Consider the following 57,402-nt stretch of genomic DNA (forward strand, 5'->3'; position numbering starts at 1 on the left):
GGAATCCGGGCCTTTGCTGTCGCCGACTTCGCGACTTCAGTAGCGGGGACAGGATTTGAACCTGCGACCTCTGGGTTATGAGCCCAGCGAGCTACCGAGCTGCTCCACCCCGCGCCGTTGTGTGTAGAACCGTACCACGGCGCGAGGTGGGCCTTTGACCAGCCGACTTGCTAACTGCTCGGGCTCGGGCTCGGGTCGGGGCGGGGACTGCTGCCCGACGTGCCCGAGCCGCCTCCGCCGTCCCCGGACTGGGCCTTCTCGGCCCTGCGCAAGGCATCCTCGAGGTCCTTCTGCGCCTGGCCGTAGGCTTCCCAGTCGTTCTTCTGCAGGGCCTTCTGGCCGGCCTCGAAGGCGTCCTGGGCGTCGTTCAGGGCCTCTTGGACCGTCGGGTTGTCGGACTTCGGCGGCGGCTGCGTGCCCTCGTCCGCGCCCGGTGGCGGCTCGGTGGCCGGGGCCTCCGCTCCGAAGACCTTGTCGAGAGCCTGCTCCAGGGTGTCCTCGAAGGCGGTCTGTCCTCCGTAGGTCACCAGCACCTTCCGCAGCAGCGGGTACTTCAGTCCGCCACCGCGCACGTAGACCGGCTCCACGTACAGCAGTCCGCCGTCGAGCGGGACGGCCAGCAGGTTGCCGTACTCCACTTCGGAGTCGCCACCTCTCAACAGCCTGATCGACTCCGCGATGTCCTGTTCGGAGTTGAACTGGCTCTGGACCTGTTTGGGTCCGGCGGCCGTGGTGCTCGTCGGCAGCTTCAGGACTCTGATCTTGCCGTACCCCTCGCTGCCCGCCTCGGCGTCGACCGCCATGAACGCGCTGAGGTTGTCACGGCCGTTCGGAGTGAACGTCGTGGTGAGCGAGAAGGCCTGTTCCTTCTGGTCGGGCATCTTCATGCTCTGGTAGTACGGCGGCACCGCGTCGCCCGTCTTGTTCGTCGGGTCGTCCGGCACCTGCCACACCTCGCTGCCGCTGAGGAACGTGGTGGCGTCCTTCACGTGGTAGCGGGTCAGCAGTTCGCGCTGCACCTTGAACAGGTCCTGCGGATACCGCAGATGGTCCATCAGGCCGCTGGAAATCTCGCTCCTCGGCTCCACCGTGTCCGGGAACGCCTTCATCCACGTCTTCAGGACGGGATCCTGGGTGTCCCACTGGTAGAGCTTGACCTCGCCGCTGTACGCGTCGACGGTCGCCTTCACCGAGTTGCGGATGTAGTTGACCCGGTTCTCCTGGGCCACCACCGCACGGTTGTCGTTGGTGGCGGTCAGCGAGTCGGCCGTGGTGTCACCGAGGGTCGTCCGCGACGCGTACGGATAGCCGTTGGTGGTCGTGTAGGCGTCGACGATCCACTGGATCTGGCCGTCCACCACCGCGGGGTAGGCGTCGCCGTCGATGGTCAGCCACGGGGCGACCGCCTCGACGCGCTCCTTGGGTGTGCGGTTGTACAGAATCCGCGAGCCCTCGCCGATGGCACCGGAGTACAGGATCTGCGGCTCGCTGAACGCCGCGGCGTAGGCGGCCCGGTTGATCGGGTTGGCGAGGTTGACCCCGCTGTCGCCCTTGTAGCTGGTCGTCTTCTCGCCGCTGTCGTCGGAGTAGTCGATCTCCTTCTGGGGACCGCCGACGATCGAGTACGTCGTCGTCCGCTCACCGTAGTAGACGCGCTGCTCGTACGTGCCGAGGTCGCCCTTGGACGGCAGGTCGGACTCGGTGAACACCGGACGGCCGTCGTCGGCACTGGTGCCCTTGGCGGCGACGGCACCGTATCCGTGGGTGTAGCGGAAGTGGTCGTTGATCCAGTTCCGCTTCGGGATGCCGTTCAGGTTCAGCTCGCGCAGGCCGATGACGGTGTCCTGCTCCTTGCCGCTCTTGGGATCGGGATAGCGATCGACATCCAGATTGGTCGGGAACGCGTAGTAGTTCCTGATCTGCTGGAGCTGCTGGAACGTCGGCGAGACGACGTTCGGGTCCATGATCCGGATGCTCGCCGTCTCGGAGACCTGGTCCCGGAGCTTGGTCTTGTCCTTGGTCTGACTGGTCCCCGGGTACTCGTCGACCTGGGCGTTGGCGATGCCGTAGGCCTCACGCGTCGCCTTGAGGTTCTTCTCGACGTACGGCGCTTCCTTGGCCTGCTCGTTCGGCTGGACCTGGAACTTCTGCACGATCGCCGGGTACAGGCCGCCGATGAGGATCGCCGACAGCACCATCAGGCCGAAGCCGATCACGGGCAGCTGCCAGGTGCGCCGCCACAGGGTGGCGAAGAACAGCAGCGCGCAGATGACGGCGATGCAGAACAGGATCGTCTTCGCCGGCAGATAGGCGTTGGCGTCGACGTACCGCAGACCGGTCCAGTTGTCGGTCGCCTTGAAGTCGCTGGACTTGACCGCCAGGCCGTACCGGTCGAGCCAGTACGCGACCGCCTTCAGGGCGACGAAGACGCCGAGGAGCACCGACAGATGCCCGGTGGCCGCGGCCGTGGCGCGCGCGCCGGGGCTGGTGATCCGCAGACCGCCGTACAGGTAGTGGGTGAGCGCGGCGGCGATCAGCGACAGGATGGTGGCCGCGAAGCCGAACCCGAGCAGGAACCGGTACCAGGGCAGGTCGAAGGCGTAGAACGCGACGTCGAGCTTGAACTGCGGGTCCTTCTGGCCGAACGGCACACCGTTGACCCACATCAGCCAGGTGCGCCACTGACCCGAGGCCGAGGCGCCGGCGATCAGCCCCAGCAGCGCGGTGATACCGAGAAGCAGCCACTTCTTGTACGGGGCAATGCCCATCCGGTACCGGTCGAGGTTCTGCTGCTCCATCGACATCGCGCTCAGCGGCGGCCTCATCCGATGCGCCAGCCAGATGTTGAAGCCGACCGCGAGGGCCATCAGCAGGCCGAAGACGAAGAAGAGCCCGATCTTGGTCCACAGGGTCGTCGTGAACACCGACGAGTAGTCGACCGAGCGATACCACAGCCAGTCGGTCCAGAACCCCGCGAACATGGTGAACACCATGCCGAGGACGGTCAGGACGCCCAGTGTCATGAGCAGGGTCCGGACCCCCCGGGACGGACGGCCCACTCTGATCCGTGGTCCTGTCGGGCCTCCGCCACGGTCCGGCATCTGGAAAGCCAAGGTAGGCACCTCGAAGTTCGCTGTCGATTCGTCAGGTCCGCGAGTTCGTGGACCGTGTGTGGGCCCCTTTGCTCAGGGGCCCACACCTATGCAACTTACTCACCCTTTACTCGGTTCCCGATTCCGGGTCTGAACAAGAGAGGATTGTGACCATGTCCAACACACCCATGGCGGCGAGCCCGCTCACCCGGGCCGTGCTCGAGATCGACGAGTACGTCTCCGGCCTCGGCTGGGACCAGCCCGCCCGTCTCTTCGCCCTCGTAGACACCGCACGGCTGCGTGCCGAGCAGCCCTCTCTCGCAAACCGGCTCGGTTCGGGCGACGAGCAGGCGACGTCCGCCCTCACCCCGATCGAGCAGGACGCCATTCCAACGGGCAAGCCGCTCGACGAGTTCCTGGGCACCATCGCCTGGCCCGACTCGGTGGCCGGCTGCGCCCTGACCGTGGAGCGTCTGATGCTGCCGCCGTCCGCGGAGGCTCAGGTTCCGCAGGATCTGGACGAGGCCGCGCTGGCGGCATGGGTGGCGAAGCACCCGGAGCGCCAGGAGGTCCGCATGACGGTCGCGGTGCTGCGCGACGGTGCCCGCGATTCCGCCCTGCGGCTGCGGGCGAAGGACTCGCCGACGGAGGTCCTCACCGGTTCCGCCCTGGTGCCGGGCCTGGCGGAGGCCCTGACGGCGACGTTCGAGGCGTAGTTCGAGGCGTAGCCGTCAGGAGCTACGGCGAGCGGTCCGCCCGGTCAGGAGGCCGTGCACGTCGGCAGGTCGGCGGTGTCGCCGGAGCCGAGGTCCTTCAGGGCGCCGAGGGCGTCGTCGATGGTGTCCACCTTGATGAGCGTGAGGCCCTCGGGGGTGTCCTCGGCGGCGGCCGCGCAGTTGTCGGCGGGCGTGAGGAAGTACTCGGCGCCCTTGGCACGCGCGCCGACCGTCTTCATCTCGATCCCGCCGATCGGCCCGACCTTGCCGGCGTCGTCGATGGTGCCGGTGCCGGCGACGAACTTGCCGCCGGTCAGGCTGCCCGGGGTGAGCTTGTCGTAGATGCCGAGCGCGAACATCAGACCGGCGCTCGGCCCGCCGACGTCGGCGAGCTCGATGTCGATGGTGAACGGGAAGGTATGGTCGGTTCCGGCGGCGATCCCGACGATGGCGCGCTCGCCCCCGGCGTCGTCGGAGGCCGTGGTGGTGATCGTGATCTCCTCCGTCCGCGTCGGTGTCCGGTTCTCCTTCTCGGCGGCGGCCTGCTCCTTGGCGGGCACGATCGTGAAGTCGACGCCCTCGCCGGGCTTGTGCTTGGTCACCAGCTCGGCGACGTCGGCCGGCTCGCGCACCACGCTGCCGTCGACGCTCTTGATCACGTCACCGGCGTGCAGCTTGCCCTCGGCGGGCGAGCCCTTGACGACCGTGGAGACGATCACCCAGGACTTCACCGGGACGTCGAGCTCCTTCAGGGCCGCGACCTTGGCGCTCTCCTGGGACTGGCTGAACTCCTCGGCGTTCTCCTGGGTGGACTGCTCCTCCGTCTTGCCGTCGGGGTAGAGCGTGTCGTGCGGCACGACTTTGTTGTCGTGCGCGAGCCATCCGTAGACGGCCTCAACCAGGTTCATCCGGTAGTCGGCACTCGTGACCCGTACCGTGGTCATGTTGAGGTGACCGTCGGTCGGATAGGTCTTGCGCCCGTCGATCCGCAGCACCGGCTCGCCATCGTGATCGCCCAGAGTGTTCACCGTCGGCCCCGGCGACATCTCCGCGTACGGCACAGGGATGAACACACCCGCGCACAGAAGCACGATCAACATGAGGGTGGAGGCGAGCATCGTCGCGGTGCGGCGTGGCATGCACCGACAGTACGGGACGGGCCTGTCAGCGCACTGTCAGGGCTGCCCGGCCGGGCAGCCCTGACCTTGTCCTACGCCGGTGACCTGCCGTTTTCGACCCTAGGGCCGGACCTCTTCCTCCGGCGGCCAAGGCCTCTCCATGGCCTCGCGGAACCGGGCGTAACCGATGAGCTCGGGGCCGTCGTTCCGCACCCGGCGGGTCCGATTGGCCCAACTGCCCCACAGTCCCGCGCCGACCGCGGCCATAAACGGAATCAGCAACCAGGCAAGTACCGCCATGCCGACCTCCCATCCCCATGAGCGTCCGCGACTGACTGATCAGCAGATTAACCATCCGCAGTGACAACGCTCATACCCGGGATGCGGTTACGCAAGCGGAATGGAGCGGGGAACAGAGGTCCGAGAATGGAAACGGGAACGGTATGACGGATTCCGAGGGCACCCGGTCAGCGGGCGCCCGCCCTCCCGTCGCCCGACCACCACCCCCCCCCCAACGACGCCGCTACGCGCCGACCCATCCTTCTGTACCGTCGGAGAACTTCTGGTGCTTCCAGATGGGCACCTCGTGCTTGAGGTCGTCGATCAGCTTCCGGCAGGCCTCGAAGGCCTCGCCCCGGTGCGCACACGACACGCCGACGACGACGGCGAGATCCCCGACCTCGAGGTCCCCCACCCGGTGCACGGCCGCCAGCGCCCGCACGGGGTACTCGGCGACGACCTTCTCGGCGATCCGCCGCATCTCGTCCTCGGCACTCGGGTGGCACGAATACCCCAGCTCGTCGACGTCGGTCCCGCCGTCGTGATTGCGTACGGTCCCCACGAACAGTGCCGTCCCGCCGGCCGCGTCGTCGCCGACTGCCCGGAAGACCTCGTCCACGGACAGCGGCGCGTCCCGGATCGCGATCAGCTTGATCGGGTCCTGCGCGGCCTGCTCACCGGGGTGACCGTTCGTGGATGCCATGCCCTCCATCGTGCCCCACGGCCACGACAACGCGGAAGCGGTCCCGAGGACTCCACAGCGGCCCCGTCGCCGACGGGTCCGCCCCGTACTCAGATCCGCCGCCGGGCCTTCCGCGCCCGCCGCACCACCGCGGCCGCGCCCAGCAGGGCCACTGTCGCTCCCGCGGCGCCCGCCGCCGTCGCGTCCTTGCGTCCGAGCCGCCGCCCGACGACCGTGTGCCTGCCGGAGACCTCCTCCAGGAGCTCGGCCAGCACCTGCTCGTTGGTGTAGGCGGGCCGCCACCCGGCGTCGTGCAGCCGGCTCCCGCTGACCACCCAGGGATGCATCGTGTACGCCAGGTCCCCGGCCGGGGACGGGGTGAGCCCGATCCGGTGCAGCCGGGCCGCCGCGCCCAGCGCGACCGCCGACGGCAACTCCATCCGCCGGATCCCGCTGAGCTCCTCGACCTCCTCCTGCTCCAGCCATCCGTCGCACCCGACGGCCAGCTCTCCGTCGACTTCTTCCCGGACGGCGTACTCCAGGGCGCTGCACAGATCATCGACGTGGCAGAACTGCCACGCGGGCCGCGATCCGGCCACCACTAGCAGCCGTGGTGACTCGAAATACCTGGTCAGCGCGGTGTCGGTGCCGCCGACGAGCACAGCGGGCCGTACGACCGTGACATTGAGTCCGGGGTGCGCGCGGGGTGCCCTGCGCGCGAGTCGCTCGATCTCCAGGAGGTCGCCCACGCCCGTGGCCTCGGCGGTGGCCCGCAGCTCCGCGTCCTCGGACAGCGGCAGCTCGTTGTCCGGGAGCGCCCCGTAGACCATCGTCGAGGTGCACAGCACGACCCGGGGCACTCCGGCCGCCGCCGCAGCGGTCAGCACGGTCTGCGTCCCGCGGACGTTGTAGGCCGTCCGGGCGGCGGCGTCGCTCTCCAGGTCGAGGTCGAGCGCCAGGTGCACCACGACGTCGGCCCCGCGCAGTCGTTCCGCGATGACTGGATCCCGCACGTCCAGGATGTGCCACTGCGCCTCGGCGCAGTCGCCGCGGCGCTCGTCGATGGCGATGACCTGCTTGATCTCCTCCGAGGCGGCGAGCCGCTCGGTGAGCAGCGCGCCGACGCCGGAGGCGGCGCCGGTGACCGCGACGACGGGCCCTCGCGCGGGCGACGAGCGGATTGGCCGGTTTCGCGCTGCGCGAACCTGTGGATCTGGGGAACTCACCGGGCGTCTCCAGCGGTTGTCTTCAGTACGAGCGCATGCGAAGCATGTGTACCAGGTGGCATCCATCCTGCCGCAGGCCTTCTGTCGGCGAAGCATCGAGGCTCCAACCGCCTCAGGTGTCTACGCTGGGTGGTGTTGTCGGGCAGCCGTGCCGCCGGAAAGAACCGGTGGCCCTATCAGCCGAGGAATCCCGTGAGTGACACCCCATTCGGATTCGGCCTTCCGCCGGAGGAGCCGGACGACGGCGACGAGGGCAAGAAGAAGGACCAGCAGAGCGGTGGTGGTCAGGACCCGGCCAACCCGTTCGGTTTCGGCATGCCCGGAGCCGGCGGCTTCGGCGCTCCCGGCGCGGACAATCCGTTCGCCGCGATGTTCGGTTCCCTGAACCCCAACGACCTGGGCGCCGCGTTCCAGCAGCTCGGCCAGATGCTCTCCTACGAGGGCGGCCCGGTGAACTGGGACATGGCCAAGCAGATCGCCCGCCAGACGGTGTCCCAGGGCACCGCCGACGGCACGAAGGACGCGAGCGTCGGCCCCGCCGAGCGCAGGGCCGTCGACGAGGCCGTCCGGCTGGCCGACCTGTGGCTGGACGACGCCACCTCACTGCCGTCCGGTGCCGCCTCCTCGGTGGCCTGGAGCCGCGCGGAGTGGGTCGAGGCGACGCTGCCGGCGTGGAAGGAGCTCGTGGACCCGGTCGCCGAGCGCGTCGGCGCCGCGATGGGCGACGTGCTGCCGGAGGAGATGCAGGCCATGGCGGGCCCGCTGATCGGCATGATGCGCTCGATGGGCGGCGCCATGTTCGGTACGCAGATCGGCCAGGCGGTCGGCGTGCTGGCCGGTGAGGTCGTCGGCTCCACCGACATCGGCCTGCCGCTCGGCCCGGTGGGCAAGGCCGCGCTGCTGCCGGTGAACATCGCGGCGTTCGGCAAGGACCTGGGCGTCCCGCAGGAGGAGGTGCGGCTGTATCTCGCCCTGCGTGAGGCCGCCCATCAGCGCCTGTTCGCGCATGTGCCGTGGCTGCGCTCGCACCTCTTCGGTGCCGTCGACGGCTATGCGCACGGGATCAAGGTCGACACCGCCAAGCTGGAGGACGTGGTCGGCCAGTTCGACCCGCAGAACCCGGAGCAGCTCCAGGAAGCTCTTCAGCAGGGCATGTTCCAGCCGGAGGACACCCCGCAGCAGAAGACGGCGCTGGCCCGTCTCGAGACGGCGCTGGCCCTCGTCGAAGGCTGGGTGGACGCCGTGGTGCACGCGGCGGCGAAGCCCCGCCTGTCGTCTGCGGACGCGCTGCGCGAGACGCTGCGCCGCCGCCGCGCCTCGGGCGGCCCCGCGGAGCAGACGTTCGCCACGCTGATCGGCCTGGAGCTGCGCCCGCGCCGGCTGCGCGACGCCTCGCGGCTGTGGGCCTCGCTCACGGACGCGCGCGGTGTCGACGGGCGGGACGCCCTGTGGGCCCACCCGGACATGCTGCCGACGGCCACCGACCTGGACGACCCGGACGGCTTCGTGCACGGCGAGCAGATCGACTTCTCCGAGCTGGACAAGATGCTCGGCGAGGCGGCCGGCAAGCCCGACCTCGGCAAGCGGAGCAAGGACGAGGACACCACCGGGGACGGCGGCGGGGGAAAGAACGACGACGGCAAGGACGACGACCGCAAGGGGGACGGCGCCGAGTGAGTCTGTACGACGACGCGGTTCTCGTGCTCAAGGGGTACGGAAGCCAGCCGGAGCTGCGCCAGGCCTACCTGGACCACCTCGCCGCGCATCCGGACGGCATGTGGAAGGCCTGTCACGCGGGCCATCTCACCGCCAGCGCCCTGGTGGTCGACCCCGGGCGCGGCCGGGTGCTGCTGACCCTGCACCGGAAGCTGCGGATGTGGCTGCAGATGGGCGGTCACTGCGAGCCGGGCGACCCGTCGCTGACGGCGGCGGCTCTGCGGGAAGCCACCGAGGAGTCGGGCATCGCGGGGCTGACCCTCCTGGCGGGCGGGCCGGTGCGCCTGGACCGGCATGCGATCCCCTCACCCTGTCACTGGCACTTCGACGTCCAGTACGCGGCCGTGGCCGCTCCCGATGCCGCGCACACCATCAGCGACGAGTCGCTCGACCTGCGCTGGTTCCCGTACGACGAGGTGGCAAAGGTGGCGGATGCCTCGGTCGTCCGTCTGCTGGAGGCGACCCTGACGCGGCTGGACGCCTGATCTGCGGGGGCGGCCGACCCGCACCCGACTGTTCTACGGATACGGGTGAGGGGCGACCGCTCGGCGGCCGCCCCTCACCCGTTGTGTCTCCGGACGCCGCTCAGCTCCAGACGTTGCCCTGGTTCTGTCCGCGGGCGCCCTGCTGTCCCATGCCGTACTGCGCGGCGATGCCGGAACCGATCTGGGCGTTCTGCGGCGGCAGCAGCTCGCTGGGCTGAACGAGCGCGAAGCCGCTCCCCATGAAGCTGAGCTCCCAGCCCTCGCCGGTGCTGCCGCGGCGCCGCCACACCCCGGAGGAGTGCGTCTGGGCCTGCAGCTGCACGCGCAGCGCCGTGGACCAGGCGACGATCGCGTCGGCGTCGCAGTTGACGTACCTGTCCGGCGTCACCTGCATCAGCAACGGCATGCCGGAGGTCATCAGGGCGACCTTGCCCTGACCGGTGATGTTGAGCTGGTACTTTCCGGAGCCGGAGATGCCGTACAGGCTGTCGACGGCGATGACCTCATGATGCAGCGAGGAATCCATGGCGAGCACATAGCTGCTGTCGACGGTCAGCCCCTCATGGTCCACGTCCATGACATGGATGTGCTGGGCGAGGTTGGCGAGGTAGACCGTGCCCTGCCCGTGGCAGCGCATCAGGTCCAGTCCCTCGCCGGTACGTGAACGGCCGAGTGCCTGGCCGCGGCTCTGGTACTCGGCGTCGAACTCGACGAGTCCCTGGTAGGCGATCATGCTGCCCTTGCGGGCGAGGATGTCGTCGTGCCCTCCCAGAGCGACCCGGAGCATCTGCTTGTTCTGCAGGCTCCAGCGTTCCTGGGTCTGCTGGTCGTTGAAGGCGAAAAGCGGGCTCTGCATGGTGTGGTTGCTCCCCCTCAGCCCCGGACCCGGAGACGGTCGGTGCTGTCCTCACTGGGCTGGACGACGACGATGCCCTGACCGGAGAACGCCATCTGGTAGGCCTCGCCGCTGCCGCGGCCGATCAGCGACTGCGCCCGGAAGCTGCGCTTGCCCTTCACCTTGAGGTTCGGGGACCAGGCGACCAGGGCGTCCGGGTCGACGTACGTCTCGTCGTCACCGCCGCCGCAGTCGACGACGATCGGCTTGCCCCGGGAGGTCAGCGCGACCCAGCCCTGCCCGGAGATCTTGGTGTTCCACAGGCCCTGACCGGCGAACTTCGCCAGGCCCTTCACCCGCTCCACGCCCCATGTCAGGCCGGCGTCGAAGGCGAGCAGGTTGGTGGCGTTGACGGAGATGCCTTCGCCGTTGAGATTGAGCACGACGACGTTCGCACCATAGTCGGCGAGGTAGAGCAAGCCGTCGCCGGAGCACTTCATCAGCGGGGCGCCCTCCCCGGTGGCCCAGTCCCGGGCCATCTGGCGCACGGCCGGCGGGTCGGGCTCGTACTGGATGAACCCTTCGTAGGCGATCATCGACCCGACGCGCGCGAGGAGGTCGTTCCCGGTCTGCATGGCGACCTTGAGCATGTGATCACCATGGTTCTCCATGCGCGCGGTGACCGGTGCGGGGGCGTAGCCCGCGAGTGGCTGGTTCATGACGGGCTCCCTCAGATCTCGTACGGCTGAACGACGATGAAATTGCCGGGCGCGCCCCGGAACTGGAGGTTGACGCTCTCCCCGGTGTCGCCGGGGTAGGAGTTACGGCGCATCCGCACCTGGCTGGAGACGATCACCTGGGAGGCGGCCGACCAGGCGACCACGGCGTTGGCGTCGGCGAACGTGGTGGGTGTCACCGGCAGAACCACGGGCACACCGTGCGTCTTGACGACGATGGTGCCGGTCCCCTGGAACTGCATCGTGAACAGCGCGCCGCCTGGAATGCCGTGTCCCTCGATGCGGCGGACCTCGTACTGGAGGCTCTCGTCGAAGGCGAGGACGCTCTCGGCGGAGACACACACGGCGTCGCCCTGGAGCTCGATCGGGTGCAGCATCGTGGCGTCCTCGGCGAAGAACACCTGGCCCTGACCCGTGCAGCGCATCAGCTGCATCTCCTGGCCGGTCGCGTTGCCGACGATCCGGCCGCTGAACCCGGCACCCTTGTAACTGAAGTCGACCTTGCCCTGGTAGAGCACCATGCTGCCCTGACGGGCCAGCACGGGCTGTCCGCCCATGCCGAGGTCGGCGCGGACCAGCTTCGAGTTCTGCTGGGTCCAGCGCTGCCCGGTGGGCGTCTCCTTGAACATCTGGAGCGCGCCGAGCACACCCGGGCTCTGCGGCGCTCCCTGGGGCGCGCCCTGCGGTGCCCCGTAGAGGGCCTGCTGACCCGGCATCTGACCCGGCGGCATCTGTCCGGGCAGCGGCTGCTGGCCGTAGCCCGGTGGGGGTGTCGGCTGACCGTAACCGGGCGGAGGTGTCGGCTGACCGTAACCCGGCGGCGGGGCGGGAGCCTGCGGTACGTGCGATACGTGCGGTGCGTGCGGCTGCGCGCCGTAGCCCGGGGGCGGCGGGGTGCTCGGGGCAGGTGGCTGCTGACCGGGCCGGCCGAAGGCGGGTGCCGGGGACGGCGGCGGCACCGGGGCACCGCCGGGCGGAGGGTTCAAGGGCGCGACGATCGTCGGCGCGGCGTGCACCGACGGCGCGGGGGCCGGCGGGGTGACGCCGGGAGGAGGGACGAACCCCTGCGCGGCGGGCTGAGGCGCCGGGGCGGGAGCAGGGACCGGGGCGGGAGCCGGCTCGGGGGTGCCGGGAACACCGAACGCGGGCGGGGCGAAGCCCGGGGCAGCGCCTCCCGCCTGTGGCTGCGGCTGCTGCGGGGCGGCGGGCTCCTCCTCGGCCACCTCGCCGCCGAAGTTCTTCAGCAGCGCTTCGAGCCCGCCGTCGAAGCCCTGTCCGACAGCGGCGAACCGCCACACGTCCTTGAAGTAGAAGTCACCCAGCATCACCGCCCGCTCGGTGGAGAACTCCGAGCCGTTGAAGGGATAGCGGGCCACTTCCTCACCGCCCGCGACGATGCGGATGTATCCGGGACCGATCTGGGACATCTGCCCGGCGCCGTCGAGCGTCGCCGTGAAGGACAGCTTCTTGATCTGCTGCGGAATCCTGTCCAGCGTCACGCGGAAGGACTCCGTGTCGCCCGCCTGGGGGCCCAGCAGATGAAGGGACTCCTCGGGGGACTTCGGCTGGTTGAAGAAGATGAAGTACCGGTCGTCCGAGAGCCGTTCATCGGCATCGAGACCGAAGCAGCTGATGTCGAAGGTGAGCCCGGGGCCGGAGATCTGCACGCCTACGTACAGATCCGTGCCCGCGGTGAGGTCACTGATCCTGGCCTTGTGGCCGCGTTGGAATTCCCTGGCCATGCGTACGACCGTCCCCCATCCCGAATGTGAGTGCGTCGCGCCAGGCTAACCGCAAACTCGGACATCCGATGAAGTCGGTACAGACCCGGTACACAACACGTAAGTGCCCGTACGGGGCAATCACGTCGGGCGGCATTCACTCGTTACGGACCCCCGACAGATGGGGCAGCCGCTCGGCCGCGACCACTCCTTCGAGGTAACCCCGGGCCCGTTCCGTCTTCGGATATGCCTCCAGCAGACGCCAGAAGCCGGGCCCGTGTCCGGGCACGAGCAGGTGAGCCAGTTCGTGGCAGAGGACATAGTCGACGACGTACTCGGGCATGCCCTGCAGCCGGTGCGACAGGCGGATGCTGCCCTCGGACGGCGTACACGAACCCCAGCGCGTGTTCTGGTTGGTCACCCAGCGTACGGAGCGGGGCTGGGCCCGCCCGTTGAAGTACTGGGCCGACAGCCGCTCGGCGCGCTCTGCCAGCTCGGTGTCCCCGAGTGCCCGCCTGCTCTCCTGGGCCGCCAGCTTGTCGAGCATGACGCTCACCCAGCGCTGCTCCTCCGCCTCGGACATCCGGGCGGGGATGAGCACCACGGTGCGATCGCCCTCGCGGTACGCGGAGACCGTTCTGCGCCGGCGGGCGCTCCTGCGGACCTCGATCGCGCTCGCCCGTGAGCCACTCGTCGGCTGACTCGTCGTGCTGCGCTGGGGATGCGTGGCGCTGTGCAGTGGGTCGGCGGGCACGCCCCGACGTTACCCGCTGCACACGGGGAAGTCCCGGCTCCGGGACGCTTCGATACCGATCCCCCCACCATGCGCCGGATTTACCGGATTTATACGACCAATTGCCTTGCCTGTGGACAACTTCCGGCAAGCCACTTCGAATCCGGGCATGCTGGCACTCGTCGACCGGCCCATGAGTGGGCGGCGGTACTACGGCAGCCATTCAAGCGGCAGCCGTTCAAGGAGACACGGGGACCTGACATGCATCCGATGGTGAAGCCGGCGCTCCGGCGCGGCTGGCGCGACCTCAACACCGTGCAGTTCGGGATGACGCCCGCGCACGCGTTGACCCTGGGGCCGATGGACACGGCGACGGGCAGCTTCCTCGATCTGCTCAACGGCACCCGTGGGCTCGATCATCTGCGTAAGGAGGGCCGTCGGATGGATCTGCCCGACGGCCATGTCGACCGGCTCGTGGCCCGGCTGTCCCGGGCCGGGCTCCTCGACGACTCCCGGGGCGGCGGCCCGGCCGCCGACACCCTGCGCGAGAAACGAGAGGTCCTCGACCGGCTGCGCCCCGATCTGGCCTCGCTGACCCTGACCACCTCCGCGCCGGGCGACGCACTCGGACGGCTCGCGGCGCGCCGCGAAGCCCGGGTGCAGGTGAGGGGCGCAGGCCGGGTGGGCTCGATGCTGGCGGCACTGCTGTCCGGGGCCGGCGTGGGTGAGGTCGACGTGCGCGACATCGGTCGGGTCGAGCCCTGGGACGTCGCGCCGGGCGGACTGCCCCCGGAAGCCGTGGGCGACCGCAGGCACGAGGCGGCCCGCCGCGCCGTGCGCCGGGCCGCGCCGGACCGGCCGCCGCGCCGGACCGCCCAGTCCTCGCCGGAGGAGGGCACCCCCGGGTTCTCCCTGGTGATCGTCGCCCCGCGGGACGACGTAGCCGTACATACCCCGGACCCGGCGGGGGCCGAGCCCTTGATGGCCTCGGGAACACCCCACCTCTACGCCGGCGTGGTGGAGGGGACCGGCGTCGTCGGTCCGCTCGTCCTGCCTGGTGAGACAGGCTGCGCGGGCTGTCTCCAGGAAGGCAGGACCGACCGGGATCCGACCTGGCCGCGTATGGTCGCCCAGTGGCGTTCCGGGCGGCAGCGCCGGGTGGGAGCCTGCGATCTGCCACTGGCCGCGACCGTGGCCGGACTGGCCGGTGCCCACGCGCTCGCCTTCCTGGACGGCTACGTTCCGTCCAGTGCCGGTGCCCGCTGGGAGGCTTCCCTCCCGAGTCTGCACTGGTATGCGCGGCCGGTCGGGGCGCATCCCGGGTGTCCGTGCGGAGCGGCGGATCAGAGCACGGCGAAAACGGAGTCGGAGCACACCTCCGAACACGGCCGGACGCACGAGACAATGGCCTCGCACGGGCCGTCGAGGAAGTTGTGCCGTCAGGCGGACGCGGAGCGGCCGGCAGGGACTTGGAGGGCTCATGTCTGATCTTCCCCGGAAGGCGGTCACCAGAACCGCCAAGCTGGCCGCGCTCCCGCTCGGCTTCGCCGGGCGGGCTACCTGGGGGCTCGGCAAGCGGATCGTGGGCGAGTCCGCGGAGATCGTCGGCCGCGAGTTGCAGCAGCGCACCGCGGAGCAGCTGTTCAAGGTGCTCGGCGAGCTCAAGGGCGGCGCGATGAAGTTCGGCCAGGCCCTGTCGGTCTTCGAGTCGGCCCTGCCGGAGGAGGTCGCCGGGCCCTACCGTGCGGCGCTGACGAAACTCCAGGAGGCGGCCCCGCCGATGCCGACCCGGACCATGCACGCGGTGCTGGAGAAGCGGCTCGGCGAGGACTGGCCCGGCCTGTTCCTGGAGTTCGAGGACAAGCCGTCCGCCGCGGCCTCGATCGGCCAGGTGCACCGTGGGGTGTGGCACGACGGCCGTGAGGTGGCGGTCAAGGTGCAGTACCCGGGCGCCGGCGAGGCCTTGCTGTCCGACCTGAACCAGTTGAGCCGGTTCGCCCGGCTGCTGGGTCCGCTGATCCCCGGAATGGATGTCAAGCCGCTGATCGCGGAGCTCAAGAACCGGGTCGCGGAGGAGCTGGACTACGGTCTGGAGGCCCAGGCCCAGCGGGCCCACGCCGAGGAGTTCGCGGACGACCCCGATGTCGTCGTACCGGCGGTGGTCCACCAGTGCGAGCAGGTGCTGGTCACCGAGTGGATGGACGGCGTACCGCTGTCGGAGATCATCTCGGACGGTACGGAGGAACAGCGGGACCGGGCAGGTCAGCTCCTCGCCCGTTTCCTGTTCTCCGGGCCGGCCCGCACCGGGCTGCTGCACGCCGACCCGCATCCGGGCAACTTCCGTCTGCTGCCCGGCGGCCCGGACGGCGAGGACGACTGGCGTCTGGGTGTGCTGGACTTCGGCACGGTCGACCGCCTGCCGGGCGGGCTGCCCGCTCCCATCGGCGAGGCACTGCGGATGACGCTGGACGGCGAGGCGGAGGCCGTCTACGAGATGCTGTGCGCGGAGGGGTTCATCAGGGAGACCGTCGAGCTGGATCCCGACGCGGTCCTCGAGTACCTCTTGCCGATCATCGAACCGGCGCAGGTCGAGGCGTTCACGTTCACCCGTGGCTGGATGCGCGGCCAGGCCGCCCGCATCGGCGACCCTCGCTCCCCCGCCTACCAGCTGGCCAAGCAGCTCAACCTTCCCCCGGCGTATCTGCTGATCCACCGGGTGACCCTGAGCACGATCGGTGTGCTGTGCCAGCTGGGCGGGACGTTACGGCTGCGCGACGAACTGCGGGAGTGGCTGCCGGGGTTCGTCCCGGAGGAGGCGCAAGAAGCGGAGGCAGAGACAACAGGGGGAGCAGGGGAACTGGTACCGAGGCAAGCGGTGGACGAGACCCCGGTGACGGAGCCGTCGGAGGCAGAACCCGCCGAACGGAAGTCCGCCAAGCAGAAGTCCGCGAAGCGGAAGTCCACGAAGGGGGAGCCTGCGGCGAGGAAGGCTGCGGAGGAGAAGCCTTCGGAGGTGGCCGCCAGGGGCGAGGCGGTCGGGGACGAGGCAACCGAACCGGCCGAGGAGGCGTCGGCGGCGCAGGCGTGAGAGACACCAACCTGGACCGCGCCCGCTGTCACCACCACTGTGCGTCCAGACGGCCCTCGATCGCCCGCAGGTGCTCCCGAGAACAGGCCTCGCAGTAGTGCCGACGGGTGCCGTTCTCCACTGAAAGGGCCCAGGTCGGCTGCGGGCCCTCGGCCGTCACACCACAGCGGGCGCACACCTGGGGCGCCTGTTCCGCGGCCGAACGGTCGTCACCGTCACCGTCACCGGGATGGCTCGTCACCCGGTGACGATAACGCCGTACCGGACGGCCCACTCGGCGCAACGTACCGTGGGGGCCGGCCCGTTCGGCACGGACCGGCCCCCACGGGAGAGCCACGATGGGCTGGGTCGACTCGAAGGTCGAATCGACTCGATCGGTTGAATCGGCTACTGCATGACGGCCATCGCGAGTGCGCGGCGTGCGCGCCGGGAGGCGCGCTCGGCGCGGCGCTGCATCCGGAGAGCGGTCACCAGGCGTGCCGCCCGGCGCGCCCGCTCGGCCTCGTGCAGGCGCTCGTGCATATGCGCACGGGCCAGGGCTTCTGGAATGAGTTGCATCTCACGGGTCCTGTTCTGGCGCGAGTCGTTCGCACCACGGGTGGTGAAGTCTTCGGTCGCGGAGCCTGCGGGCTCATCGGCGGTCGGCATCATCAGGGCCTGCTTCTGGGGGTCGTGCGTGAGGGGGCGGTCGATCGTTCCTGGGGTGTTCATGCCATGACCGGGTTCTTCCGCGGACGGCCACGCGGCCGCTTCCGGGCAACAACGACGCCCTGGACGAACAGCTCGCCGCCCCAGACGCCCCACGGCTCACGCCGCTCCTTGGCGCCGGCGAGGCATGCCTCCATCAGCGGGCAGGTGCGGCAGAGGGACTTGGCGTACTCGACGTCCGCCGGCGACTCGGCGAAGAAGACCTCCGGGTCGTAGGAACGGCAGGGGACGGGTACGCCGAGGTTCTCGATGGCGTCGTCGAGCGCGGTGAGCGCGGTGAGCGGAGTCAAGGTCGGGTCCTCCGTGGAGCCAGGCTTGGGGATCGTGTCGGAAGGCGGTACGGACGGGGCGTGCGCTTCGAGTTGCACGGTTCGTCTTCCTCGTCTGGTCGTTTCCGGCCGGTGGGCCGGGTGGCGGCTGGTACCGGGTTCTTGTCTTGTCCCGAGGCGCTTCGGTCCGTCGTCCCGTTCGGGGACAAACAGAAGGGCCGCGGATCCCGGATGGGGTTCCGCGGCCCTGAAGGCGCCGGCCTGATCGAATCAGGCTGGATCACTCCAGGGTTCTGGCCCACGGAAGGCCCACATCAGGTGGTGCTGCGTCGTCTGCTTCCGGAATCCGGCACCGGCCGCCGCAAAGGCATAGGCCTTCGCCTGTGCCTCTACCGCTTCCAGTGCCTTGATCGGTCGCTCATCGCGCTCACGGACGGCAAGGCCCGCGGGAGCAGCGGAGGACGCCGGACCTGCGGCAGGGATGCCGGACAGACCGGTGCCCTGATTCGAGGCGCCGAGAATGCACAGGGAGACGGCCGAGCGATCGGTCATTTTGACGACGGAGCTGGTGTTGATGTTGATCACAGGACTCGCCTCCTCTCGGCGCATCGGGGGACCGGGGTCAGCCGGTCCGACGGATATGCAAGTACAACACGGAATCAGGGCCTCCGAGAAGGCCGCTGCTCTCGTGTCTAAGAACCTATGGGGATTCCTGGGGCATGCGCAAACTATTTTCTCGACGAGTTGGAATCAGTCCTGATCTTTGTCCTGCGCCCCGTCCCTGCCTGTGCAGATCGCCAGTACGTCGGCCCCGTAGCGGTCCAGCTTGCGCTTCCCCACGCCGGGGATACGGGCGAGCCCCGGCGGATCCTCGGGAACGGTCTCGGCGATGGCCATCAGCGTCTTGTCGGTGAAGACGCAGAAGGCGGGCTGACCACTGCGCCGCGCCTGCTCACCACGCCAGTCGTGCAGCCGCTCGTAGACGCCCTCGTCCATGTCGGAGGGGCAGTCCTCGCAACGCATCAGCTTCATCTCGCCCGCGTCCGTCAGCGTGCGGCCGCAGACCCGGCAGCGGGCGGGGCCACGCTGCCTGCGTCTCGGTTCCGGGGCCACGGAGACAGCGGCCACCCTCCCGGACACACCGCGCTCCACACCCCCCGTGGCTCCGGTGCCGGCCGCGCCGCCGCGGCCTGCCGGCGAGCCGGAACGCAGCCCGTCGAGGAAACGGCTGGGCCGGCGGTTCGCCCGCCCGCCGGGCGAGCGGGCCAGCGACCAGGAGACGTGGAGACGCTCCCGTGCCCGGGTGACACCTACATAGAGGAGGCGGCGCTCCTCCTCGATCTGTTCGTCGGTCTTCGCGTAGGTGATCGGCATCATGCCCTCGGCGACACCGACCAGGAAGACCACGTCCCACTCCAGGCCCTTGGCCGAGTGCAGCGACGCGAGCGTGACGCCCTGCACGGTCGGGGCGTGCTGGGCGCCTGCCCGCTCGTCGAGTTCGGCGACGAGATCGGCGAGGGTGGCGTCCGGCTTCGCGGCGGCGAAGTCCTGGGCGAGGTTCACCAGAGCAGCCAGGGACTCCCAGCGCTCCCGCACCGCCCCCGAGCCCGCCGGCGGCTGCGCCGTCCAGCCTTCGCCCGACAACACGGCACGTACCTGGGAGGGCAGGTCCACCACGTCGTCGAGGAGGCTGTCGTTGCCGCCGAAGCGGGCTGCCGCGCGCAAGGCACTGCCCGCCTTGCGCACCTCCGGACGGTCGAAGAAGCGCTCGGCGCCACGCAGCTGGTACGGCACTCCGGCGTCCGCGAGGGCCTGCTCGTAGGTCTCGGACTGGGAGTTCGTACGGAACAGCACGGCGATCTCACTGGCCCGGACACCAGCGCCGATCAGTTCGCCGATCCGGCGCGCGGCGCCCTCGGCCTCCGCGGGTTCGTCGGTGTACTCGGTGAAGACGGGCTCGGGTCCCGGGCCACGCTGGGAGACGAGTTCCAGCCGGTGATCGGCGGCACGGCCGTGCGCCTGGGCGAGCAGCCCGTTGGCGAGGCGGACCACCTGGGGGGTCGAACGGTAGTCGCGGACCAGTTTCACGACGGTGGCACCGGGGTGCTTGGTACGGAAGTCGAGCAGGTGGTCGGGCGTTGCGCCCGTGAACGAATAGATCGTCTGGCTGGCGTCGCCGACCACGCACAGGTTCTCCCGGCCGCCGAGCCAGAGCTCCAGCAGCCGCTGCTGGAGCGGGCTGACGTCCTGGTACTCGTCGACGACGAAGTGCTGGTACTGGGCACGGACCTGTCCCGCGATGTCCTGTCGGTCCTGGAGCACGGCCACGGTGAGCAGCAGCACGTCCTCGAAGTCGATGACCCCCCGCTCCTGCTTGAGGTCCTCGTAGGCGGCGTAGAGCTGGGCGATCTCGGCGGGATCGCGGGTCGCCTCACGTGCGGCCTTGGCGGCGGCGGGCGGGTAGTCGGCCGGGACGGTCTGGGTGACCTTGGACCACTCGATCTCGGCGGTGACGTCCCGCAGCTCGCCCCGGTCGAGCCGGATGCGGCAGGCGGCGGCCGCGTCGGCGACGAGCTGGATCTTGCGGTCGACCAACCGGGGCAGGGAGCCACCGACCGCTTTCGGCCAGAAGTACTGGAGCTGGCGGAGCGCCGCCGAGTGGAAGGTGCGGGCCTGGACCCCTACGGCGCCGAGCTGGCGCAGCCGTCCACGCATCTCCCCGGCGGCGCGGTTGGTGAAGGTGACGGCGAGCACGCTGGAGGGCTGGAGGATCCCGGCGCGTACCCCGTAGGCGATCCTGTGGGTGATCGCCCTGGTCTTGCCGGTACCGGCGCCCGCCAGCACACACACCGGGCCGTGCAGGGCGGTGGCGACCTCACGCTGCTCGGGGTCGAGCCCTTCGAGTACCGCGTCGGCCGAGTCCGGTACTCGCGGGAAGAGAGGGGAGTGCGTTGCTGCTGTCACACAGCCATGCTGCCAGGTCGCCGGAGACGGCTGAGCCGGTTGTCCACAGGCACGGCCTCGCAGTCGTACTAATGCGGCAGGCATTACGTCCTCGTGCGGCAGGCATCACGTCACGCAGGTGGGGCGTGCCACGGTCCCTGGGAATGGTGGAGCTTTCAAGTACGTTCCTCCCTCAGCGAGGACTTCCCCGAGTCGCCGAAGGAGCGCGAGAGACATGCCGAGCACTGTGACGATGTACAGCACCACGTGGTGCGGATACTGCCGCCGTCTGAAGGGTCAGATGGACCGCGAGGGCATCGCGTACACCGAGATCAACATCGAGCAGGACCCGGACTCCGCGGCCTTCGTGGAGAAGGCGAACGGCGGGAACCAGACGGTCCCCACCATGCTCTTCGAGGACGGCTCGACACTCACCAACCCGTCGTTGGCGCAGGTGAAGCAGAAGGTCGGCGTCTGAGCGAGCGGTTCCCCCGGAGCGGGGTGGGCGTTCCCGACCGAGGGCCTGGTCAAGGCCTGGTCGTGGGAGGCCCACCCCGTTCTGTCGCTGTACAGCAGGCACCGCGGAGCAAAAGGCGGTGCGGAGCAAAAGGCGGTGCGGAGCAAAAGGCGGTGCGGGTCAGAAGGCGGTGCGGGTCGGGAGGGGCTTGCCGTACCAGCGCTCGATCAGGCGGGCCGCGATCGAGATGCCGTAGGGCGGGAGCACCTCGCCGGACTCGAACGCGGCGCCCAGTTGGTCCCGGGAGAACCAACGAGCCTCGTGGATCTCGTCGCCGTCGACGTCGATCTCGGTCGAGGTGGCGCGGGCGACGAAGCCCAGCATCAGGCTGGAGGGGAACGGCCAGGGCTGGCTGGCGACGTACTCGACCTCGCCAACGCTGATGCCGACCTCCTCGTGGACCTCGCGGCGCACCGACTGCTCGATGAACTCCCCTGGCTCGACGAAGCCGGCGAGCGTCGAGAAGCGGCCCTCGGGCCAGTGGACCTGACGGCCGAGCAGGATGCGGTCCTGGTCGTCGATGACGGACATGATCACCGCGGGGTCGGTGCGCGGGTAGTGCTCGGCGCCGCAGGCCGGGCAGCGGCGAATGTGGCCGGCCGCGGCGATGACGGTGCGTTCGCCGCAGCGGGAGCAGAAGCGGTGCAGTCGTTGCCAGTTCTCCAGGGCGACCGCGTGCACCATCAGGCCCGCGTCGCGGGGTGACAGGAGCAGGCCCGCCTCGCGCAGGCCGGCCCGGCGGGCGGATTCGTCCATGCGGCCGGGCAGGGCGTCCTTCTGCAGGGCGAAGTAGCTGACGCCGTCCTCGTCGGTGCCCAGGAAATAACGGTGTGCTTCGGTGAGCGGCGCCTCGAAGGAGGGCGTCATGACGAGTTCGGTGCGGCCGTCGGCCGTCTCGTCGATGAGGACCTGGCCGCCGGAGACCACGAAGCAGCGCGTCGAGGGGTGGCTCCAGGCCGCCGCGAGCCATGCTTCGTCGAGCCGGTGGTGGGCGGCGCGGTTGATGCCGCTCGGGGCGGTGAGCGAGACGGGGCGGTCGGCGGTGTGGTCGGTCCAGGTGGTCACGGGTGCTTCCAACTCCCCCGGTGAAACGGATGGGATCGGCGTTCGGGTCGACGGTCGGTTCGGCGGGTCGTACGGGCGGGAGGCGACCGGGCCCGGCGGCGCGCGCGGCGGCGGGGTGCTTCCAGTGTGCCCCGCGCGGGCGGCCTGAGAGCGTTCAGGGCACGCGCTGCCAGTGCTCGGCGAGGTCGTCCCAGAGGTGTGCGGCGGCCTCGGCGCCCTTGAGGAGCAGGTCCAGTTCGACCTTCTCGTCGGGGGCGTGCCATCCGTCGGACGGAACGGAGATGCCGAGGAAGAGCACGGGGGCGCCGAGCACGTCCTGGAGGTCGGCGGCCGGTCCGGAACCGCCCTCGCGCGTGAAGCGGACGGGTGTGCCGAAGGTCCGGCCCATGGCGCGCGCCACGGACTCGAGGGCGGGGTGATCCAGCGGGGTCAGGCACGGGCGGGTGGCGGGACTGAAGGCGATCTCGCACCGGACGCCGTCGGGAATCTGCCCGGCCACCCAGTCGCGGACGGCCTTCTCGATGTGGTCGGGGTCCTGTCCCGCGACCAGCCGGAAAGACAGTTTGACCATGGCGGAGGACGGGATGATCGTCTTGCTGCCGGGGCCCTGGTAGCCGCCGCCGATGCCGTTGACCTCTGCGGTGGGGCGGGCCCAGACGCGCTCCAGGGTGCTGTATCCGGCCTCGCCGCCGGTGGCGTGGGAGGAGGCGGCGCGCAGCCACTCCTGCTCGTCGAAGGGCAGCTCGGCGAAGAGTTCGCGTTCGCGGTCGGTGAGCTCGACGGCGTCGTCGTAGAAGCCGGGGATCGCCACGCGCGCGTGCTCGTCGTGCAGCGCGGCGACCAGGCGGGCGACGGCGGTGGCCGGGTTGGGCACCGCGCCGCCGAAGGAACCGGAGTGGATGTCCTGGTCCGGGCCGTGCAGCCGGATCTCGCACTCGGCGAGGCCGCGCATGCCGGTGCACACGGTGGGGGTGTCCTCGGACCACATCCCGGTGTCGGAGACGATCACCACGTCGGCGGCGAGCCGGTCCGCGTGCCGCTCGACGAGGGTCCGGAAGTGGGGTGAGCCGGATTCCTCCTCGCCCTCGATCAGCAGCTTCAGGTGCACTGCGGGGGCGGTACGGCCGGTCGTGGCGAGGTGGGCCCGGACGCCGAGGGTGTGGAAGAACACCTGGCCCTTGTCGTCGGCCGCCCCGCGCGCGTACATCCGGTTGTCCCGGACGAGGGGTTCGAAGGGCTCGCTGTGCCAGCCGTCCTCCCGGGCGGCCGGCTGCACGTCATGGTGGCCGTAGACCAGGACGATGGGCGCCCCGGGGTCCGAGGAGGGCCATTCGGCGTAGACGGCGGGGGCGCCCGGGGTCGGCCAGACCTCGGCGGTCGGGAAGCCGGTCGCGGTGAGTGCGGCGGCGAGCCAGTCGGCGCTGCGGCGCACGTCGGGTGCGTGATCGGGCTGGGCCGACACCGAGGGGATGCGCAGCCACTCGGTGAGGTCGTCGAGGAAGGTGGCGCGGTGCTGCTCGATGTACGTACGGACGGCGCTGACGGCACTGTCAACGGGCTGGCTCATGGTCTCGAGCCTATCGGCCCGCGGGGGTGTCCTCGGAGTGCGGTATCTCACCGGACGGTTCTTCCAGCAGCAGCCGTTCGATGGCTGCGCGGTCCGGCAGCGCCTCGGGGCGTACGACCTCGCCGGTGCGTACGTACAGGAAGGCGGCGCCGACCGACTCCAGGGGGACGCCCTGCTGCTCGGCCCAGGCGAGCCGGTAGACGGCGAGCTGGAGCGGGTCGGCAGTGTGACCGCGGCCGGTCTTCCAGTCGACGATCTCGTACGTCGTCCCGGCGCCGGCACCGCTCCTGTCACTGTCACTGTCACTGTCCCCGGTCCCGTTTCCGTTTCCGCCCGCATCGCTGCCGTCCTGCCGGTAGACGGCGTCGATGCGGCCGCGGACGACCCGGCCGGCGATCGCCAGCTGGAAGGGGGTCTCCACGCGGTAGGGCGTGCGGTGGGCGTACGCGGTGCGTTCGAAGGCGTCCTTGAGGACGGCGAGGTCGTGTTCGTCGGCGATCTCGGCCTCGCCGCCGGGGAGGTCGTCCGGTTCGAGCAGGGGCAGTGTCAGTTCCTCGAAGCGGGCCTCGACCCAGGCGTGGAAGCGGGTGCCGCGGCGGGCGGCCGGCTGCGGCGGGCGGGGCATGGGTCGGGCCAGCTCCCGCGCGAAGCCGTTCGGGTCCGCGGCCAGCCGCAGCAGCTGGGATGCGGTGAGCGACGCGGGCAGCAGGACCTCGGTGATGCTGTCACGGGCGCGCAGCAGTTCGCCGGTGAGGGCGTCGAGGTCGCGGTCCCAGGAGGCGACGGTACGGGCCTCCTCCGGCGTGAGGCGGGGCGTGGCGGGCTCCGCCCAGGGGTCCGGAGTCACGGGGTCGGGGGCCGCCGGGTCCGGGGCGTCGGGGGGCCCGGTGGGCTCAGGGGCCGTCGCTTGGTGCGGGATGGTGGGGCGGCGGTCGACGGGACGGTCGGCCGGGAGACTGTCGGTGGGGCGGTCGGCGGTCCAGGAGTCCCAGTCGCCCTCGCCGGACGCGTCGTCGGCGAAGGGGTCGACGTCGTCGGGCGGGAGGTCCTCGTCGTCCGGGGGCAGGGGCCAGTCCGGGTCGTCGTACGTGTCCGGGGCGTGTACGGCCGGGGGAAGATCGCCGGGGTGGCCGGCGAGGCTCTCGAGGTGGGCCAGGACGGTATCGGCGGCGGCGCGGCGGCGGGCGAGGGCGTCGTCGTCCAGCGGGAGGGGCCACACCTGGTCCTGGGTGGCCCGGTGCAGGGCGGGGTTCTCGTCGTCCTCGGCGGGCTCGTCCGCCCATGCCTCGATCTCGCCGTACCCGGCGGCGCAGTGGTCGTGGAGGGCCTGGAGGAACGCGGACGGCCCGCGCGGCTTCTTCTGGGAGGGCCCCCACCAGTGGCCGGAGCCGAGCAGCAGCGAGCGGGGGCGGGTGAAGGTGACGTAGCCGAGGCGGAGCTCCTCGGTGTGCTGGTGGTCCTTCATCGCCTCGTGGAAGGCCTTCAGGCCCCGGGAGTCCCAGGATTCGATGTCGGGCAGGGTGTCGGCGTCGCCGCGCAGCCCGTGTGGCAGGACCTTGCCTTGCGCGGTCCATTTCTCGCGGCCTTGGCCGCTGGGGAAGGTACCGGTGACCAGTCCCGGGACGGCCACGACGTCCCATTCCAAACCCTTGGACTTGTGCGCCGTGAGTACCTTGACGGTGTTCTCGCCGCCGGGCAGCGCGTTGTCGAGGCCCTTCTCGTACTGGGCGGCGGTGCGCAGGAAGCCGAGGAAGGCGAGCAGGGTGGCCTCGGCGTCCCCGGCGGCGAAGGAGGCTGCGATGTCGAGGAAGTTGGACAGGGTCTCGCGGCGGCGGGCCGCCAGGGCGTGCGGGGACGCCGACAGTTCGATCTCCAGGCCGGTGACGGCGAGGACGCGGTGCAGGACGTCCATCAGCGGGTCGGCCAGGGAGCGGCGCAGGTCGCGCAGTTCGGCGGCCAGCCGGGCGAACCGCACGCGCGCGTCCGGTGAGAAGGGCAGCCCGTCATCCCCGTGACCGTCCAGCGGGGTCTCCAGGAACGTGTCGAGGGCGTCGGCGAGCGAGATCACCTCGGACGGGTCGATGCCCTCGACGGCCTCGGCGAGGCGGCGGTCGGGGTCGTCCTCGCCGTTCACGCGCGCGTGGGACACGAGCAGGCGCGCGCGGCGGCCGAGGAGGGCGAGGTCGCGCGGGCCGATGCACCAGCGCGGGCCGGTCAGCAGACGGACGAGCGAGGCGTTGGCACCGGGGTCCTGGAGGACCTCGCAGACGGCGACCAGGTCGGCGATCTCGGGCAGGTGCAGCAGCCCGGACAGGCCGACGACCTCGACGGGTACGTCCCGGGCGACGAGGGTGCTCTGGATCTCGGCGAAGTCGGTCGCCGTGCGGCACAGGACGGCGATCTCGCCGGGCTCCTTGCCGGTGCGTACGAGGTGGGCGATGGAGTCGGCGATCCAGTCGAGTTCCTCGGCGTGGGTGGGCAGCAGGGCGCAGCGGACGGTGCCGTCCCGCTCGGCTCCCGGGGCCGGGCGGAGGGCTTCCACGCCCGCATGCATGGCACGCAGGGGCTCGGCGAGGCCGTTGGCGAGGTCCAGCAGGCGGCCGCCGCTGCGGCGGTTCTCGCTGAGCGACTGGCGGGTGGCGGAGCCGCCGTCGGCCCGGGCGAAGTGTTCGGGGAAGTCGTCGAGGTTCGCGACGGAGGCGCCGCGCCAGCCGTAGATCGCCTGGCAGGGGTCGCCGACGGCGGTGACCGGGTGGCCGGTGCCGCCGCCGAACAGGCCGGCGAGGAGCACGCGCTGGGCGACCGAGGTGTCCTGGTACTCGTCGAGGAGGACCACGCGGAACTCGTCGCGCAGGACGCGGCCCACCTCGGGGATCCGGGCGAGCCGGGCCGAGAGGGCGATCTGGTCGCCGAAGTCGAACAGGTCGCGTTCGCGTTTGGCGGCCCGGTAGCGCAGGACGAGGTCGGCGAGTTCGCGCCGCGCGGCGGCCGCTTCGGGCACTTTGCGCAGGTCGGCGTTGGTGAGCTTGATGTTCTCCAGGGTGCGCAGCAGTTCGGTGTCGTGGCCGCGCAGGTCCTCGGGCCGTACGAGGTGCTCGGAGAGTTCGCCGTCGAGGGTGAGGAGGTCGCCGACCAGGTCGGGGAAGGAACGGGTGAGGGCGGGGTAGGGGCCGGGGGCCTCGCGCAGCACCCGCGCGGCGAGCTGGTAGCGGGTTGCGTCGGCGAGGAGGCGGGAGGTCGGTTCGAGGCCGATGCGCAGCCCGTGGTCGGTCAGGAGGCGGCCCGCGAAGGCGTGGTAGGTGGAGATCACCGGTTCGCCCGGCGGGTTGTCCGGGTCGATGGTGTCGGGATCGGTGACGCCTGCCTTGATCAGCGCCTTGCGGACGCGTTCGGCGAGTTCACCGGCGGCCTTGTTGGTGAAGGTGAGGCCGAGCACCTGCTCCGGGGCGACCTGGCCGGTGCCGACCAGCCACACCACGCGTGCCGCCATCACCGTCGTCTTGCCGGAGCCGGCTCCGGCCACGATCACCTGAGGAGCGGGCGGCGCGACGATGCAGGCCGTCTGCTCGGGGGTGAAAGGGATCCCGAGGAGCTCCTTGAGCTGCTCGGGATCGCTGATGCGTGCATGCACATGCAGAGGTTAGCGGCGGCCACTGACAAAAAGGCCGTACCGCCCCTCAGTGGCCGGAGAACCGCAGGTCGGCGCGGGTGGTGCGATGCGTCACGCCGGCCGCCGACGGGCCGCACCAGGTCGTGTGCGCCATCGGACCGTGTGCCCCCAGGTCTGCACCCGCGCCCTCATGCGCCTCACGAGGTCGTGGGCACCACCGCAATGGTCCGTCCCGGTCACTCGATCACGTGCCGGCCCTCGGGGCGGGCGCTGCACGAGGCGCGGAAGGCGCAGTGGGCACAGTGCTGCCCCGCGCTCGGGGTGAAGCGTTCGTCGAGGACCTTTCCGGCGGCCGTCGCCAGCAGGTCGCCGACCCACTCTCCCTGCTCCCCCTCCAGTGGCTCCTGGGCCTGCACCTTGGGCAGGGTCTCTCCGCCGTCCCGCTTGGCGGCCGGCTGGCGCAGCTGGACCAGTTCGGCACCGCCCGTCTCGGGGCGTGCCCCGTCGAACACCTCGTCGATGGCGCCCTCCTGCACGGCGAGCTGGTAGACGGCGAGCTGGGGGTGGCGGGCCACCTCGGCGGAGCTGGGGGCGTGCTTGCCGGTTTTGAAGTCGACGACGTAGGCGCGGCCCTCGCCGTCGGCTTCGACGCGGTCCATCTGACCGCGGATGCGGACCTCGTAGTCGCCGGCTTCGAGCCGGACGTCGAAGTCGTGCTCACTGGCCACCGGGGTGCGGCCGGTGCGGTCCATGACGTGCCACTTCAGGAAGCGTTCGAGTGCCACGCGCGCGTTCTGCTTCTCCTGCTGGGACTTCCACGGCGCGTCGAAGGCCAGTGCGTTCCACACGGAGTCGAGCCGTTCCATGAGGACGGCGAGGTCGGCCGGAGTGTGCCCGGAGGCCACCTCGTCGGCGAGGACGTGCACCACGTTGCCGAAGCCCTGGGCGACGGTCGCGGGGGCGTCGGCCTTCACCTCCCGGCCGAGGAACCACTGCAGGGCGCAGGTGTTGGCGAGCTGGTCGAGGGCGCTGCCGGAGAGCACGACGGCCTGGTCGCGGCTGCGCAGCGGCATCTTGCTCCGGGTGGGTTCGTACATGCCCCACCAGCGGTACGGGTGGGCGGACGGCACCAGGGGGCGGCCGTCCTCGTCGGCGAGGGCGGCGAGCCGGGCGAGCCTGCGGGCGGCGGCCTCCCTGAGGGTGTCGGAGACGCGCGGGTCGACGGTGGTGGCACGCAGCTCGGCGACGAGCGCGGCGACGGACAGCGGGCGGCGCGGGCGTCCGGTGACGTCCTTGGACTCGACGCCGAGTTCGGTCAGGAAGCGGGAGGGCTGGTCGCCGTCGTCGGCGGGGGCCTTCACGGCCGTCACGACGAGCCGTTCACGCGCGCGGGTGGCGGCGACGTAGAACAGGCGGCGTTCCTCGGCGAGGAGCGCACCGGGGGTGAGCGGTTCGGCGAGCCCGTCGCGGCCGATACGGTCGGCCTCCAGCAGGGAGCCGCGGCGGCGCAGGTCGGGCCACAGGCCCTCCTGGACACCGGCCACGACGACCAGCCGCCACTCCAGGCCCTTGGCGCGGTGCGCGGTCATCAGGCGTACGGCGTCGGGGCGTACGGCGCGGCGGGTGAGGGTGTCCGCGGCGATGTCCTCGGCGTCGATCTCCTCCAGGAAGTTCAGGGCGCCACGACCTCCGGTGCGTTCCTCCGCGCGGGCGGCGGTCGCGAACAGGGCGCACACCGCGTCGAGGTCCCGGTCGGCGTTGCGTCCGGCCGCACCGCCGCGGCGGGCGGAGCGTTCCAGTCGCGTGGGCCACGGGGTGCCGTCCCACAGGTCCCACAGCGCCTCCTCGGCGGTGCCGCCGCTCGCCAGGCGCTCACGTGCCGTGCGCAGCAGCGCGCCGAGCCGCTGGGCTCCGCGCGCGTACGTGGGGTCGTGCACGACCAGCCGCTCGGGTTCGGCCAGCGCCCGCGCGAGGAGTTCGTCCGAGGGCGGCGGCAGCACGTTGCCGGCGGCCCGCTCCTCCTCGCGCAGGGCCCGGCCGAGACGGCGCAGGTCTGCGGCGTCCATGCCGGCGAGGGGGGAGGTGAGCAGGGTGAGCGCGGTCTCGGTGTCGAGCCAGCAGGGTTGCTCCGGCCCCTGCCCCTGCTTCTGCTCTGGAGCCTCCGGCTCCTGCTCCGGCCCGTCGGCCGCCTCCGCCGTCGCCACCGCTCGCAGGGCCGTGAGCAGCGGGGTCACCGCCGGTTCGTGGCGCAGGGGAAGGTCGTTGCCGTCGACGTCCACCGGGACGCCCGCCGAGGCGAGGGCGCGGCGGACGCCGGGAAGGGTGCGGGAGCCGGCCCGCACCAGAACGGCCATGTCGTTCCAGGCGACGCCGTCCTCCAGGTGGGCCCTGCGCAGGATGTCGGCGATGTTGTCCAGCTCCGTGCCGGAGGTCGGGTACGTGTAGACCTCGGCCCGGCCGCCGTCCCGTACCGGGGTGAGCTCCCGGTGGGCGCGGACCTTCTCGGCGGGCAGGCGGGGCAGCGGCATGCGCTGGGTGACCAGGCGGGCGGCGGCCAGCAGGGCCGCGCCGGAGCGGCGCGCGACGCGCAGGACCTCGACCGGGGCCGGGCGGCCGTCCGCGCGGGGGAACGCGTCGGGGAAGTCCAGGATGCCGTTCACGTCCGCGCCCCGGAAGGCGTAGATCGACTGGTCCGGGTCACCGAGGGCGACCAGGGTGCGGCCGCCGCCGGCCAGCGCCTGCAGTAGCCGTACCTGCGCCGGGTCGGTGTCCTGGTACTCGTCCACGTACACGGCGTCGTAGCGCGCGGCGAGCTGCCGGGCGGTCTCGGGGCGGCGGGCGAGGAGCACCGCGCGGTGGACCAGTTCGGCGTAATCGAGGACGCCCTGCAGGTCGAGGACGTCGAGATACTCGGCGAGGAAGGCGGACGCGGCACGCCAGTCGGGGCGTCCGATGCGGCGGGCGAAGGCGTCCAGGGCGCCGGGGTCCAGACCCAGCTCGCGGCTGCGGGCGAGCACCGCGCGGACCTCGTCGGCGAAGCCGCGGGTGGTCAGGCAGGCGCGCAGTTCGTCCGGCCAGCGCACATGTGCCAGGCCGAGGCGTTCCAGGTCGATCTGGCCCGCGAGCAGCTCACGGACGGTGACGTCCTGCTCGGGGCCCGACAGCAGCCGCAGCGGCTCGACGAAGAGGTCGCTGTCCTGGTGGGCGCGGATCAGGGCGTAGCACAGCGAGTGGAACGTGGTCGCCTGGGGCGCGTGCGCGGCCCCTATCCGCAGGGCCATGCGGTCGCGCAGCTCGACCGCCGCCCTGCGGCTGAACGTCAGCACGAGGATGCGTTCGGGGTCACCTCCGCGGGCGATGCGCGCGGCCACCGACTCGACCAGTGTGGTGGTCTTCCCGGTGCCTGGACCTGCGAGGACGAGCATCGGTCCGGTCCCGTGGTCAACCACGGAGCGTTGTGCGGCGTCCAGCCGAGGGGGGGATGTGCGGGCCGGCGGGGTACGGACCAGTCGATGAGCGCCATGGTTCCCCCGCCGCACCCGGGGGTGCGACAGGCCATTGCTGGAGAAAGAGGAGCTCACGTGGTTCGCCGGTCCTGGTGGGTGTGCTGGTTGCCGTTCCACCGCGTGTGGAGGGCGGTGGCCGCGGGGTCGAGGGGGACACGTGCGGTTGACGCTACGCCGACGGAGAGTACGGAAGCAGAGCTTCCGCTTCTTCCCTCCCGACACATGCGGCACTCGTGTCACCCGCCTCACGAACGTACGTCATGCCACGGACGTGCCCCGTTTCCCCCGTACGGATCACAGGTCGCACGGCGGTACGTCCGATGGCGGAAGCCGGCCGATGTGATCCCCCGCCTGCCCGCCTCCGTCCGTGTGCCCGCCGCCGTCCCACCGCGCGCGCTTCATCTCGAGGCGCGGCAGGTGCCCGTCGGCGGCCCGGCTCGCCTCCTTCAGGGGGGTTCCCTCCGCGCGGTAGTGGTCGAGGGCTCTCAGCTCGTGGCCCGGCAGCAGCACCCCGTCCGCGCGGACGACCCGCCACCACGGGACGGCTCCCCCGTAGAGCGCCATCACGCGCCCCACCTGCCGGGGGCCGCCCTCCCCCAGCCACTCGGCCACGTCGCCGTACGTCATCACACGGCCCGGCGGGATCCGCTCGGCCACGTCGAGGACCAGCTCGGCGTACTCGGGCAGGGTGCCCGCGTGCTCCGGGCCGGTGTCGGACGGAAGGCGCTGCTGGCTCATCAGGCCCATCCTGCACCACCCCACCGACAACGCGACCGGCGATGTGACGCGCACCGGGGTGTGTATACGCCTCGCCCGGGAACCGCACTTCGGGCAGACTGTGCGACCCCGCACATCGACCCTGCTGCCCGCGTGCGGCGATGCGGCATGCCACCATCGTGCGGGCGGTGACTGGTGATACGAGATCAAGAAGAGGCAATGACGGAGCAGGGTGCGCACCCCGGGGACACGGGGGGCACCCCTGACGCTTCGTCGCGCCCGGACACCGGTCGCACCGATCCACAGGACGCCGGCACCGAGGACGCCGGCACCGAGGCGGCCGGGAAGCAGGCTGCTCTGGATGCCCACGGCACCGACGGCACCGATCCGGCGCGCATCGACGAGGTCGAGGGCGACGAACCCCTCCTCCCCGCGCGCGTGCACCGTCCGTCCGATCTCATGCGGCTCCTGGTGGGTGTGCTTGCCATCGGGGTGCTGCTGGCGATCGCCGCGTTCGCCCACGGCACCACCTCGGGGCTGGAACAGGACATCACCAAGGGCACCGGTCAGGCGCCCGACCTGCTCATCAAGATCGCCGGTCTGGCCTCCAGCATCGCGATCCTTCTCGTGCCGGTCGCCTTCGCCATCGAACGGCTGATCAAACGGGACGGGCTGCGGATCGCCGACGGTGTGCTCGCCGCCGTCCTCGCGCACGGAGTGACACTCGCCACCGATCTGTGGGTCGCGCGGGCGGCCCCCGGCTCGATCCAGGAGGCGCTGACCCAGCCCTCCCCCGGTGACATCCACGCCCTCACCGATCCGGTGCACGGCTACCTGGCACCCGTCATCGCCTACATGACAGCCGTCGGCATGTCCCGCAGACCCAGATGGCGCACGGTGCTGTGGGTCGTGCTGCTCCTCGATGCCTTCTCGATGCTGGTCACCGGGTACACGACTCCGTTCTCGGTCATCCTGACGGTGCTGCTCGGCTGGACCGTCGCGTACGGCACCCTCTATGCGGTCGGGTCGCCCAATGTGCGCCCCACCGGGCAGACCCTGATGGCGGGCCTGCGGACCGTCGGCTTCCATCCGGTGAGCGCGTCCCGCCAGGAGGCGCCGGACGTCGTCGAGGCCGGGGACCGGGGCCGCCGGTACTTCGTCGCCCTGGAGGACGGTCCGCCGCTGGACGTGACCGTGGTCGACCGCGAGCAGCAGGCACAGGGCTTCTTCTACCGCGCGTGGCGCAATCTGACCCTGCGCGGCTTCGCCACCCGCAGAAGCTTCCAGTCCCTGCGCCAGGCGCTCGAGCAGGAGGCACTGCTGGCGTACGCGGCCATCGCGGCCGGTGCCAACGCGCCGAAGCTGATCGCGATGTCCGAGCTCGGCCCCGACGCGGTGATGCTCGTCTACGAGCACAGCGGCGGGCGCGCCCTCGACTCGTTGCCGGACGAGGAGATCACCGACGCGCTGTTGCGCGACACCTGGCGTCAGGTGCAGGCGTTGCAGTCCCGCCGGATCGCGCACCGCAGGCTGGTCGGCGACGCGATCCTGGTGGATCGTTCCGGCACGGTGATCCTCACCGATCTGCGGGTCGGGGAGATCGCGGCCGGCGAACTGCTGCTGCGCATAGACGTCTCCCAGCTGCTGGTGACGCTGGGGCTCCGGGTGGGTGCCGAACGCGCGGTGGCCTCGGCTCTGAGCGTGCTCGGCCCCGACGCCGTGGCGGACTGTCTGCCGATGCTTCAGCCCATCGCGCTGAGCCGCTCCACGCGCGCGACGCTGCGCCGGCTCGCCCGGGAGCGGGCCGAGCGCGAGCGTGAGGCGGTCCTGGAGGCCTCCCGCCAGGCCAAGCAGCTACGCGCGGAGCAGGCCGCGGACCCCTCCGGGAAGTCCTCGGCCGACGGGCCCGCCATGGCCGGGAAGCCCGACAAGAAGGCCGTACGCGCGGAGCAGCGGGCCGAGAAGCGGGCGATCGACGAGGCGTTGGAGGAAGCCCGCGAGGAGGACCTGCTCACGCAGATCCGGCACGAGGTGCTGCGGATCAGGCCGCAGGCGCCGGTCGAGCCGGTCCGCCTCGAGCGGGTGCGTCCGCGCACGCTGATCAGTTTCATCGCCGGCGCCATCGGCGGGTACTTCCTGCTGACGCAGCTCACCCACATCGAGTTCGGGCCGCTGATCGCCAACGCGGAGTGGGGCTGGGTGGCGGCGGCCGCACTGTTCTCGGCCGCCAGCTACTTCGCCGCGGCCCTGGCGCTGCTGGGGTTCGTGCCGGAGCGGGTGCCGTTCGTCAGGACGGTGGCGGCGCAGGTCGCCGGTTCCTTCGTGAAGCTCGTCGCCCCGGCGGCGGTGGGCGGTGTCGCCCTGAACACCCGGTTCCTCCAGCGTGCCGGGGTGCGGCCGGGGCTCGCGGTGGCGAGTGTCGGCGCGTCCCAGCTGTTCGGGCTGGGCTGCCACATCCTGATGCTGCTGGCGTTCGGCTATCTGACCGGTACCGAGAAGACGCCCTCGCTGTCGCCGTCCCGTACGGTCATCGCGGGTCTGCTGACGGTGGCGGTGCTGGTGCTGGTGGTGACCTCGGTGCCGTTCCTGCGGAAGTTCCTCTTCACGCGCGTGCGGTCGCTCTTCGCGGGTGTCGTGCCGCGGATGCTCGATGTGCTGCAACGCCCACAGAAGCTGGCCACCGGCATCGGCGGCATGCTGCTGCTGACCGCCTGCTTCGTGCTGTGCCTGTACGCCTCCGTCCAGGCGTTCGGCGACGAGACGACGTCGATCAGCCTGGCCGGGGTCGCGGTGGTCTTCCTCGCGGGCAACGCGCTGGGGTCGGCGGCGCCCACCCCGGGTGGTGTGGGAGCGGTCGAGGCGACCCTGACGGTCGGTCTGATCGCGGTCGGACTGCCCAGCGAGGTCGCCGCGCCGGCGGTGCTGCTGTTCCGGCTGCTGACCCTGTGGCTGCCGGTGCTCCCGGGATGGCTGGCCTTCAACCACCTCACCCGCAAGGAAGCGCTGTAGCCGCAGCGGGCAGCGCGAGCAGGCAAAGACATCACAAAACAGCAGGTCAGATGGTTATCCACAGGCTTCCACGGTGAACGTGGGACCTGCCTACCATGGCCTGACCGCCATCCGCCGCACGGTGCGGACGGCCCGCGAGGGGAATGGGGCACATGACGCGTTTCGCACGGTGGACGGCTCTTGCGGCCTGTGCCGCGCTGCTGACGGCAGGATGCAGCGGCGGCGGATCCGACGACCACGACAGGGGCGGTACGGCGATCGACTGGGGGCGCTGCGAGGCCTCCGGGGACACGCCCGCGCCCGGTGAGGAATGGCAGTGCGGCACCCTCCGGGTGCCGCTGGACTGGTCGGAGCCGGACGGCGGGACGATCGGGCTGGCGCTGATCCGGGCGAAGGCCACGGGGGACGACCGCCTCGGGTCCCTGCTGTTCAACTTCGGCGGGCCCGGCGGCTCCGGCGTGTCCATGATGCCCTCCTACGCCACCACGATGCCCTCCTACGCCACCACCACCTCGAAACTGCGCGAGCGGTACGACCTGGTGAGCTGGGACCCGCGTGGGGTGGCCGCCAGCGAGGGCATCCGGTGCCGGGACGACGAGGAGATCCAGGCGGCCGAGTCGGTGGACTCCACCCCGGACACCCCGGCCGAGGAGCAGGCGTACCTCGCGGACGCGGCGGACTTCGGCAAGGGCTGCGAGGAGTCGGCCGGCAAGCTGCTGGCCCATGTGTCGACCACCGACACCGCCCGCGACATGGACCGCATCCGGCAGGCTCTCGGCGACGACAGGCTCAACTACTTCGGCATCTCCTACGGCACCGAACTCGGCGGCGTCTACGCCCACCTGTTCCCGAAGAAGGTGGGACGGCTGACGCTCGACGCGGTGGTCGACCCGAGCGCCGACACCGTGGGGCACGCCCAGAACCAGACCCGTGGGTTCCAGCGCGCGCTGGACAACTATCTGAAGTCCACCGGCCGGGACCCCGAGCAGGGGTCGCGTGAGACAGCGGAGCTGCTGGAGCGAATCGACGCCGAGCCGCTGCCGACGTCCTCGAAGGGGCGGGAGCTGACCCAGTCGCTGGCGCTGACCGGCATCTTCCTCCCCCTGTACAGCAAGGACGGCTGGCCGGTGCTGACCAGCGCACTGGAGGCGGCCGAGGAGGGCGACGGCTCGGAGCTGCTGGCGCTGGCCGACGGCTACAACGAACGGGACGCGTCAGGTAAGTACGGCACGACGACCCACTCGCAGCGGGCCATATCGTGCCTGGACGACAAGCAGCGGATGACCGCGGCCCAGACCGGGAAACTGCTGTCGGAGTTCGAGCGGATCTCGCCGGTGTTCGGCCCCTTCCTCGGCTGGGACACGGCCGGCTGGTGCCACGACTGGCCGGTCCCCGGTCAGCACGACACCCCGGAGGTGAGCGCGCCGGGCGCCGCTCCGGTCCTGGTGATCGGCAACACCGGCGATCCCGCCACTCCGTACGAGGGCGCGCAGCGGATGGCGGACGAGCTGGGCAAGGGCGTGGGGATCGTGCTCACCTGGGAGGGCGAGGGTCACGGCGCGTACGGCAGTGGGAGCGACTGTGTCGACTCCACCGTGAACGCGTATCTGCTGGACGGCACGGTGCCGAAGGACGGCAAGGTCTGCTCATGACGGCGGCGGGGGCTTCGCACCCGTGGCGCGAAGCCCCCGCCCGGGACCTGTCGGGGATCGCGGTGGCGTCCCGGGGCCGGCGGACCGGTCAGTAGATCGGCTTCGCCGGCTCGATCTGGTTGACCCAGCCGACCACGCCACCGCCGACGTGGACGGCGTCGGCGAAGCCCGCGGACTTCAGGACCGCGAGGACTTCCGCACTGCGGACGCCCGTCTTGCAGTTCAGGACGATCTTCTTGTCCTGCGGGAGGTTCTCCAGGGCGCTGCCCATGAGGAACTCGTTCTTCGGGATCAGCCGGGCGCCGGGGATGGAGACGATCTCGAACTCGTTCGGCTCCCGGACGTCGATGATCTCGATGTTCTCGCCCTCGTCGATCCACTCCTTGAGCTGCTTGGGAGTGATCGTGGAGTCGGCGGCCGCCGCCTGGGCCTCCTCGGAGACGACGCCGCAGAAGGCCTCGTAGTCGATGAGTTCGGTGACGGTCGGGTTCTCGCCGCAGATCGCGCAGTCGGGATCCTTACGGACCTTGACCTGGCGGTACTGCATCTCCAGGGCGTCGTAGATCATCAGGCGGCCGACGAGCGGCTCACCGATGCCGGCGAGGAGCTTGATGGCCTCGTTGGCCTGGATGGAGCCGATGGACGCGCACAGCACGCCCAGGACGCCGCCCTCGGCGCAGGAGGGGACCATGCCGGGGGGCGGGGGCTCCGGGTAGAGGCAGCGGTAGCAGGGGCCGTGCTCGGACCAGAACACGGAGGCCTGGCCGTCGAAGCGGTAGATCGAGCCCCAGACGTAGGGCTTGTTCAACAGCACGCACGCGTCGTTGACCAGGTACCGGGTCGCGAAGTTGTCCGTGCCGTCGACGATGAGGTCGTAGTCGCTGAAGAGGCCCATCACGTTGTCGGCCTCGAGGCGCTCCTCGTGGAGGATCACGTTCACGTAGGGGTTGATGCCCTTGACCGTGTCGCGCGCGGACTCGGCCTTGGGCCGGCCGATGTCGGCCTGGCTGTGGATGACCTGTCGCTGCAGGTTCGACTCGTCGACCTCGTCGAACTCCACGATGCCGAGCGTGCCCACGCCCGCCGCGGCCAGATACATCAGCCCCGGCGAACCCAGGCCACCGGCGCCGACGAACAGCACCTTGGCGTTCTTCAGCCGCTTCTGCCCGGCCATCCCCATATCGGGGATGATCAGGTGGCGGGAGTACCTGCGGACCTCGTCTACGGTGAGCTCGGCGGCCGGCTCGACCAGGGGTGGCAACGACACGGGGACTCCGTTGGTCGATCAATCACTACGGTTGTTCTTCCCCCCAACAGTGCCATGGCCTTTTTCATTCCGAGACACCCATCCCGACCTGCGAGACAACGTCGTCCCAGTAGCCGGGCAACGGCTCCCAGGGCTTGATGCGGCTGTCGCGGTCGGTGCGGTCGGTGAACCAGACGGTCGCGGCGCCCTGCCAGCGGGCGATGCGCAGCGCCTCCTCCAGATGCGGCCGGGGCACTCCGTGGACGAAGTGGCAGAAGCGCTCGGGCGGATGGTCGACGGTCCACTCGGCCACCTGGGACCAGCGGTAGTCGTGCCACGCGCCGGAGAAAGTGACCAGTTGGTCGGCGATGCCGGCGTGGCCGGGGTGCGGGTGGGTCCCGTGACCGAGGACGATGTGAGCATCGTCACGGATCACCCGGAGCGTATGGACCGCGCGTCGGACCGCGGGGAGCGCGGCGCGGTCCGCGGGACAGCGGTCCAGGAGGAATCCGTCGGCCTGATACCAGTCGATGAACCGGTGCGCGTCCGAGATCAGCTTGCCGAAGTCCCGGAGGCCATATGCCGAGTCGAGATGGCCCAGAATACGGACACCGGCGTTGCGCAGGCGGCCGGCCGCTTCCAGGCAGCTCGGGTCGGGTTGCACTCCGGGTCCGTTGGCCACGTTCAGGACGACCCAGTGCAGAGGGCTCGCGCCTCCCGGGCGGGTGAGCGCGTTCCACTCGGCCGGGGCGAGAAGGGGATGCGCCAGGCCGGGTACTCCGAAGCCGGTACGGACACCGGTGCCGGTGCCGGTGCCGGGCCTGCTGTCGCCCGCGGCGGCCGGATGGACGGGACGGCCCGGAGCGCTCGGACGGCCCGGACTGCTCGAATGGCCCGGATGGCCCGGATGGCTCCGGTTGATCAGATACGACATGCCGCCTCCATCCAGATGTCGGCGAGGGACTCCTCGAGATTGATCCGGGGGCGCCAGCCGAGCCGGTCGCGCGCGGTGCGCACATCCGCCTGCTGCCAGCTGCCGCAGCCGTCGGGGTACGGGAACGCGACCGAGGCCGCGTGATGGTCGGACTCACCGCGAGGGTGTCCGATGACCGGCCTGAGATGCGGGGTGTGGGCGGCGGTGTGCCCCGCGTGACCGCTGTGGGAGGCGTGGGCGCCGGGCGGGCCGTCGAGCTCCTGGAGGGCGCCACCGTATCCGGCCACGCGGGCGAGCACCGCGGCGGCGTCCCGCAGGCGGACGGCACGGCCCGAACCGATGTTGATGACCCCCTGCGCGGCGGAGAGCGAGGCCGCGTGCACGGCACGGGCCACGTCCCGGACGTCGACGAAGTCGCGCTGAACGCCGAGACCGCCGAGCTTCAGTTCGCCGTCGCCGGACTGCATGGCCCGGCGCATGGCCTCGGCGAGGCGGCCGAGCGGCGAACCGGTGGGGGTGCCGGGTCCCGCGGGCGAGAAGACCCGCAGGACCACGGCGTCCAGGCCGGAGCCGAGGACGAGTTCGGTCGCGGCGAGCTTGCTCACGCCGTACGGGCCGCCGGGGCGGGGGACCGCGTCTTCCGCCGTGGAGGAGTTGGACTGGCTGGGTCCGTACTCGGCACTGCAGCCGATCTGTACGAGCCGGGCGCCGCAGCCGCTGCGGCGCAGGGCCTCGCAGACGGTGGCGACGGCGACGGTGTTGTGCCGGGTGAGGTCGCGGGCTCCGCCGCGGGTGGTGCCGGCGCAGTTGACCACGACGCCGGGGTGGACGGCGTCGAGGAACCGGGTGAGCGCGCCGGGGCTGCCGGTGGCGAGGTCGAAGCGGACGTCGGCGTCGTCGCCGCGGCCGAGGACGGTGAGCTGGACGGCCGGGTCGGCGAGCAGACGGTCGGCGACGAAGCGGCCGATGTACCCGTTGGCTCCGATCAGCAGGACTCTCATCGGGCGGCTCCTGTGACGGCCGAGGCTGCTGGACGGGTGATCATGCTGGATCTCCTTGGGGTGGTGCCTCCGGCTGGGCGTGGGCCGAGGCTCGGGTGAGGGTGCGTGCTGCGTGGATCAGAAGGGTCAGAGCGGCCGCGCCGCAGATGAGGGTGGTGATGCCACTGGGGTCCCAGACGGTGACCAGGGTTTCCACGGGAGTGGCCAGCGCCCCGCAGCCGGGCAGTCGGGCCGCGAAGACCGTGGCCAGGGCCGCCGCCTGGGCGAGGGCCGCGGCAGCGAGGATCACCTTCGGCGCGTGGGTGAAGCCGTGGAGGGTGAGGAGGCGGGCCAGGAAGAGGAGGGCGCCCAGGGTGAGCACTTCATGGTGGGTGAAGGGCTCGTCCAGGGCCGTGGCGCAGAGGGCGAAGAGAGCTGCCAGGGCGCACAGGAACAGGGCGAAGGTTCCGAACAGCAGGGGGCGCACGGAGTCGGCGAAGTCTTCGAGGCCGCGACTGGCCGCGACCTTGCGGCGGGCCTGTACGGCGAAGAGCCGGGCACTCCAGGCTCCGGGGGCGAAGGCCAGAATGAGGGCCAGGGCCGGGGCGACAGCGAGCGCCCAGTCGCCGCCGGGACCGCCGGGACCGCCGGTGGGCGGGCCGTCGGGGCCGCCGGTGATCGCGGTGTGGAGCAGGCCGTCGCCCAGGAGGGCGTAGCCGATGAGCCAGCAGGTCCAGGCCGCCGTGCCCGTGGTGGGCGGGGCGGGCGGGGCACCGAGCGGGCTGCCTCGTCGAAGGGCCGCGCGCATGGCCAGGGCGATGGCCAGGACGCCCGCGGCGACCGCGTAGACGCGGCTCTGGCCGTGGGTGAGGCGCAGGGCGGCCACCGACGCGAGGCCGAGGACACCGGGGAGCAGGGTGAGGACGATCCAGCCGGCGCGGGGCCCCGGGGCGGTCGTGGCGGCGGAGGGGCGGGGGGTGTCGCCGTCGCGCGGGATCCGGGCGTACAGCTCCTCCGCGAGGGAGAAGACGTCCCGGTGCTTGAAGCGCGCGGCGGTCCGGTCGGTGACGCCGTGCGCCTCCAGGCCCGCCGCGATCTCCAGGGGGTCCACCGCGCGCTCGCACAGCTCACGATGGCGGTGCAGCAGCGCCTTCACGGGGTCGGCGGTGCCTTGGCCGGCGCCTGGCTGCGCGGACTCGCGGTCCAGTTCGTCGAGGCCCGTCATCGTGCCGCCTCCGTCGCGGGGACCGGCGATACGTCCGGCACCGGGTTGGGGGCCGCCCGAGCCGGGACGGGGGCCGCCCGAGCCGGAGCGGGGGCCCGCACCGGCGTGTCCGTGGCCCAGGTGGGGGCGGTACGGGGCGACCGGCGGGAGGCGAGGTCGGCCCAGTGGCCGGGGACGTGGGCCTCGATCGGGGCGGCGAAGGGCAAGGGATCACCCGTGCCGTTCAGGGGGACGCGGCGGACCGGGGTGCGCGCGACGATCTCCAGGTACAGGTCGTGGAACGCGGCGACGTTCTGCTCGACGGTGAACAGCTCGAGTGCGCGGGCGCGCGCGGCGGCACCGAGGCGCGCACGCCGCTCGGGGTCGCGCAGCAGCGCCACGCACGCCTCGGCGAGCGCCCGCGGATCGCGCGGCGGTACGACGAGTCCGGTGCCGCCGATGACCTCGACCACCGCACCGACATCCGAGGACACCGTCGCGCGGCCGGCGAACATCGCCTCGACGAGTCCGGCGGGGAAGCCTTCGACCACGCTGGACAGAACGGTCACGGCACCTGCGGCATACGCGTCGGCGGGGCCGGTGAGCCCCGGGCCGCCGATCTCCTCGAAGGACACCGGACCGGCGCCGTCGGCGTGCGGGCCCCCGGCCCCGTCCGGGAAGAGCCGCGCGGCCAGTTCCCGGCAGTGCTCGAGATAGGGGGCGCCCTCGGGGCCGGCCGGGCCGCCGATGATCCGCAGGCGGGCCCCGGGCTCGGCCGTGCGGATCCCGGCGAACGCGTGCAGCAGCGAGACCAGGTCCTTGGCGGGCTCTACCCGGCCGGTCCAGACGAGGGTGTGCGGATCGGCGCGCTCCGGGGACTCGCCCACCTCCGCGAAGGGCGCCGCGTCCATCCCGGGGTGGACCGTGCGGACCTTCGCCCGGTCGGCGCCGCAGCGCTCCTGCCAGCGGCGGGCGTGCGAGTTGCCCGGGGTGATGAAAGCGGCCCGCCGGTAGGTCTCGGCGGCGAGCCGGCCGTGGAAGGCCGCGAGGAGGGACCGGACGGCGGGTGAGGAGTCCGGCCGGGTCAGATAGTGCGTGCGCAGCCGTACGCCGTACTCGGTCACCAGCAGGGGGACGTCGAAGAAGTGGCGGGCGAGCAGGCCCGGAAGGGCGGCCGTGCCGCCGGAGGCGGCGTGGCACAGGTCGACCGCGCCGAGCCCGTCCTCCTCGTACCAGTCGAGCGAGAGGGGGCGCAGGGCCTCGTGCAGGTGCGCGGCCACAGCCAGCAGGTCCGGCACACGGGCCTCCCGCGCGGCGGGCAGCACGCGGGGCGCACGACAGGCGCGTTCCAGGGCACGTACGGCGGTCTCGGAGCGGAGGGCGGCTGCGAGACCGCCCTCGTCGCGGGCGAGTTCGGCGAGGCCGTACAGAGCTCCGGCGAAACGGTCCGCCTCGGCCGGGGCGCGGGTCGTCCCTTCCGTCCCGTGACTCGCGTCGGGTGTCGCGGGGTCCGACGCGCAGAGGACGGCGGCGAGTTCGCCGTAGTGCTCGGCGAAGCGCCGGCGCGCGCGTCGGCCGTGCACCACCCCGTCGTCCTCGGCGGTCCACAGCGGCGCGGTACGCACCCGTCCGACCTGCGGCGGCAGCGGCATCCAGCCGTCGTCCTCCTGGGCCTCGCTGCGACTGAACGCGTAGACGTCGAACTCGTGGTGCCCGAGTCCGCGCACGAGACGGTCGCACCAGAGTCCGGCGTCACCGCTCACATATGGGTAGCCACCCTCCGTAAGCAGTCCGATGCGCACGAGTGCACCCCCGATCTCCCGTATGGGGAGCCGCCGTTGACCCGGCGGCTCGCAGCGGGACGAACGTAATCGGACAAGGTGGGGGCGTGATGGACGGTTGTCCGTCGCACCACCAAAAGGGGTGAACGGTCGTAACTTTCCGGTGCGGGGCGCGTTTGGTCGCGCTAAGAGATCAGATGGGCATGCGGACGGCAACGAACACGAACACGGACACGGCGGCACGGTCACACACGGCCCCCCGTGCCGGCTCCGACGCGTCCGTCAGCTTTTCGGATACGGCCAGGCGTTGGGCAGGCAGCTGATTCCGTCGTGGTCGAGGAACTTGGTCTGCTGCTGCATGACCGGGGCCAGATCGCCGTCCTTGTCGCAGGTGAGGTGGTTGTACCCGAGGCGGTGGCCGATCTCGTGGTTGATCAGCATCTGGCGGTAGGTGAACATCTCCTCGCCGTACGTCTTGGCGCCCTGCGCCCAGCGGAACGCGTTGATCATGACGCGGTCGGTGGCGGCCGAGTCGCAGGAGACATTGTCGACCGTGGTGTCCAGGCCGGACTTGGCACACCAGTCGGCGGTCGTCCCGGGACTGGCGAGAGTGATGACGAAGTCGGGAGTGCCGGAGTGGATGCGTTCGAAGGTGCGGGCGCCGTTGTGCGCCCAACTGCGGTTGTCGTTCAGCGTCTTGTGCACCGCCTCGGCGAAGAGCGCGCCGTCCAGACCGAGCCCCCGCTCCACGTCCACGCGATAGGTGATCTTCTGCCCCGTGCCCGGCGCGGCGGCGATGCCGGGGATCGCGTCGAACTTCCCCGAGCCCTCGGCCGTGGCGCCGAGCGGGTACTTCTTGTCCATCTTCTGCGCGTACGTCAGCGGCCCGGCGGCGCGGGAGGCGCCCGGGGACGTGTTCTGCTCATCGCCCGCGCCTCCGTTCGCGCCGGGGTCATGGACGTCGCGCGCCGCCTGTTCGGGGGCGGACTGCGCCTGGAGGTCGTCGGAACCGTCGGAACCGTCGCCTCCGTCGGCGACCTGGCCGGCCACGACGACCGCCAGCACGGTGGTGACGGCGGCGGCCGCGATCCCGGTGAACGCGCGCCCCTTGGCGCCCTTGGTCTGTGCCGGCGCTCCGGTGGGCGGCGCGGCGCCGTCGGTGCCGGCCGGGGGCCGGGCGGCCGAGGCGGTGTTCCAGTCGGTGACGGCGTCATAGGGGTGCGCGGGGTGCGTGGCGGAGGGCAGGCGGGCGGCGGGCCGGCGGGGCGTGAAGACCTCGTCGCCCTCGACGAAGGCGTCGAGGTAGTCCTGTCGCGGGCCTTGCGGCCCTCGCCGTCCCTGCGGCCCTCGCGGTCCTTCGGGCGGCGCCTGGCGCTGGCGCGGCAGGGGTACGGCCCGGCTGACCGGCCCGGTGTACCCGGCTCCCGCGTCCGGTCCCCCCCACTCGCCCCAGCCGCCGCCGGGTTCCCGCTGCTCGGGATGTCCGCCGCCACGGGCAGGCGGAACGCCGTGCACGGGGGTGCCGTCGGGAACGCGGGGCAGGCCATGGGCGGGGGTGCCGTCGGACAGGCGTGGCACTCCATGCGCCGGTGTCCCGTCCGGAAGCCAGCCGTCCGGCAGGCGCGGCACCCCGTGGGCGGGTGCCCGGGGTCCCGTAAGAGGGCCCTGGCCCGGCGCTCCCTGCCCGGCAGAGCCGTACGGGCTGTACGCGCCGGTTCCGCCGGAGGTCGCCCCCTGCTCCGGAGGCGTCGTATCCCGCGCCGGGCGGGCGTCACCCTTGGGCGCGGGTCCACGGCGGCTGTGGCGTCCCACGTCGCGCCTCAGCCCCTCAGGTTCTCGGCGGTGGTCCCGCCGTCGGCGGCCTCGTCCGCGGCGATGCCGGCGGCCGAGCCCGGAGCGCCCTGCGCGCTCGGCTCCAAAGTATCCCCCTCCTCCGCCGAATCCGTTGTATCCAAAAGGAGTTCACGGAACGCGGCAGCCACCGCCTCGGGGTATTCCATCATCGCCACATGCCCCGCGTCGGGCAGGGTGACCAGTCTGGAGTCGCGGAACGCGCGGGCCGCGCGCTCGGCCATCCGGAAGCCGACGAGCTGGTCCCGGCCGCCGTACAGCAGCAGGGTCGGCGCGAGCACCCGCTCGGCCTGGCGCCACAGCCCGTGCCGGCCGCCGAGGGTGTACGCGTTGACGAGTCCCCGCGCGGAGCGTGCCATGGCGTCCCAGAAGTACGGCAGCCGCAGCCGCCGCTCCATTTCCTGCACGGCGTGGCGGAACGCCTCCGGCGACACCTGCCCGGGGTCCCCGTAGCAGAGCGCCACGACGCCGCGGACTCGCTGTTCCGCCGACCATCCCCGGGTGACCCGGGTGAACAGCTGGGCCACCCCGGGCAGCGCCAGCAGTCCCGTCGGCACGGCGGTGCGCTGCACGCGCAGCTCGGGAAGGGCCGGTGACACGAGTGTGAGCGTGCGGACGAGATCGGGGCGTACGGCGGCGACGCGGGTGGCGACCGCGCCGCCGAGCGAATTGCCGAAGAGGTGTACGGGGCCGCTCCCGGCGGCGTCGAGATAACGGATCACCGCGCGTGCGTGCGCCGAGATCGAGTAGTTGCCGTCGTCCGGGGGCGGCGAGTCGCCGAAGCCCGGAAGGTCGACGGCCTCACTGTGGACGACGTCCTCCAGGAAGGGCATCAGCGACGACCAGTTCTGCGACGACCCCCCGAGCCCGTGGATGTGGAGCGCGGGCGGCAGCCCCTCGCGCGCGGGCGGCCTCGACCGCACGGACAGGGTGACGCCCGGGAGCGCGACCGACCTGAGACGCTCGCCCTCGGCGACCCTCACGGCGGCCGCTTCGGGAAGCACGGTCGCGGGCGGAACGGACGGCAGGTCGGTCGAAGACATGCGGCAATATTACGAGATGATCACGCCAGGGTTCGTGTGTCGGCGATCACAGGCCGACCCCACCGTGTGCGCACCGTGTCACATCCCGGTCGCGGATCGCATAGCGCCCGGACCGGGTGTCTCCTAGGCTCGTACCCAGGGCACCCGCATGTGGCCCCCGCATGCTCCGGGGACATCCGTAGGAAGGGAGCCCAGTCATGGCCATAGACCCCACCGATCCCGAGACGTTCGAGGAAGCCGACGACGCCCGCGAAGGCCTGGAGCACGGCGTCGAGGCGCCGGAGGCCGATACGGCCGAACAGCTCGCGGACCTCAGCCCGGACCGCGACGACCCGCTGACCGGCGCCGATACCGACCGGGCCAACGAGGCGGATCTCGCCGAGCAGGCCAGGATCGTCTCCCTCGACGAGGACGACTACCGGTGACGGGGATGAGAGAGCCGGGGAGGCCGCCGAAGGGCGCCTTCACAAGGAAGGCACACGCGGAAGCGAGGTTTCACTTTGCCCCGTCTGGCAGCTTTTGAAACTGTCCGTACTGCTTTCGGCGTCGTCCGGTCCGTGAAATTCTGCGCTCTCACCGCGCACAGCACGGTTACCGAAAAGTACGATGACGGCGCGGTTCACACCGTACGTGGACGACAATGGGAGGCGGCGTGACAGCCATCGAGCAGACAGAGACCGTGCGCCCGAGGGGTACACGCCTGCCGCGCCGTGCCCGACGGAACCAGCTCCTGGGCGCCGCCCAGGAAGTGTTCGTCGCGCAGGGTTACCACGCGGCGGCGATGGATGACATCGCCGAGCGCGCGGGCGTCAGCAAGCCGGTGCTCTACCAGCACTTCCCGGGCAAGCTCGACCTTTATCTGGCACTGCTGGATCAGCACTGCGAGTCGCTGATCCAGTCGGTGCGCCACGCGCTCGCGTCGACGCACGACAACAAGCAGCGCGTACGGGCGACCATGGACGCCTACTTCGCGTACGTCGAGGACGACGGTGGCGCCTTCCGTCTGGTCTTCGAGTCCGACCTGACGAACGAGCCCGCCGTGCGCGAGCGCGTGGACCGGGTCACCAACGACTGCGCCGAGGCGATCTGCGACGTCATTGCCGAGGACACCGGGCTGTCGCGCCAGGAATCGATGCTGCTCGCCTCGGGGCTGGGCGGTCTGGCCCAGGTGGTCGCGCGGTCCTGGCTGCACAGCGACCGCAGTGTGCCGCGCGACCAGGCGGTCCAGCTGTTGACCTCGCTGGCCTGGCGGGGCATCGCCGGATTCCCGCTGCACGGCAGCGAGCAGCAGTTCTGACAGCGCCGGGCAGCGCGTGCGAGTCGGCGGGGGCTGCCGTGTGTTTTCCCGTCGGCTGTTCGCTCCTGGCGTTGCGGGGGCGGAGCGTGCACGTTCCCGCACCGGGCTAATGTGTGCTGGGTACGGCGCGGAAGGTCGCGCACTTCACTGACCGTCGGAGGGACATAGCCGTGGAGGTCAAGATCGGCGTGCAGCACGCGCCCCGCGAGATCGTTCTGGAGAGCGGTCAGAGCGCCGAGGAGGTCGAGCGCGTGGTGGCCGAGGCGCTGGCCGGGAAGTCTCAGCTGCTGAGCCTCGTGGACGAGCACGGTCGCAAGATCCTGGTCCCGGCCGACCGTCTCGCATACATCGAGATCGGCGAGCCGGCCCCGCGCAAGGTGGGCTTCGGCGCGCTGTAGGCGACGACCGGCAGACACGGAAAGGGCCCGGCGGCTCGGCACCTCGAACCGCCGGGCCCTTCCACGTCCCGCTCCGTGCCTCTCCATCGCTCCGCTCTCTCCCGGCCGGCGCCTCTGCGCAGCTCTCCGCGTCTACTCCGTCCGGCTTCTCTCCCCTGCCGTTCCCCCCTGGGTATCCCATGTGTCCCAGGCTGTTTCCGCCGCCGCGTGCCACCGTCTCCGCCCGCACGGACGGGACACAGGTCCCGTACAGGGGAGGATTGGGTTCCGCAGGTCAGGGGTAAAACGGGCTACGACCGATGCGAGCAGGCCGGCCATGTGGGAGGAACCCCGACATGCTCTTGGAAGCGCTCAGTTCAGTGATCCTCGGCCTGGGTCTGGCATGGGCGGCCACGCGCCGCCTGCCGCACCGCCTCCCCGCCCGCGCCCTGGTCCTGTCGACCGGTGTGGCCGGGGCACTGTTGGGCGCGTTCCTCACGCAGAGCGCGCTGGACGCGGGCAACCTGCTGACGGCCCTGTTCGGCGCGGCGATCGTCTCCGTGGCGTCGCTGTCGCTACTGCTGCGCCCCGCGGGCAGACTCCGCGGCCGGTCGGCGACCGCCTGACCGGCCGCCGCCGACACCGGCGCCCGACGGAGCCGGGCGAAGCCGGGCGGCTCTCAGGCCGCCAGGCCCAGGGCCGCCATCCGCTTGGTGTGGGCCTCGGTGATCCGGGAGAACATCCGGCCGACCTCGGCGAGGTCGAAGCCGTCCGCGACCCCGCCGACGAGCATCGTCGACAGCGCGTCCCGATCGGCCACCACCCGCTGCGACTGGGACAGCGCCTCACCCATCAGCCGACGCGCCCACAGTGCGAGCCGCCCGCCCATGCGCGGGTCCGCGTCGATCGCCGCGCGCACCTTCTCCACGGCGAACCCGCCGTGCCCGGTGTCGTCGAGCACGGCCAGCACCAGCGCGCGGGTGTCGGAGTCCAGCCGGGCCGCGACCTCCCGGTAGAAGTCACTGGCGATCGAGTCGCCGACGTAGGCCTTCACCAGTCCCTCGAGCCAGTCGGAGGGCGCCGTCTGCTTGTGGAAGCCCTCGTACGCGGCGACGAACGGCTCCATCGCGGCGGTCGGCTCCTCGCCGACCTCGGCCAGCCGGTCGCGCAGCCGCTCGAAGTGGTGGAACTCGGCCGACGCCATCTTCGCCAACTCCGCCTTGTCCTCCAGCGTGGGCGCCAGCTTGGCGTCGTCCGCGAGCCGCTCGAACGCCGCCAGCTCGCCGTACGCGAGCGCGCCGAGCAGGTCCACGACGGCGGCGCGGTACTGCGGATCGGCGGCAGCGGTGGCCCAGTCCATGGCCGCGACGCCGGTGGGCGCGGCGGGGATGTCGGGGGTGTCCGCGGCGCGGTCAGGCTTGTCAGAGCTCGTCATAATCCGCACAATAGCCCGCTCATCGCGGGCCGTACGGTGCTGGTCAACACGTGTGACGACGACTACGTGGCCAAATCGGCCATGGTGTGTGCGCGAATCCGGGGTATGGTGGTAATGCGCCCGCCGAATACTCTGACGTAGTCGACAGGGCGCATGTATGAGGATGCCCGGTCGGAGGCCCGATCGGCTCCGCCCCGACCGCTCTCCCTGACCGTACGGCACATTGCGTACGACGATCGGAGGGACCCTCAGCGGTACGAGCGCTAGAGCGTCGGCAGTGGTCCCGTGCCCTACGGCATCCCCGTAAGGCAGCCGACGTCCCCGGCACGGTCCATAGACGACCCCCGCGCTCGCCTCGCACCGCGCACACAGAAGAGGCAGCACCCTGACTACGTTCCGAGAGCTCGGGATTCTCCCCGAGACCGCCGAGGCCCTGGAAGCCGTCGGTATCATCACCCCCTTCCCCATCCAGGAGATGACGCTCCCCGTGGCCCTGTCGGGCACGGACGTCATCGGCCAGGCCAAGACCGGTACCGGCAAGACGCTGGGCTTCGGCCTTCCGCTCCTCGAGCGCGTGACCGTCCCCGCGGACGTGGAGGCGGGCCGTGCGAAGCCCGAGGACCTCACGGACACGCCGCAGGCGCTCGTCGTCGTCCCCACCCGCGAGCTGTGCACGCAGGTCACCAACGACCTGCTGACCGCCGGCAAGGTGCGCAATGTCCGCGTCACCGCGATATACGGCGGACGGGCCTACGAGCCGCAGGTCGAGGCCCTGAAGAAGGGCGTCGACGTGATCGTCGGCACCCCGGGCCGGCTGCTCGACCTGGCCGGGCAGAAGAAGCTGAACCTGAAGGATGTCAAGGCCCTCGTCCTCGACGAGGCCGACGAGATGCTCGACCTGGGCTTCCTGCCCGACGTCGAGAAGATCATCAACCTGCTTCCGGCCCGCCGCCAGACCATGCTGTTCTCGGCGACGATGCCGGGCGCGGTCATCGGGCTGGCCCGCCGTTACATGTCGCAGCCCACGCACATCCGCGCCACCGCGCCGGACGACGAGGGCGCGACGGTCGCGAACACCACGCAGTTCATCTACCGCGCGCACAACATGGACAAGCCCGAGATGGTCTCGCGGATACTCCAGGCGGACGGCCGGGGCCTGGTCATGGTCTTCTGCCGCACCAAGCGCACCGCCGCCGACCTCGCCGACCAGCTGGGGCAGCGCGGCTTCGCCTCCGGTGCGGTCCACGGCGACCTCGGCCAGGGCGCCCGCGAGCAGGCGCTGCGCGCCTTCCGCAACGGCAAGGTGGACGTGCTCGTCTGCACCGACGTCGCCGCCCGCGGCATCGACGTCGACGGTGTCACGCACGTCATCAACTACCAGTCCCCCGAGGACGAGAAGACGTACCTGCACCGCATCGGCCGTACCGGCCGCGCGGGGGCGAAGGGTACGGCGATCACGCTGGTCGACTGGGACGACATCCCGCGCTGGCAGCTGATCAACAAGGCGCTGGACCTGGGCTTCAGCGACCCGCCGGAGACGTACTCCACCTCCCCGCACCTGTTCACCGACCTCGGCATCCCCGAAGGCACGAAGGGTGTCCTGCCGCGCTCGGAGCGCACCCGTGCCGGGCTCGCCGCGGAGGAGCTGGAGGACCTGGGCGAGCCGGGCGGCCGTGGTGGCCCGCGCGGACGCGGTGGCCGCAACGAGCGGGCCGACCGGGGTGAGCGGGCCGACCACCGGGGCGACTCCCGGTCCGCCGACCACGAGAGTCCGGCCCGTACGCCGCGCCGCCGTCGCCGTACGCGTGGCGGTACGTCGCTGAGCGACCCGGCGCAGCAGTCGGCGGCCCCGGCCGTCGAGGACACCGGTGAGGCGGAGGCCGGCACGGCTCCCCGCACCCCGCGTCGCCGTCGCCGTATGCGCGTCGGAGCCCCGGCCGAGGCCACGACCGCCCTGGTGACCGCGGTCGAGTCCACCGGTCCCGTGGAGTCCGCCGAGGCCGCTGTCGCGGCGGTGGAGGGCACCTCCGAAGACGCTCTGGAACACCCGGAGACCCCCGAGGCCCCGTCGAAGCCGCGCCGCCGCCGTTCCCGCAGGTCCGCGGAGACGGCAGCCGTCGACACCGCGACCCCGGCCGGTTCGCCGGTCGAGGCCGACGCGGCGGTGGCGATCGCCGTCGCCCCGTCGGCCGAGAGCACCGCCGTGACCGGGACGACGCCGGCGACCGGGGAGTCCGAGGCCCCCGCCGCCGAACCGCGTCGCCGCCGGCCCCGCAAGTCCGCGGCCGCGACTGCGCCTTCGGCTGCCGAGGCGGTGGTGGACACCGCCGAGGTGACCGCCGAATCCGCACCGGAGCCGGACCGGACCAAGCCGCGCCGCACCCGCAAGGCCACCGCGACCGCCGAGGCCACCGCGACCGCCGTCGGCATCCCGGCACAGGCCGCTTCCGAGGCCGAGCCGGCGGAGACCGTGGCGACCAAGCCCCGGCGTACCCGCAAGGCCACCGCCAAGGCGGAGACGGCCGTGGACACGGCCGAGGCCACCGAGGCCAAGCCGCGCCGCACCCGCAAGGCGGCCACCGCCGTGCAGGAGCCGGAGGCCATGGCGGACGCCACGGCCGAGGTGAAGCCCAAGCGCACCAGGAAGACGGCGGCCGCCAAGGCCGTCGACGCCGCCAAGGCCGCAGAGGCTGTCGAGGTCGCCGAGGACAAGCCCCGCCGCCGTACCCGCAAGGCGACCGCGACCACCGAGGCCGCCTCGACCACCGCCGGCATCCCGGCACAGGCCGAGGCGGAGGTGGAGGCCGAGGCGAAGCCCCGGGTCCGCCGTACCCGCAAGGCCGCGGCAACGGCCCCCGCGGAGCCCGCGGACGCCTGACCCACCGAGGCAACGCCCGACGGCCCGGTCCCCACACCCGTGGGGACCGGGCCGTCGGCGTGCTCCGGCAGGCGTCACCCGGCAGCGCTTCACCCGGCAGGCATGGACCCCCACCCGCGGTCTTGCGCCAGCTACCCTCACCCCGTGACCAGCCACCCCGCACCCGCTTCCCCTCCTTCCCTCCTCCCTCCTGCTTCTTCCTCTCCCCCTTCCGCTCCCTCCTCCGTCCTGCCGGCCGGCGCTCGGGCGTACCGACTCCGCACCTCCCGTGGGGAGTTCGCCGTCGTCGACGTGCCGCCGGCCGGCGGGGTCGAGCCGAAGGGGGTCGTGCTGTCTCTGCCCGGGTTCACGGGGAGCAAGGAGGACTTCACGCTGGTGCACGGGCCGCTCGCCGCACGCGGGTACCGCAGCGTCGCCGTGGACGGGCGGGGGCAGTACGAGTCGGACGGGCCCGTGGACGACGAGTCCGCTTACGCGCGGGCGCAGTTGGCGCGGGACGTGCTCGCCCAGGCGGAGGCGCTCGGCACGGACCTACCGCTGCATCTGGTCGGACACTCGCTGGGCGGCCAGATCGCCCGTGCGGCGGTGCTCGAGGACCACTCCCTCTTCCGTTCGCTCACCCTGATCTCGTCCGGCCCCGCCCGGATCTCCGTCTCCCAGGAACAACGCGTGAAGCTGCTGCGGGACGCGCTCTCCCGGATGACGATGGCGCAGTGCTGGGAGGCGATCCTGGCCATGGGCCCGCCGGAGGAGGTCGGCGGCCCCGCGCGCGGGCTCGGCGGCCAGGAGCATTTGCGCCGCCGCTGGCTGGGCACCAGCCCAGCTCAACTACTTTCTACTGGGCGACAGTTGTGCGTAGAGCCGGATCTGGTCACCGAACTCGCCGCTGTACCGCTGCCGTTCCACGTGCTGTCGGGTGCGCACGACGACACCTGGCCGGTGCCGGACCTCGACGCCATGGCCGTACGCCTGAACGCGCACCGCACGGTCGTCGCCGGTGCCGAGCACTCCCCCACCGTCGACCGGCCCGAACCCACCGCACACGCCCTCGCCACCTTCTGGGACGGTCTCCGGGCCCACCACAACGGCACCGGCGCCCTCGTCTAGTACTGCGCCTGGAGGTGGGCCCAGAAGCCGTCGCGCAGGGCGCGTCGCAGGTCGGCCTGGCCGCGCAGGGAGTACTGCAGCAGACCCTCGGCCTCCACCAGCAGGTCCTGGTCGACCGAGCCGGGCAGGTAGGGATGGCCGGGCAGCAGTTCCACCAGCGAGTCCCGGCCGCGTTCGGCGAGCCACTTCGCGGCGATCTGCGCACCGACGAAGCGGACGTCCTCGCGGGCGGGCCGGCCTGTCGTCGGCTCGTACCCGGGGGCCGTGCGCCGGGAGACGTACGGCTTGAAGAAGTCGAGGTCGAAGGTGCGCTGGCTGTCGACCTCCCAGAGCAGGGGCTCGGCCTGGTTGCGGCCCTCGGGTGCCTCGATGCCCCAGAGGTGGACGCGGGCGCCGTACCCCTGGGCGGCCTCGACCGCCGAGACCAGGTCCTCGTCGCCGCCCAGCAGAGCCGCGTCGCTGATGGCTCGGTGCCGGGCCAGTGACTCCAGGTCGGAGCGGATCAGGGAGTCGACGCCCTTCTGCTGGTTGTTGGCGTTGAGGTTGCCGAGGCGGACCTTGACGTCGGGGAGCTCTGCGATGGTCTGCTGCTCGGCGGTGTGGATGCGGCGTCTGGCGCCGTCGTACCAGTAGACGCGCAGCAGTCTGCTGTCCGCGAAGATGGTGCGGGCCCGGTCGATGAGGGCGTCGATGAGTCCCTCGGCGTCGAGGTCGAAAGCCCGGCGGTCCTCCGTCCCGGCCACCAGCCGCCCCGCCGCCGCGTACAGATAGCCCGCGTCGACGAAGATCGCGTGCGTGGAGGGCGTCTTCGCCACCTCGGCGAGCATGCGCTGGAGCAGCTCGTTCGTGCGGTCGATGCGGGAGTTCAGGTCCGCCAGGTCGTCGTTCATCGTCTCCATTGTCCCGGCGGTCACTGTGCGAACACAACCAGTCCCGATCGGTCTCCTTCGAAACATTCGCCCGTCGGCATCCCGTCAGTATCCCGTCAGCCTTTAGCCATCGAAGAATTTCCTTAGCGTAGGGAATGTTTGCAGCAGGCAAACCGTTAACCATTGATGGAACACGGACCGGTCCGGCCCGTGGCCGTCCACCCAGTAGTTCTCCTTCAGGAGGATGACCAGACGAAGGGAGAAGCCCTTGCGCTTCGAAATCATGCGACTCGACGACGTCGACGGCACCGCCGTGGACACGACCGTCGTGGACGCCGCCTCCGTCAACCGCATTGTGCAGCAGGCCGCCGCCATCGGGCAGCGCCTGTGGATCCGCCCGGCCGACACATCGGCCTCGTAACGCAGGACGCCGGGTCCCGTACCGCTTGTTCCGAAGCCCTCGTACCGCCTCCGATGCGTACGGGGGCTCCGTGCGTCCTGCGTGGCGCGGGGTGGGGCGGCGTGGTCAGCTGCCCCGGATCACCTGCGTGACCCCGTTGATGATCTGCTGCACGGCGATCGCGGAGAGCATCATGCCCGCGAGCCGCGTCACCAGGACCACCCCACCGTCCTTGATGACCCGGATGATCAGCAGCGAGTACCGCATCACCAGCCACAGCACCACGTGGACGGCGAGGATCGCCACCCACACCGACACCTGGGCCGAGGCGCTGTCGGCCTTCTGCACCGCGAGGATGACCGACACGATCGCGCCGGGCCCGGCCAGCAGCGGCATGCCGAGCGGGACCAGAGCGACATTGACGTCCTTGGTCTGCTGGGGCTCGTCGGTCTTGCCGGTGAGCAGGTCGAGCGCGATCAGCAGGAGCAGCAGCCCGCCCGCGATCATCAGCGCGGGCATGGACACATGCAGGTAGTCGAGGATCTGCTGCCCGATCAGCCCGAACAGGACGATCACGCCACCGGCCACGCAGACGGCCTGGAAGGCCATCCGCTTCTGCACCTTGGTGGGCCGGCCCGCGGTCAGGGCCAGGAAGATCGGGGTGATCCCGGGGGGATCCATGATGACGAAGAGGGTCAGGAAGAGGGAGCCGAAGACGGCGACGTCGAACATGTCTGCCTTGCTGGGAAACGAAACGAGGGGTGAGGGAGAACAGTGAGCAGGCGGCACTGGGGAAGGCGCGTGCTCAGGAGTGCTCAACGAGCAAACTCAAGGAGAAAGCGGGCGCCGCCCCGGCACGGGGCGGGCCCGAGGAGGTACGGGCGGCTCAGGCGCCGCCGGCCCCCGGCACCGGGAACGCGCCGGTCGCACGGCGCGTGATCTCGCCGTACACCTCGGGGTCCGTGGTGAACTCGCCGGGCACGCAGCTCTTCCGGCTGCCGTGGTAGTCGCTGGACCCGGTCACGAGCAGCCCCAGTTCCTTCGCGAGGCCCCGCAGCCGCGCCCGGGTCTCGGGGTCGTGGTCCATGTGGTCGACCTCGATGCCGTCGAGACCGGCCTCGGCCAGTTCCGCGATGCCGGACTCCGGTACGGTCCGGCCGCGCTTGCTCGCGGCCGGGTGGGCGAACACCGCCACCCCGCCCGCGCCCTTGATCAGCCGGAGCGCTTCGAAGGGGTCGGTCTCGTGCTTCGCCAGGTGGGCCCGGCCGCCGTCCGCCAGCCACTCCCGGGTGAAGGCGTCGTTCACCGTCTCCACCACACCCAGCTCGACGAGTGCCGTGGCGATGTGCGGGCGTCCCACCGAGCCGTCGCCGGCGATCCGGGCGACCTGCTCCCAGGTTACGGGCACACCCAGGCCGTTCAGCTTGGCGACCATGCCCTGGGCCCGCGGCACACGGTCGTCCCGGACCAGTTCGCGCTCGGCGAGCAGCGCCGGTTCCTCGGGATCGAAGAGGTAGGCCAGCATGTGCATGCTGATGCCGTCGTACCGGCAGGAGAGCTCGGCGCCGGTCACCAGCGTGAGCCCCGCGGGGAGTGCGGCGAGGGCCTCGGCGTGGCCGCGGGTGGTGTCGTGGTCGGTCAGCGCGACGACGTCGAGACCGGCAGCGCCGGCCGCGCGGACCAGGTCGGCCGGGGAGTCCGTACCGTCGGACGCGGTGGAGTGGGTGTGCAGATCGATACGCACGACGCGTTGCTCCAAGCGGTGACGGGCGGACAGGGGGACGCTTCAGGATAACCGCACTTCCGCGCGCTTCCGTCACACCCGAACCTGCCTGGCGCCCCCTACACACGCACCCCGCGCCTCTACGCGCGCACTCCGCGCCGGTCCCCCGCGCCGCCCCTCCCGCCGCCACCCGTCACGGCGTCTCCATCAGCCGCGGCGACAGTGCCCCGCAGGGCACCAGCTCCACCTCGGCCCCGGCGTCCCGGAGATCGGTGAGGATCAGCTCGTCGTACATCAGGAGCCCGGACTGCTCGGGCCACACCACCGCCCACAGCCACATCCCGAGCGCCTCGCCCGCGAAGACGGCCCGGTCGTCCGGTGTCCTGGAGACGTGCCAGAGCGGGGTCGGGCGGCCGGCGGCCAGCACTTTGGTGTCGGCGGGCTTCTCCACATCCAGGTACGGCCCCGGGTCCGGGCCGTCGACGCCCGCGTACCGCGCGCCGAGCCCGACGCCGAGTTCCTCGGCCACGAGGATCAGCTCGCCCATGCCGCCGAGCGGTCCGGGTCCGGTGCACGCGACGGCGGTGGCGCGGCCGCCGCTGCGGTCGTCACCCGCACTGGCCACACCGGTGAACAGCCAGCCCACCGGCAGCGGCCACGGCATCCACACCGGCACCTGGGTACGGTGCACGACGACGTCGAGAGCCTCGACGCTCGGCGGTATCACGGGCTGGACCGGATGCACGGGGCCGTGCGCATCGCACTGCCAGGCATCGGAGAAGAGGCCGGGAGCCCTGACCCGGCCACCACACTTCGGGCAACTGGGTTCGCCTCTCATAGGGCCCCACGGTCCTACCCCCGACCCGCCACGTCAAGGACGATCACCCGTCCGGCCCGAACCGGTCACCCGGGAACCGGAAACGGCACACACCGACCGGTTCGGACTACGACACCGCGCGTCCGATGCCGCATCCGGTGCCCGCATCCGTGGCGCGCGCCCCGCCACGACCGACCGACCCGGCCGCCCCCGACCGACCCGGCCGCCCCCGGCCGCCCCGGTCGGCACCCGACCGCCGTCGCCCTCACCGGTCTCCCTCGCCAACTGAGGTGCCACGGCTCACCGTTGACGGCCCGGCACAGGTGAGCTTGCTCACTTTGGCGAGCGGCCGCCCGCCCCTGCGGGGAACACGTCAGTCCAGCGCGACGGAGGCGCGGGTGGGGTGCCTCAGATCCGTTCCCCGGGTCAGCCAGCGCTCCTGCAGTGCCTGGGCGCCGTGCACCCGCTTCCAGGCGGCCTCGTTCGGCGTCATGGGCAGCAGCGGCAGGAACCGTACGGGCTCCATGGGCTCGTCGAGCTCCAGGCCCTCCACCAGACCGCCCGGCTCGGCGACCAGCACCGAGGTGAACGGGGCTCCGGGCCACAGCGGTTCGCCGACGTCGAGGGAGGCGCCGGGGGCCACGACCACGCCCTCGACCTGCGGGGACGCGGCGAGCACGGCGAGCGGTCGGAGCACCTTGTCGGTGTCGGCGAGACCGCTCCGCACCGACAGCACCAGTTCCGCGCGCGGGCCCGCGACCGGATCCGCGATCACCGCCGTGGGGTCGGCCATGGGCTGCGCGGACATGCCGAGGGTGGCGTAGCGCACGATGTCGCCCTCCTGGAAGCGCAGCACCTCGACGCGGTCCGTACCCAGAAAGGTGACCGCCGCGCGCGCGTCCGGCTCACCCAGAGCCGTAACCAACCGAGCTTCGACCAAAGGAAGAACGTCTGCCATGCGGCGAGCATAGAACTCGTCGGCAGCAGGCGAAGCGGCGCCTTGACACACGGTCGGCTGCTAGTGTGGCCCGATGGTTCGGGGCAGCACGTAGTAGGCCCCCCAGGCAACGCCCAGGCCCGGCAGGGCATTTTCAGGGCACTGGGAGAGTCCGCCGGAGCCCTGGTACCGCTATGACACTCCCCCTACGGGGGGAATCCCCTCAGGGGATGAGGATCGTCCCTTACGAGGGACCGGCCGGAGGAGGTGGGGCTGGCATGGACCGAAGTCGACCGTGCAGTAGCACCCGCTCTTCCACCCGTTGAGGTAGCTGCTCCGTTCCGGCTGTCACCTCGCATCATCGCGTCTTCATCGGAAGAGCATTTCGTTTCGTTCCGACTGATCTGCCCCAGTAGCTGCATCAGCGACGAGACTCGCCACCGCGACGGTGCGGTGCTCCCCGCTTTGTGGACGTGCCAAACATCCCCTGCCCGGGCTTTTCCCGGAGGCCGGGTCATCTCTGGTCAGGACG

At 71.4% G+C, this 57,402-nt stretch carries 47 protein-coding genes and 1 tRNA gene; 15 read left to right on the forward strand and 33 right to left on the reverse strand.

Going from position 1 to position 57,402, the window contains the following annotated elements:
* Positions 1-40 precede the first annotated feature (40 nt).
* Together ACFPZI_RS24070 and ACFPZI_RS24075 are read right to left on the reverse strand one after the other, a co-directional pair.
* Positions 41-114 (reverse strand) — tRNA-Met (locus tag ACFPZI_RS24070).
* Between the two features lie 56 nt (positions 115-170).
* Positions 171-3,101 (reverse strand): UPF0182 family membrane protein, encoded by a 2,931-nt coding sequence (locus tag ACFPZI_RS24075; RefSeq protein WP_381366929.1) that lies wholly within the window; start codon positions 3,099-3,101, stop codon positions 171-173.
* Positions 3,102-3,265: 164 nt separating this feature from the next.
* Between ACFPZI_RS24075 and ACFPZI_RS24080 the strand changes: the two genes are divergently transcribed.
* Positions 3,266-3,808 carry a PPA1309 family protein gene (locus ACFPZI_RS24080; protein ID WP_381366556.1) on the forward strand — a complete coding sequence of 181 codons (543 nt, stop codon included), beginning with the start codon at positions 3,266-3,268 and terminating at the stop codon, positions 3,806-3,808.
* A 44-nt stretch (positions 3,809-3,852) separates the two neighbouring features.
* Here the strand turns inward: ACFPZI_RS24080 and ACFPZI_RS24085 are convergent, their stop codons facing one another.
* The 4 genes from ACFPZI_RS24085 to ACFPZI_RS24100 form a co-directional block, all read right to left on the reverse strand.
* The gene (locus ACFPZI_RS24085) at positions 3,853-4,947 is read right to left on the reverse strand and encodes a YlbL family protein (RefSeq protein WP_381366559.1); all 1,095 of its coding nucleotides are present in this window, start codon (positions 4,945-4,947) and stop codon (positions 3,853-3,855) included.
* 99 nt (positions 4,948-5,046) lie between these two features.
* Complete coding sequence (locus tag ACFPZI_RS24090; RefSeq protein WP_381366561.1) at positions 5,047-5,226, reverse strand: hypothetical protein; 180 nt, start codon at positions 5,224-5,226, stop codon at positions 5,047-5,049.
* A gap of 223 nt (positions 5,227-5,449) precedes the next feature.
* Positions 5,450-5,908: a molybdenum cofactor biosynthesis protein MoaE gene (locus ACFPZI_RS24095; protein ID WP_332430534.1), complete on the reverse strand. Its 459-nt coding sequence runs from the start codon at positions 5,906-5,908 to the stop codon at positions 5,450-5,452.
* 89 nt (positions 5,909-5,997) lie between these two features.
* A complete protein-coding gene (locus ACFPZI_RS24100; protein WP_381366564.1) occupies positions 5,998-7,113 on the reverse strand; it encodes an SDR family oxidoreductase in 1,116 nt (371 codons plus the stop codon).
* Positions 7,114-7,305: 192 nt separating this feature from the next.
* Between ACFPZI_RS24100 and ACFPZI_RS24105 the strand changes: the two genes are divergently transcribed.
* Together ACFPZI_RS24105 and ACFPZI_RS24110 are read left to right on the forward strand one after the other, a co-directional pair.
* Positions 7,306-8,790 (forward strand): zinc-dependent metalloprotease, encoded by a 1,485-nt coding sequence (locus ACFPZI_RS24105; RefSeq protein WP_381366567.1) that lies wholly within the window; start codon positions 7,306-7,308, stop codon positions 8,788-8,790.
* Entirely contained in the window at positions 8,787-9,314 is a 528-nt protein-coding gene (locus ACFPZI_RS24110) for an NUDIX hydrolase (protein WP_381366570.1), read from the forward strand. The genes ACFPZI_RS24105 and ACFPZI_RS24110 overlap by 4 nt, the downstream gene beginning before the upstream one ends.
* Before the next feature lie 100 nt (positions 9,315-9,414).
* On the opposite strand, the gene ACFPZI_RS24115 is transcribed toward ACFPZI_RS24110, so the two are convergent.
* From ACFPZI_RS24115 to ACFPZI_RS24130, 4 genes are all read right to left on the reverse strand, one after another.
* On the reverse strand, positions 9,415-10,170 hold the full coding sequence (locus tag ACFPZI_RS24115) for an AIM24 family protein (RefSeq protein WP_381366573.1): 756 nt from the start codon (positions 10,168-10,170) through the stop codon (positions 9,415-9,417).
* A gap of 17 nt (positions 10,171-10,187) precedes the next feature.
* Entirely contained in the window at positions 10,188-10,868 is a 681-nt protein-coding gene (locus ACFPZI_RS24120; protein WP_381366576.1) for an AIM24 family protein, read from the reverse strand.
* An 11-nt stretch (positions 10,869-10,879) separates the two neighbouring features.
* Positions 10,880-12,628, reverse strand: coding sequence for a TerD family protein (locus tag ACFPZI_RS24125; protein WP_381366579.1), 1,749 nt, complete (start codon positions 12,626-12,628; stop codon positions 10,880-10,882).
* A 136-nt stretch (positions 12,629-12,764) separates the two neighbouring features.
* Entirely contained in the window at positions 12,765-13,361 is a 597-nt protein-coding gene (locus tag ACFPZI_RS24130) for a M48 metallopeptidase family protein (protein ID WP_381366582.1), read from the reverse strand.
* A 240-nt stretch (positions 13,362-13,601) separates the two neighbouring features.
* Here ACFPZI_RS24130 and ACFPZI_RS24135 point away from each other — a divergent pair, with 240 nt between their 5' ends.
* Both ACFPZI_RS24135 and ACFPZI_RS24140 read left to right on the forward strand, forming a co-directional pair.
* Positions 13,602-14,828, forward strand: coding sequence for a ThiF family adenylyltransferase (locus tag ACFPZI_RS24135; RefSeq protein WP_381366585.1), 1,227 nt, complete (start codon positions 13,602-13,604; stop codon positions 14,826-14,828).
* Positions 14,821-16,428 carry an ABC1 kinase family protein gene (locus ACFPZI_RS24140; RefSeq protein WP_381366588.1) on the forward strand — a complete coding sequence of 536 codons (1,608 nt, stop codon included), beginning with the start codon at positions 14,821-14,823 and terminating at the stop codon, positions 16,426-16,428. Before ACFPZI_RS24135 ends, ACFPZI_RS24140 begins: the two co-directional genes overlap by 8 nt.
* Before the next feature lie 28 nt (positions 16,429-16,456).
* On the opposite strand, the gene ACFPZI_RS24145 is transcribed toward ACFPZI_RS24140, so the two are convergent.
* The 5 genes from ACFPZI_RS24145 to ACFPZI_RS24165 all read right to left on the reverse strand — a co-directional run bounded on the left by ACFPZI_RS24145 (position 16,457) and on the right by ACFPZI_RS24165 (position 20,453).
* Positions 16,457-16,669: a hypothetical protein gene (locus tag ACFPZI_RS24145; protein ID WP_381366591.1), complete on the reverse strand. Its 213-nt coding sequence runs from the start codon at positions 16,667-16,669 to the stop codon at positions 16,457-16,459.
* Between the two features lie 146 nt (positions 16,670-16,815).
* Positions 16,816-17,139: a hypothetical protein gene (locus tag ACFPZI_RS24150; RefSeq protein ID WP_381366593.1), complete on the reverse strand. Its 324-nt coding sequence runs from the start codon at positions 17,137-17,139 to the stop codon at positions 16,816-16,818.
* Positions 17,136-17,504 (reverse strand): WhiB family transcriptional regulator, encoded by a 369-nt coding sequence (locus tag ACFPZI_RS24155; protein ID WP_381366596.1) that lies wholly within the window; start codon positions 17,502-17,504, stop codon positions 17,136-17,138. The genes ACFPZI_RS24150 and ACFPZI_RS24155 overlap by 4 nt, the downstream gene beginning before the upstream one ends.
* Positions 17,505-17,675: 171 nt before the next feature.
* Positions 17,676-17,990, reverse strand: a complete 315-nt coding sequence (locus ACFPZI_RS24160) for a hypothetical protein (protein ID WP_381366599.1) — start codon at positions 17,988-17,990, stop codon at positions 17,676-17,678.
* A 165-nt stretch (positions 17,991-18,155) separates the two neighbouring features.
* On the reverse strand, positions 18,156-20,453 hold the full coding sequence (locus tag ACFPZI_RS24165; protein WP_381366602.1) for an ATP-dependent DNA helicase UvrD2: 2,298 nt from the start codon (positions 20,451-20,453) through the stop codon (positions 18,156-18,158).
* 130 nt (positions 20,454-20,583) lie between these two features.
* Between ACFPZI_RS24165 and ACFPZI_RS24170 the strand changes: the two genes are divergently transcribed.
* A complete protein-coding gene (locus tag ACFPZI_RS24170) occupies positions 20,584-20,826 on the forward strand; it encodes a mycoredoxin (RefSeq protein ID WP_381366604.1) in 243 nt (80 codons plus the stop codon).
* Positions 20,827-20,985: 159 nt separating this feature from the next.
* On the opposite strand, the gene nudC is transcribed toward ACFPZI_RS24170, so the two are convergent.
* The 5 genes from nudC to ACFPZI_RS24195 all read right to left on the reverse strand — a co-directional run bounded on the left by nudC (position 20,986) and on the right by ACFPZI_RS24195 (position 31,351).
* Positions 20,986-21,942, reverse strand: coding sequence for an NAD(+) diphosphatase (gene nudC / locus ACFPZI_RS24175; protein ID WP_381366607.1), 957 nt, complete (start codon positions 21,940-21,942; stop codon positions 20,986-20,988).
* A gap of 142 nt (positions 21,943-22,084) precedes the next feature.
* Positions 22,085-23,497, reverse strand: a complete 1,413-nt coding sequence (locus ACFPZI_RS24180; RefSeq protein WP_381366610.1) for a dipeptidase — start codon at positions 23,495-23,497, stop codon at positions 22,085-22,087.
* A 10-nt stretch (positions 23,498-23,507) separates the two neighbouring features.
* Positions 23,508-27,128, reverse strand: coding sequence for a UvrD-helicase domain-containing protein (locus tag ACFPZI_RS24185; protein ID WP_381366613.1), 3,621 nt, complete (start codon positions 27,126-27,128; stop codon positions 23,508-23,510).
* 215 nt (positions 27,129-27,343) lie between these two features.
* The gene (locus tag ACFPZI_RS24190) at positions 27,344-30,688 is read right to left on the reverse strand and encodes an ATP-dependent helicase (RefSeq protein WP_381366616.1); all 3,345 of its coding nucleotides are present in this window, start codon (positions 30,686-30,688) and stop codon (positions 27,344-27,346) included.
* A 219-nt stretch (positions 30,689-30,907) separates the two neighbouring features.
* Positions 30,908-31,351, reverse strand: coding sequence for an MGMT family protein (locus ACFPZI_RS24195; protein ID WP_381366619.1), 444 nt, complete (start codon positions 31,349-31,351; stop codon positions 30,908-30,910).
* 198 nt (positions 31,352-31,549) lie between these two features.
* On the opposite strand from ACFPZI_RS24195, the gene ACFPZI_RS24200 reads away from it, so the two are divergent.
* Both ACFPZI_RS24200 and ACFPZI_RS24205 read left to right on the forward strand, forming a co-directional pair.
* Positions 31,550-34,339 (forward strand): lysylphosphatidylglycerol synthase transmembrane domain-containing protein, encoded by a 2,790-nt coding sequence (locus ACFPZI_RS24200; RefSeq protein ID WP_381366622.1) that lies wholly within the window; start codon positions 31,550-31,552, stop codon positions 34,337-34,339.
* Between the two features lie 152 nt (positions 34,340-34,491).
* A complete protein-coding gene (locus ACFPZI_RS24205) occupies positions 34,492-35,991 on the forward strand; it encodes an alpha/beta hydrolase (RefSeq protein ID WP_381366625.1) in 1,500 nt (499 codons plus the stop codon).
* An 88-nt stretch (positions 35,992-36,079) separates the two neighbouring features.
* Here ACFPZI_RS24205 and moeZ read toward each other — a convergent pair whose 3' ends face one another.
* The 7 genes from moeZ to ACFPZI_RS24240 form a co-directional block, all read right to left on the reverse strand.
* The gene (gene moeZ / locus ACFPZI_RS24210) at positions 36,080-37,258 is read right to left on the reverse strand and encodes an adenylyltransferase/sulfurtransferase MoeZ (protein WP_381366628.1); all 1,179 of its coding nucleotides are present in this window, start codon (positions 37,256-37,258) and stop codon (positions 36,080-36,082) included.
* A gap of 64 nt (positions 37,259-37,322) precedes the next feature.
* Positions 37,323-38,171, reverse strand: a complete 849-nt coding sequence (locus ACFPZI_RS24215; RefSeq protein WP_381366631.1) for a spherulation-specific family 4 protein — start codon at positions 38,169-38,171, stop codon at positions 37,323-37,325.
* Positions 38,159-39,172 carry an NAD-dependent epimerase/dehydratase family protein gene (locus ACFPZI_RS24220; RefSeq protein ID WP_381366634.1) on the reverse strand — a complete coding sequence of 338 codons (1,014 nt, stop codon included), beginning with the start codon at positions 39,170-39,172 and terminating at the stop codon, positions 38,159-38,161. The genes ACFPZI_RS24215 and ACFPZI_RS24220 overlap by 13 nt, the downstream gene beginning before the upstream one ends.
* 40 nt (positions 39,173-39,212) lie before the next feature.
* The gene (locus ACFPZI_RS24225) at positions 39,213-40,376 is read right to left on the reverse strand and encodes a hypothetical protein (RefSeq protein ID WP_381366637.1); all 1,164 of its coding nucleotides are present in this window, start codon (positions 40,374-40,376) and stop codon (positions 39,213-39,215) included.
* Positions 40,373-42,157 (reverse strand): DUF3492 domain-containing protein, encoded by a 1,785-nt coding sequence (locus ACFPZI_RS24230; protein WP_381366640.1) that lies wholly within the window; start codon positions 42,155-42,157, stop codon positions 40,373-40,375. The genes ACFPZI_RS24225 and ACFPZI_RS24230 overlap by 4 nt, the downstream gene beginning before the upstream one ends.
* A gap of 261 nt (positions 42,158-42,418) precedes the next feature.
* Positions 42,419-43,948 (reverse strand): DUF3152 domain-containing protein, encoded by a 1,530-nt coding sequence (locus ACFPZI_RS24235; protein WP_381366643.1) that lies wholly within the window; start codon positions 43,946-43,948, stop codon positions 42,419-42,421.
* Positions 43,949-43,956: 8 nt separating this feature from the next.
* Positions 43,957-45,030: an alpha/beta fold hydrolase gene (locus tag ACFPZI_RS24240; protein WP_381366645.1), complete on the reverse strand. Its 1,074-nt coding sequence runs from the start codon at positions 45,028-45,030 to the stop codon at positions 43,957-43,959.
* A 197-nt stretch (positions 45,031-45,227) separates the two neighbouring features.
* Between ACFPZI_RS24240 and ACFPZI_RS24245 the strand changes: the two genes are divergently transcribed.
* The 4 genes from ACFPZI_RS24245 to ACFPZI_RS24260 all read left to right on the forward strand — a co-directional run bounded on the left by ACFPZI_RS24245 (position 45,228) and on the right by ACFPZI_RS24260 (position 47,330).
* On the forward strand, positions 45,228-45,455 hold the full coding sequence (locus ACFPZI_RS24245) for a hypothetical protein (protein ID WP_381366648.1): 228 nt from the start codon (positions 45,228-45,230) through the stop codon (positions 45,453-45,455).
* A gap of 227 nt (positions 45,456-45,682) precedes the next feature.
* Positions 45,683-46,327 carry a TetR/AcrR family transcriptional regulator gene (locus ACFPZI_RS24250; RefSeq protein WP_042172863.1) on the forward strand — a complete coding sequence of 215 codons (645 nt, stop codon included), beginning with the start codon at positions 45,683-45,685 and terminating at the stop codon, positions 46,325-46,327.
* A gap of 170 nt (positions 46,328-46,497) precedes the next feature.
* Positions 46,498-46,725, forward strand: coding sequence for a DUF3107 domain-containing protein (locus tag ACFPZI_RS24255; RefSeq protein ID WP_030220063.1), 228 nt, complete (start codon positions 46,498-46,500; stop codon positions 46,723-46,725).
* Positions 46,726-47,060: 335 nt separating this feature from the next.
* On the forward strand, positions 47,061-47,330 hold the full coding sequence (locus ACFPZI_RS24260) for a hypothetical protein (RefSeq protein WP_381366651.1): 270 nt from the start codon (positions 47,061-47,063) through the stop codon (positions 47,328-47,330).
* 53 nt (positions 47,331-47,383) lie between these two features.
* Here ACFPZI_RS24260 and ACFPZI_RS24265 read toward each other — a convergent pair whose 3' ends face one another.
* Positions 47,384-48,139, reverse strand: coding sequence for a ferritin-like fold-containing protein (locus ACFPZI_RS24265; RefSeq protein ID WP_381366654.1), 756 nt, complete (start codon positions 48,137-48,139; stop codon positions 47,384-47,386).
* Between the two features lie 475 nt (positions 48,140-48,614).
* On the opposite strand from ACFPZI_RS24265, the gene ACFPZI_RS24270 reads away from it, so the two are divergent.
* Both ACFPZI_RS24270 and ACFPZI_RS24275 read left to right on the forward strand, forming a co-directional pair.
* The gene (locus tag ACFPZI_RS24270) at positions 48,615-51,017 is read left to right on the forward strand and encodes a DEAD/DEAH box helicase (protein ID WP_381366657.1); all 2,403 of its coding nucleotides are present in this window, start codon (positions 48,615-48,617) and stop codon (positions 51,015-51,017) included.
* A gap of 102 nt (positions 51,018-51,119) precedes the next feature.
* Positions 51,120-52,124 (forward strand): alpha/beta fold hydrolase, encoded by a 1,005-nt coding sequence (locus ACFPZI_RS24275; RefSeq protein WP_381366659.1) that lies wholly within the window; start codon positions 51,120-51,122, stop codon positions 52,122-52,124.
* On the opposite strand, the gene ACFPZI_RS24280 is transcribed toward ACFPZI_RS24275, so the two are convergent.
* The gene (locus tag ACFPZI_RS24280) at positions 52,121-53,014 is read right to left on the reverse strand and encodes an NYN domain-containing protein (protein ID WP_381215376.1); all 894 of its coding nucleotides are present in this window, start codon (positions 53,012-53,014) and stop codon (positions 52,121-52,123) included. The two genes, ACFPZI_RS24275 and ACFPZI_RS24280, sit on opposite strands and share 4 nt — an antisense overlap.
* 247 nt (positions 53,015-53,261) lie before the next feature.
* Here ACFPZI_RS24280 and ACFPZI_RS24285 point away from each other — a divergent pair, with 247 nt between their 5' ends.
* Positions 53,262-53,414, forward strand: coding sequence for a hypothetical protein (locus ACFPZI_RS24285; RefSeq protein ID WP_381366662.1), 153 nt, complete (start codon positions 53,262-53,264; stop codon positions 53,412-53,414).
* Between the two features lie 105 nt (positions 53,415-53,519).
* Here the strand turns inward: ACFPZI_RS24285 and ACFPZI_RS24290 are convergent, their stop codons facing one another.
* The 4 genes from ACFPZI_RS24290 to ACFPZI_RS24305 form a co-directional block, all read right to left on the reverse strand.
* Positions 53,520-54,125, reverse strand: coding sequence for a MarC family protein (locus ACFPZI_RS24290; RefSeq protein ID WP_381366665.1), 606 nt, complete (start codon positions 54,123-54,125; stop codon positions 53,520-53,522).
* A gap of 154 nt (positions 54,126-54,279) precedes the next feature.
* Positions 54,280-55,137 carry a PHP domain-containing protein gene (locus ACFPZI_RS24295; protein WP_381366667.1) on the reverse strand — a complete coding sequence of 286 codons (858 nt, stop codon included), beginning with the start codon at positions 55,135-55,137 and terminating at the stop codon, positions 54,280-54,282.
* 172 nt (positions 55,138-55,309) lie between these two features.
* Entirely contained in the window at positions 55,310-55,954 is a 645-nt protein-coding gene (locus ACFPZI_RS24300) for a DUF6758 family protein (protein WP_381366670.1), read from the reverse strand.
* Between the two features lie 352 nt (positions 55,955-56,306).
* Positions 56,307-56,891, reverse strand: a complete 585-nt coding sequence (locus ACFPZI_RS24305) for a suppressor of fused domain protein (protein ID WP_381366673.1) — start codon at positions 56,889-56,891, stop codon at positions 56,307-56,309.
* Positions 56,892-57,402: the final 511 nt, after the last annotated feature.

This window comes from Streptomyces chlorus, from assembly GCF_042655885.1.
In the GTDB taxonomy this organism is placed as follows: domain Bacteria; phylum Actinomycetota; class Actinomycetes; order Streptomycetales; family Streptomycetaceae; genus Streptomyces; species Streptomyces chlorus.

Excerpts from the sequence above, each read along its gene's own strand:
- ACFPZI_RS24195 (WP_381366619.1), bottom strand. The coding sequence starts at position 31,351 with ATGAGCCAGCAGCGCCTTCCGTCCGACACCGGCCCGGAGCACGCGGGC.
- ACFPZI_RS24240 (WP_381366645.1), bottom strand. The coding sequence starts at position 45,030 with ATGTCTTCGACCGACCTGCCGTCCGTTCCGCCCGCGACCGTGCTTCCC.
- ACFPZI_RS24170 (WP_381366604.1), top strand. The coding sequence starts at position 20,584 with ATGCCGAGCACTGTGACGATGTACAGCACCACGTGGTGCGGATACTGC.
- ACFPZI_RS24080 (WP_381366556.1), top strand. The coding sequence starts at position 3,266 with ATGTCCAACACACCCATGGCGGCGAGCCCGCTCACCCGGGCCGTGCTC.
- ACFPZI_RS24265 (WP_381366654.1), bottom strand. The coding sequence starts at position 48,139 with ATGACGAGCTCTGACAAGCCTGACCGCGCCGCGGACACCCCCGACATC.
- ACFPZI_RS24280 (WP_381215376.1), bottom strand. The coding sequence starts at position 53,014 with ATGAACGACGACCTGGCGGACCTGAACTCCCGCATCGACCGCACGAAC.
- ACFPZI_RS24200 (WP_381366622.1), top strand. The coding sequence starts at position 31,550 with ATGACGGAGCAGGGTGCGCACCCCGGGGACACGGGGGGCACCCCTGAC.
- ACFPZI_RS24260 (WP_381366651.1), top strand. The coding sequence starts at position 47,061 with ATGCTCTTGGAAGCGCTCAGTTCAGTGATCCTCGGCCTGGGTCTGGCA.
- ACFPZI_RS24275 (WP_381366659.1), top strand. The coding sequence starts at position 51,120 with ATGGACCCCCACCCGCGGTCTTGCGCCAGCTACCCTCACCCCGTGACC.
- ACFPZI_RS24120 (WP_381366576.1), bottom strand. The coding sequence starts at position 10,868 with ATGAACCAGCCACTCGCGGGCTACGCCCCCGCACCGGTCACCGCGCGC.
- ACFPZI_RS24270 (WP_381366657.1), top strand. The coding sequence starts at position 48,615 with ATGACGCTCCCCGTGGCCCTGTCGGGCACGGACGTCATCGGCCAGGCC.
- ACFPZI_RS24095 (WP_332430534.1), bottom strand. The coding sequence starts at position 5,908 with ATGGCATCCACGAACGGTCACCCCGGTGAGCAGGCCGCGCAGGACCCG.
- ACFPZI_RS24125 (WP_381366579.1), bottom strand. The coding sequence starts at position 12,628 with ATGGCCAGGGAATTCCAACGCGGCCACAAGGCCAGGATCAGTGACCTC.
- ACFPZI_RS24205 (WP_381366625.1), top strand. The coding sequence starts at position 34,492 with ATGACGCGTTTCGCACGGTGGACGGCTCTTGCGGCCTGTGCCGCGCTG.
- ACFPZI_RS24215 (WP_381366631.1), bottom strand. The coding sequence starts at position 38,171 with ATGTCGTATCTGATCAACCGGAGCCATCCGGGCCATCCGGGCCATTCG.
- ACFPZI_RS24085 (WP_381366559.1), bottom strand. The coding sequence starts at position 4,947 with ATGCCACGCCGCACCGCGACGATGCTCGCCTCCACCCTCATGTTGATC.
- ACFPZI_RS24245 (WP_381366648.1), top strand. The coding sequence starts at position 45,228 with ATGGCCATAGACCCCACCGATCCCGAGACGTTCGAGGAAGCCGACGAC.
- ACFPZI_RS24220 (WP_381366634.1), bottom strand. The coding sequence starts at position 39,172 with ATGAGAGTCCTGCTGATCGGAGCCAACGGGTACATCGGCCGCTTCGTC.
- ACFPZI_RS24290 (WP_381366665.1), bottom strand. The coding sequence starts at position 54,125 with ATGTTCGACGTCGCCGTCTTCGGCTCCCTCTTCCTGACCCTCTTCGTC.
- ACFPZI_RS24135 (WP_381366585.1), top strand. The coding sequence starts at position 13,602 with ATGCATCCGATGGTGAAGCCGGCGCTCCGGCGCGGCTGGCGCGACCTC.
- ACFPZI_RS24225 (WP_381366637.1), bottom strand. The coding sequence starts at position 40,376 with ATGACGGGCCTCGACGAACTGGACCGCGAGTCCGCGCAGCCAGGCGCC.
- ACFPZI_RS24150 (WP_381366593.1), bottom strand. The coding sequence starts at position 17,139 with ATGAACACCCCAGGAACGATCGACCGCCCCCTCACGCACGACCCCCAG.
- ACFPZI_RS24140 (WP_381366588.1), top strand. The coding sequence starts at position 14,821 with ATGTCTGATCTTCCCCGGAAGGCGGTCACCAGAACCGCCAAGCTGGCC.
- ACFPZI_RS24115 (WP_381366573.1), bottom strand. The coding sequence starts at position 10,170 with ATGCAGAGCCCGCTTTTCGCCTTCAACGACCAGCAGACCCAGGAACGC.
- ACFPZI_RS24305 (WP_381366673.1), bottom strand. The coding sequence starts at position 56,891 with ATGGCAGACGTTCTTCCTTTGGTCGAAGCTCGGTTGGTTACGGCTCTG.
- ACFPZI_RS24075 (WP_381366929.1), bottom strand. The coding sequence starts at position 3,101 with ATGCCGGACCGTGGCGGAGGCCCGACAGGACCACGGATCAGAGTGGGC.
- ACFPZI_RS24180 (WP_381366610.1), bottom strand. The coding sequence starts at position 23,497 with ATGAGCCAGCCCGTTGACAGTGCCGTCAGCGCCGTCCGTACGTACATC.
- ACFPZI_RS24300 (WP_381366670.1), bottom strand. The coding sequence starts at position 55,954 with ATGAGAGGCGAACCCAGTTGCCCGAAGTGTGGTGGCCGGGTCAGGGCT.
- ACFPZI_RS24165 (WP_381366602.1), bottom strand. The coding sequence starts at position 20,453 with ATGCCTGCCGCATTAGTACGACTGCGAGGCCGTGCCTGTGGACAACCG.
- ACFPZI_RS24090 (WP_381366561.1), bottom strand. The coding sequence starts at position 5,226 with ATGGCGGTACTTGCCTGGTTGCTGATTCCGTTTATGGCCGCGGTCGGC.